Raw genomic sequence first — 55,932 nt, 5'->3', positions numbered from 1 at the left:
TCGTCCCGGTGGTGACCGTGCCGGTCTTGTCCAGCAGCACGGTGTCCACCCTGCGGGTCGACTCCAGCACCTGCGGACCCTTGATCAGGATGCCGAGCTGCGCGCCGCGTCCGGTGCCGACGAGCAGCGCGGTGGGCGTGGCCAGGCCGAGCGCACACGGGCAGGCGATGATCAGTACCGCCACGGCGGCGGTGAACGCCGCGCCGGCGCCCCCGCCGGACCCGAGCCAGAACCCGAGAGTGCCCACGGCGAGCGCGATCACGATCGGCACGAACACCGCCGACACCCGGTCGGCCAGCCGCTGCACCTCGGCCTTGCCGCTCTGCGCCTCCTCGACCAGCCGGGCCATCTGGGCGAGCTGGGTGTCCTCGCCGACCCTGGTGGCCCGGACGACCAGCCGGCCGCCCGCGTTGACCGTCGCGCCGACGACGGTGTCGCCGGGGCGCACCTCCACCGGCACCGACTCGCCGGTGAGCATGCTCGCGTCGACCGCGGAGCTGCCCTCGGTGACCACGCCGTCGGTGGCGATCTTCTCGCCGGGCCGCGCCACGAAGAGGTCGCCGACCGCCAGCTCGCCGATCGGCACGCGGTGCTCGCGACCGTCCCGCAGCACGGCGACGTCCTTGGCGCCCAGCTCGAGCAGCGCCCGCAACGCGGCCCCGGACCGCCGCCTGGCCCTGGCCTCGAAGTACCGGCCGGCGAGGATGAACGTGGTGACCCCCGCCGCCACCTCGAGGTAGATGTTGCCGTGCCCGGCCATCCGCTCGATGGTGAGCTCGAACCGGTGCGAGGTGCCCGGCGCGCCGGCGGTGCCGAGGAACAGCGCATACAGCGACCAGAGGAACGCGGCGCCGACCCCGAGCGAGATCAACGTGTCCATGGTGGCCGCGCCGTGCCGCAGGTTCGCCCACGCCGCGCGGTGGAACGGCCACGCGCCCCAGACCACGACCGGCCCGGCCAGCGCCAGTGACAGCCACTGCCAGTAGGTGAACTGCAACGCCGGCACCATCGCCATGGCGACCACCGGAACGGACAGCACCAGCGACACCAGCAGCCGGTCGCGCAGCGGGCGCAGCGCCTCGGCGTCCGCCGTGTCCTCGGTGTCCTCGGTGTCCTCGGTGCCCGTGTCCGCGCCGGTCCCGGTCTTGGGAGGGGCGGGCAACTCGGCGGTGTAGCCGGCGTCCCGCACCACCTCGACCAGCTCGCCCGTCGATACCCCCTCCGGGTAGTCGACCCTGGCCTTCTCGGTGGCGTAGTTCACCGACGCGGTGACCCCGTCGAGCTTGTTCAGCTTGCGCTCGACGCGCGCGGCGCAGGACGCGCAGGTCATCCCGCCGATGCTCAGCTCGACGTGCCGGAGGTCGTCTCGCCGGGTGCTGTCGATCGTCGAGCTCATCCCTCGCTCCTCCCGGTTCCGTGCCCGTCTCCGTGTTCGTCGTGGACGGTCTCCATGGGTGCCTCGGGCGCCGGGGAGACGGTGCCGGTGGTCCGGCCCAGCGGGCCGACGGCGGCGCCGACCGCCCAGGTCACCCCGAAGACGGCCACCAGCGCGAGCAGGTAGGCCAGCAGCCTCGTGGTGATCGACATCGCCGCTCCTCGCCGTTACTCGTTCAGGCGACCAACTCGTAGCCAGCCTCGACCACGGCCGCGCTGATCCGCTCCACCGGCACCGGCTCGGCGGTGCGCACGGTGAGCCGGCCGGTGGTCAGGTCGACGTCGACGTCCCGCACCCCGGCCACGGCGCCGACCTCCTCCTTCACCGAGCTGACGCAGTGGCCACAGGTCATGCCCTTCACGGTGTAGGTGCTCTCGCTCATCGATTCCCTTTCTCGCGTCGACGTTCAGGAGCGGACGAGCCGGGCGACCGCGTCGGACGCCTCGCGGATCTTCACCTCGGCGTCGGCGCCGCCCGCGGAGATCGCGTCGCTCACGCAGTGCTTCAGATGCTCGTCCAGTAGGGACAGTGACACCGACTGCAGGGCGCGGGTGGCCGCGGAGACCTGCGTGAGGATGTCAATGCAGTACTCGTCATTGTCGACCATGCGCTGCAGGCCCCGGATCTGCCCTTCGATCCGGCGCAGGCGGCGCAGGTGAGCGGTCTTGGTGTCGGTGTAGCCCGGCATCGTGTGCTCCTGTCCTTCTCCTGGGCACCGCGCGGCCGGTCGGCGACCGGGGGAGCGGTGCGCGCTCCCCACCTTTATACCCTTGGGGGGTAGGGGTAAAAAGTGAGCCTCGTCGCATTGAGGAGATACGCCCGGAGGGTATATTTCCGGCCCTAGCCGCGCCGCCGGCAGCCCGGCATGATGACGCTGGTCGCGCTGGCGATCACCGTCACGTTCGTGGCCAACGCGCTGACCACGCTCGGGGTGGCCGGTCTGCGGCTGGACTTCTGGTGGGAGCTGGCCCTGCTGGTGGTGATCATGCTGCTCGGTCACTGGCTGGAGATGCGGACCCTCGGCCAGGCGTCCGGCGCGCTCGACGCGCTGGCGGCGCTGCTGCCGGACCGTGCCGAGCGGATCGGGCCGGACGGCGGGGTCCGCGCCGTCGCGCTGGCTGAGCTGCGGGTCGGCGACCTGGTGCTGGTGCGCCCCGGCGGGCGGGTGCCCGCCGACGGCGAGGTGGTCGACGGCACCGCGGAGCTGGACGAGTCAATGATCACTGGCGAGTCCCGGCCGGTGCGCAGGGCGCCGGGGGCGCGGGTGGTGGCCGGCACCGTGGTGACCGACTCGGCCATCCGGGTGCGGGTGGCGGCGATCGGCGCGGACACCGCGCTCGCCGGCATCCAGCGACTGGTCGAGGCGGCACAGCGCACCAGGTCCCGGGCGCAGGCACTGGCCGACCGGGCGGCCGCGCTGCTGTTCTGGTTCGCACTGGGCGCCGGGCTGGTCACGTTCGCCGTGTGGCTGGTGCTCGGCGACGCCACCACCGCGGTGGAGCGCACGGTGACCGTGCTGGTCATCGCCTGCCCGCACGCACTCGGCCTGGCCATCCCGCTGGTCATCGCGATCTCGACGGCGGTCTCGGCACGGGCCGGGATCCTGGTGAAGGACCGGCTGGCGCTGGAGCGGCTGCGCACGGTCGACACCGTGCTGTTCGACAAGACCGGCACGCTGACCAGGGGCCGGCCGAGCGTCACCGGTGTCGCCGCGTGTGGTGCGTGACCACCATGCCCAGTGTCACCGCGCCGAGCGGCGGCAGGGGGCGGAGGGACGGGGCCGCGCGCCGGTGACGATACCGCTCCTGGGTATGGCGGCCGGCCGCGTCCACTGCGGACGGTGAAGGGGAAGTCCGGGATCGTTCGCCCGGTCGTGGCACGGATCGGGCGGAATGCCGGCCCGAGATTCACTAGATCGAGTCTATTGTCCGCGAAACCTACCGAACGGTAGTGACAAGGCGCGCGGAGAGCGAGTAGACAACGTTTCAGTACCGGTCGCGGCCTGTCCGGGAGGGCGACGTCCCGGCGGCGGCCGCGGTCGATGACTATGGGGAACGCTCGCCAACCGGCCGGCCTTGTCGTGGTGCCGTCGCCTGCCTTGGCCGGGCGTACGGTCGACGGAGGTACCGATGGTGCGCACGAAATCCTGGCAGCGGCAGGCCGACGCCGCCGACATCACCGAGCTGGTCGACCGGACGGGCATCCTCGCCGCGAGCATCCCCCCGCAACGCCGCCGCGTCGGTCCGGCCGACGCGCCCACCGAGGAGTTGCCGGCCACCCGCCCGGTGCGGGGGATCGGCCGGTCCGGGGTGGTGGCATGGGCGGCCGGCGCGCTGGTGCTGGTGGCCGTGCTCGGCGGGTTGTACGGGATGAACCGCCAGGGCGGTGTCCCGATGGAGGCCGCGGGCGGGCTGGCGGACGGCGCCGTGCCGCACGCGCCCGCCGTCGAGGTGCCCTCGCCGGCGGCGGCGGTGGAGCCACGGCCGGCCGAGCCGGTGGCGCGGGAGCGCGCCGCCGAGCCGAAGCCGGTGGTCGCCCCGACCGCGCACCCCGAGGCGGGGAAGGCCGACCCGCAGCCGCGCATCGACCGCCCGGCCGCCGAGCCGAAGGACCTGCGCGAGCAGGTGCGGCAGCAGGTCGAGCCGGCCCTCGAGGCAGCGGACGCCGCGCTGCGCGAGGTGGACGACGCCCTCCGCGCGGTCCCCATGCTCGCCGGCCCCTGACCCCCACTCCGCGAGAGCGACGTTCGGGTAGGCGGTCCTCCCGGCCCTCCGCCGTCGTTCCCAGCAGACCGACGTTCCGGTAGCGGGCACAGCCGCCCGGGTCGATCACTTCACGTCCCGATCCCGCAACCGCCACCGGCGCGGTCACCGGACGTCGCGCCGGCGAACGTCTCGCCCGCCGGTCCCGGCCTCGTCGCATCCGGATGGATTGCCGAGAACCGGCGTACCAGAAAGTCCTCGAAAAAAAGTCGGGGAGGCGGTGTCGGATCGGGGCAGCGGCGTTCGTGGAAGGGGGTAAGCGGTCGTCCACGAGGGGTGGCCAGCCGGTGAAAAGGGAACCACGATCATGAAACTGACGACTGTCACGAACGTCTCCGTCGACGGAGTGATGCAGGGACTCGGCGGGGCGGACGAGGACCGCAGGGGCGGATTCGAGCGCGGCGGCTGGGCCCTGCCGCTGTTCGACGACGAGCCCGAGGCGTTCCTCGGCCAGGTCTACCAGCGCGCCGACGCGTTCCTGTTCGGCCGCCGGACCTACGAGATCTTCGCCGGCTCCTGGGGAGTGATGCCAGATCCTGGCGACAAGCCCATCGCAGGTCCGTTGAACAAGCGGCCCAAGTACGTGGCATCGACCACGCTCACCGAGCCGCGATGGGCGGGCACGACCGTCATCTCCGGAGACGTCGCGGCCGCCGTCCGGAAGCTGAAGGCCGAGCCGGCCGGTGAGCTGCAGGTGCACGGCAGCGGCAAGCTGGTCCGCTGGCTGCTCGACAACCGCCTGGTCGACGAGATCATCCTGCTCACCTATCCCGTGGTCGTCGGCCAGGGCGCCCGACTGTTCCCCGACACCGGGCCGGACACAGCGCTCGACCTGGTCGACTCGCGAGCGTTGACGAACGGCATAACGATCCAGGTCTACCGGCCCAGCGGGCGGCCGCGGTACGCCACCGACACCGCCGACCCGAACCGTGGGTCCTAGCTGCCGCGGTCGGGGCGGGTCGACCATGGATGGGTGCGGGCTGCACGACCCCCGAACGCCGACGAGATACCGTCGCTGTTGGATCGCCTGTCACCGCCTGGAGTCCGCGAAAGGGTCCGGGAGCCGGTGCCGGATAGGGGCAGCGGTGTTCGTAGCAGGGGTGGGTCGCCCACGAGGGGCGCGCCAGACACAAGAGATGACCCGAGATGCGGTACCTGGTTTCCGTGATCGATGACAAGACCAACTCGGCTACCTCGGACGAGATGGCCGCCATCAACGCCTTTAACGAACGGCTCGAGGCCGAGGGACACTGGGTGTTCGCCGGCGGCCTCGCCTCGCCCAGCACGGCCACCGTCATCGACAACCGGGGTGGGGAGTCGCTGTTCACCGACGGGCCCTTCCTGGAGTCGAAGGAGTACCTCGCCGGCTTGTGGATCATTGAGGCCCCCGACCTCGACGTGGCGCTCAAGCTCGCCGCGGAGGGGTCGAAGGCGTGCAATCGGAAGGTCGAGGTGCGGCCGTTCCTGTGAGCGTGGTCGACGTCGAGGAGGCGATCACCCGGGTCCATCACGAGGAGTGGGCGCGGGTGGTCGCCGCCCTGACCAGACGTTTCGGTGACCTCGACATCGCCGAGGAAGCGACGGCCGAGGCGTTCGCGACCGCTGTCGAGCGGTGGCCGGCCGACGGCGTGCCGCCCAACCCCGGCGCCTGGCTGACCACCACCGCGAACCGCAAGGCGATCGACCGGATCCGGCGCGAGAACAAGCGCGATGACAAGCACAAGGAGGCCCGGCTGGTGTACGACGACGATCCGCCCGGGCCTCTCGGGGTGATCGACGACGAGCGGCTCCGGCTGATCTTCACCTGTTGTCACCCGGCGCTGGCGATGGAGGCCCGCGTGGCGCTGACGCTGCGCATGGTCGGCGGTCTGACCGTGCCCGAGATCGCCCGTGCCTTCCTCGTGACCGAGAGTGCCATGGGGCAGCGGATCACCCGCGCGAAGGCCAAGATCAAGGCGGCTCGCATCCCCTACCGGGTGCCGTCCGCGGAGGATCTTCCGGCACGCGTCTCCGGCGTACTCGCCGTGCTCTTCCTCGTCTTCAACGAGGGCTACCTGGCCACCGGTCCCGACACCGATCCGGTACGGCACGACCTGACCGCCGAGGCGATCCGGCTCACCCGGCTGATCCGTGCCCTCATGCCGGAGGATGGTGAGGTGGTCGGGCTGCTGGCGCTGATGCTGCTGACCGAGTCCCGTCGCACCGCTCGGGTTTCGGCGAGCGGCGAGCTGGTCCCTCTCGACGAGCAGGACCGTGGCGCCTGGGACGCGGCGCTGATCGCCGAGGGTCACCGGCTGGTGCGCGAGCGCCTCGCCGCTGCCGCAGCCGGGGCGGTTCCGGGGCGCTACCAGATCCTCGCCGCGATCAACGCCGTGCACACCTCCGCCCGCGACATCCGCGACACCGACTGGTCGCAGGTCGTCGCCCTCTACGACCAGCTCGTCCGCCTCGATCCCTCGCCGATCATCGCCCTCAACCGGGCCATCGCGGTCGCCGAGCTCGACGGCCCGGAGGTGGCACTGGCGGCCGTCGACCGCCTCGAGGACGAGCTTGCCGGCTATCACGCCTACCACGCCACCCGCGCCGACCTGCTGCGCCGGCTGGGTCGCGGTCAACAGTCGCGCGCGGCGTACGACAACGCCATCGAGCTGGCGGGCAACACCGCCGAGACCGCCTACCTGACCCGTCGCCGCGACCAGCTGGGGTAGTGCCCGTACGAGACCGCCCCGGGGAGGAGGCGACCGGGTTCCGCACCGCGGCGCCGACTCCGCCGAGAAGCGGGTGGTCCTACCCGTCAGTGCGCCGCCAGGTGGGTCAACTCCACACGGGTGGGGGTGGCTGGTCGCGGTGGTGCCGGATGTCCACGCCCACCAGCAGCAGGGTGACGAGGCTCGCGGCGAACACCAGCGCGCCGATCAGCAACAGCAGTTGCTTGGCGAAGTACGTCGCGTCCCTGGTGGCCGGGCCGGGCAGGCCGGCGTCGGTGAAGGCGGTGGTCGGCTCGAGCGGCTCGGCGACGAAGCCGTCGTCCGACGTGGCCACGGCCACCCCGAGCACGTCCGGGTACGGGATGCCGCCGGCGCTGGGCAGCTCCACGTACATCCGCGAGTCCACCGCGTTGGCGCGTTGGTCGCCCAGCACGAAGACGTGCCCGTCCGGCACCGCGGCCTCGTACTCGAACGAGTCGTGGCCGCTCATGTCCGCGAACTCGTGGTCGAGGTACTCCTCGGTCACCGGCTGCCCGTTGACCGTGATCCGCCCCCGCGGGTCGCAGCACGCCACGGTGTCGCCGCCCAATCCCACCACGCGTGACAGCATCGGCTCGGGCGACGTCGGCCCCAGCCACGCCCGGTTGCGGAACACGATCACGTCCCCGCGGCGCGGCTCGCCGTCCTCGATCGGCCGGGTCACCACGGTGGTCCCGGCGAGCACCTGGCCCATCCCACTGCTGTCGCCCGTCTGGTACCGGTCGTACTGGATCCACGCCACCACGCCGAACGCGGTCGCGGCGGCACCGCCGACGGCCAGCACCGCCAGCACGGCGAGGACGACCCGCCGGCCGCGCCGCCGCCGCGAGGGGATTTCGTCGGCACTCCTCGGCGACCGCCAGACCGCGTCGGACGGTTCACTCACGCGCTCGCTCACGGCCCCTCCATCGGGCGGTCACGCTGCGTTGTTACCGGTTGGCCGACAGCACCCCGAACCGGTCAACTCGCCGCCGGGAACGCCCGCCCCGCGACTTCGGTGCGCGACCGCACCCCGAGCTTGCGCAGCACCCGGGTCACGTGCTGCTCCACCGTCCGCGGCGAGAGGAACAGCCCTTCGGCGATCTCCCGGTTGGTGCGCCCGCACGCCAGCATCGCGGCCACCTCCAGCTCCCGCGGCGAGAGCTGGTCGCCGTAGCCGCGTCGGCCCCTCCGGGACGGCTTCCACGCCCCCAGCTCGCGCAGCATGTGGTGGCACCGCCCGGCGTCCCGCGCCGCGCCGAGCCGGTCGTACGCCTGCGCCACCGCCCACAGGTCGTCGATCCCGTCCCGGTCCCCGGCGGCGACCCGGCACCCCGCCGCGTCCTCGGCCGCGCGCGCCGCCGGGTACGGCATCGGCAGGTCCAGGTAGCGCTCCTGGGCCAGCCGGAACGACTCGGCCGCCGCCCGGTGCTCGCCCCGCGCCTCGCGCAACGTCCCCTCCGCCGCGGCCAGCGCCGCGACCGCGACCGGCGCGTCCCTGCCGGCGATCCCGGCCCGGAACTCCGCCACCACCGCCGCCGCGTCGGCCGCCCTGCCGCCGAGCGCGTACGCCCGCGCCGCCGCCGGCACCAGCTCCGCCGCCCACACCCACACGCCCTTGCGCCGGGCCGCCGCCACGCCGTGGTCGGCCATCGCCACGGCGCCGGCGATGTCGTGGGTGGCCAGCCGCACTCGGATGAGCAGCCCGGCGGCGCACAGCACGACCGGCATCACCGCGTGCTGCGGCTTCGTCAGCCCGGTGCCGCGCAGGTGCCGCTCGGCCGCCGCGAAGTCCCCGCGAACCGCCGCCAGCGCTCCCTGAACGAGCCTGGCTTCCACGATCACCGCGCCCAGGTCGTCGTACTGCTCGGCGGCAACCTCGGCGGACTCCGCGAGCCCGTTCCACCGCCCGGTGGCCCACTCCAGCCGCAGCCGGGTGCCCTCGGCGAGGCTCGCGGCGAACAGCGCGCCCGCCGACTCGGCCATCCGCAGGCAGTCGCCGAGCAGCCGCTCGGCCCGGTCCAGCCGGCCGATCCACGACTCGGCGTCGGCGAGGTTGCACCAGAACCGGGCCAGCTGCACCCGCTCGGCCGCGGTGGGCGCGGTGTCCGGCATCCGCTCGTAGGCCGCCCACGCCGAGCCGTCCCCGATGTGCGCGCGGCAGGCGATGCGGTCACCCTCGAGCGCGAGCCGCAGCTCCGGGTCGTCCACCCGGTCGAGGACGGCGCTCACCCGCGCCATCCACCGCTCGTGCCAGCTCAGCGGGGTGAGTCCCTCGATCGGCACGGCGAGCACGTTGTACCCGCGGGCCGCCAACTCCGGCCGGTCGGCCAGCTCGGCCACGGCCTTCTCCACCTGCGCGCGGCCCCGGGCGAGCTGCCCGGACTGCCGGCACAGCAGCAGCCCGACGCGCAGCCGCACCGTGCCCCGCGCGGTGGTGCCGAGGGCGGTGTCGGCGGCGAGCCGCTCCAGCGCCGCGACCACGTCCGGCCGGTGCCCGCGCAGCGCCAGCTCGGACAGCTTCACCGCGAGCCGCTCCACCGGCCGCTCGTCGCCCTGCCGCGGCACGAGTGGGCCGTCGAGCATGCCCAGCAGCACGTCCAGTGCCTCCGAGGTCTCGCCGGCCGCCTCGGCCCTGTCCACGGCCGCCTCGGCGTAGCGCTGCCAGTCCGCCGGCCGGCCCGCGGCCCTGGCGTGCTCGGCGAGCTGGGCCAGCGGGGCGGGGTCGGCGCCGGCGAGCACGTCGATCGCGCGGGCGTGCAGGGCCTTGCGCTCGGGCGCGCTGATGGTGCGGTACACCGCGCGGCGGGCCAGCTCGTGCCGGAACCCGTACCGGTCGCCGGCCTCGACCAGCACACCGGCGCGCACGGCCGGTTCGAGCGCCGCGGCGACGCCGTCCGCGGGCAGCCCGGCCAGCGCGCCGAGTGGCGTACCGTCCGCCGGCACGCCGAGCACCGCGGCCGCGCGGACCAGCCGCAGTGCCGCCGGCGGGAGGCCGGGCAACAGCGCCCCCACGGCTTCGCGCAACGGCACCGGGACGTCGATCTCGTCGAGCAGCCGCGGCGCGGGGGCGCGCTGCCCGCCCGGCAGCGCGCGCAGGACCTCCTCGACCACGAACGGGATCCCGGCGCTGCGCTCGCGCAGCCGCTCGGCGAACTCCCGGCTCACCTTGGCGCCGTCGAGGAGCTCCGTCGCCAGCCGGCGCACGGCCACCACGTCCAGCGGGCCCAGCCGGAGCCGGACGCCGGCCCGCACCGGGAGCCCGAGCGGCCCGCCGGGCGGCAGCTCGGCGGCGCGGCAGGTGAGCACCAGCGCGAGCTGGTCGGGTGGGTCGGCGACCAGGAAGCGCAGCAGTTCGCGGGTGTCCTCGTCGGCCCAGTGCAGGTCCTCCAGCACCAGCACGCAACGCCCGCACGCGGCGAGCAGCTCGCGCAGCGCGCGGAACTCGCGGTGCCGCCGGGCCGCCGGGTTGGGTGGCGGCGGGGGCTCCGGCGGCAGGACGGGGGCGAGCTCGGGCAGCAACGGTCGCAGCACGCCGGCGACCGGGCTGACCTCGCCGAGCCCTTCGACCGTGCGCAGGGCGTCGAGCAGCGGCCCGTACGGGAACGGCTCGCGCATCGGTTGGCAGGCGCCGGTGAGCACGCGGTCGCGGGCGAGCTCCTGGCGGCTCAGCAGCTCCTCGACCAGCCGGGTCCTGCCGATCCCGGCCTCGCCCTCGACCAGCACGGTCGCGGGACGGTGGGCGAGCGCGCCGACGAGGGTGGCGAGCTCGGCGGCGCGCCCGACGAACGCCGGCCGGTGCAGGGGGCCGGCCGGCGAGCGCGGCGTAGCGACCATCGTTCGCTCCTTGGCGCGCGGCGGACGGAAGGCGTACGGCCGCGCTTTCCGGGAGGGTAAACGCGGGGGTGAACGCCGGTAAACTCCGCTATCCCACTTCCGGGCTGAGCCGATCGGGTGATGTTCGGCCGTTTCGCCAACACGGGTTCACCTCGTGCGGTACGAGGACGAGGTGTCCGGTTTCCGGACGTCGACGCCCGTTCTGCGGTCGAACGTGCTGGTCAGGGTGCCGGCTGCCACCGGATGTCCCGGCTCCGGGCGTCCGGGACGGCGAAGTCGAGCAGCAGCTCCGCCTCCCGCTCCAGCGCGGCCGTGGCCCTGGCCGCCACCGGGCGGAACGGCTCGAGGTCCACCACGGCGTCGCGCTTGGCCGTCACCTTCCAGCTGCCGCGCACGAACCCGTCCACCAGCAGGGTTCCGCGCACCAGGCCGTTGACGGTCATCACCCGTCCCCTGTCGGTGTCGCCGAGGATTCGGGTCCGGTCGGCGTGCGAGAGCAGCACGTTGTCGAACTCGCCGAGCAGCCGGGCCGGCGCCGGGGTGTCCGGGTCGGGCCGCGGCGCGTCCGGCAGGTCCACCAACTCGCGCCCCCGCTCGTCGCGGAACGCCCGCAGCCGCGGCCGGAGCCCCTCGACCACCTCGCCGAGCCGGGTCAGCCCACACCACGCCTGGACGTCCGCGACGGCGGCGGGGCCGAACGCGCCCAGGTAGCGCAGCACCATCCGCTCGGCCGAGGGCGTCGCGTCGACCGGGCGGCCCAACCACGCCTCCACGGTCGTGTTCGTCGGCTGGCCGCCGCGTCCCCACAGCCCGCGCGGCGGGACCTGCACCAGCGCGGTCAGCACCTGCACGGCGCTCGCCATGGCCCGGCCGTCGCGGTCCGGCCAACGCTCGGCGAGCAGCGCGCCGAGCTCGGCGGGGGTCCGGGGCCGTGCGCCGAGCAGCTCCCGGCCGGCCGCGGCCAGCGCCGCCAGGTCCATGCCGGCGACCGCCTTGCCGAACGACTGCCCCGGCAGGCTCCGCTCGAGCATCGGCTGGACGAGTGGGCGCTGCGCCAGGTAGTCAGCGGCGGTGAGCAGGTGGATGGTGCCGCGCATGGCCGTGCCGCGCACCACCGCCCGCTCGGTGAGCGGCGTGCTCAACTCCGCCGGGTCGAAATCGGCGACGCGGCTCCACAGCTGGTAGTACGGCGGCATCGGCGCCTGGGCCTGCAGCCCAACCAGGTGCTCGACGACCTCCACCGCGGGGCGGCGTTCCCTGCGGAGCAGGAGCTGGCGGGCCAGCAGGGCGCGGTTCAACGCCCGCGTGCTCAGGGATTCCGGCATGGCTCACGTTAACGACCGGGACCGACACTCGTGGCCAGGAATACTGATGAACATCTTTCGGATTGAGAGGTGGGTCACAGTGGTGGGGGTCTACCGATTGGTAAGCCATAGAAGTATCTGCGGGCCGGTTTCCGCGCGTTCCGGTTCTCCCTTTCGCCGGCCCCGGAGGAGTTCCCCGTGCCGACGGACGGATCCCGGGCGGCGGTGGTCGCCGGGCTCGGCGGCTGGCTGCCGCCGCGGGTGGTCGACAACGACGAGCTGGCGAGCCGGCTGGACACCTCGGACGAGTGGATCCGCACCCGCACCGGCATCCGGCAGCGCCACGCCGTCGACCCCGGGACGTCCACAGCGGACCTGGCCGAGGCGGCGGGCCGGCGGGCGCTGCGTTCGGCCGGGTCCGATGTGGTCGACGCGCTGGTGCTGGCGACCGCCACGCCGGACCACCCCTGCCCGGCGAGCGCGCCGCGGGTGGCCGCCCGGCTCGGGCTCTCCGGGATCGCCGCGTTCGACGTCAACGCCGTGTGCACCGGATTCGTCTACGCGCTGGCCACCGCCGCCGGCCTGCTCGCGGCCGGCGTGGCCGACCGGGTCCTGGTGATCGGCGCCGACGCCTTCACCACCCTGCTCGACCCGGACGACCGGACCACGGTGCCGATCTTCGGCGACGGCGCGGGCGCCGTGGTGCTGCGCGCCGGAACGGCCGGCGAGCTCGGCGCGCTCGGCTCCTTCGACCTGCACAGCGCCGGCGAGCACACGGACCTGCTGGTCGTGCCCGCCGGCGGCGCCCTGCGGCGACGGTCGGCCGACCCGCGCGAGCACTTCCTCACCATGCAGGGCACCGCCGTGTTCCGGCACGCCACCGCCCGGATGGCCGAGTCGTCCCGCGCGGTGCTGCGGCGGGCCGGCTGGCGGGTCGACGAGGTCGACCGGTTCGTCGGCCACCAGGCGAACGCGCGGATCCTGAGCACGGTCGCGAAGAGTCTCGGCCTGGCCCCGGAGGGGGTGGTCGCGAACATCGACCGCACCGGCAACACCAGCGCCGCGTCGATCCCGCTGGCCTTCGCCGACGCGTGCGTGGACGGCACGCTGCGGGCCGGCGACCGGGTGCTGGTGAGCGCGTTCGGTGCCGGGCTCACCTGGGGTTCCACCACACTGCGCTGGCCGGACCTGCCGAAGGTCGAGTCGCCGCGCGCGGTCACCGCCGCCGGGTGATCACCACCGGCTCGACCCCGGTCGGCAGGCCGGCGAGCGCCGACTCGGGCACGCCGAACACCGCGGCCAGCACGTCCCTCGGCAGCGCGTTGACCGAGCCGAGGATGCCGATGTCGTCGCTGGGCTCGCGGGTGCTGGTGTTGAACACCACCAGCACGTCGAGCGGGTCGGCGATGCCGGCGTTCTCGAAGTAGTGGAAGAAGCCCTGGGGCACGAACACGAGGTCGCCGACCGCCGCGGTGAACTCCTCTCGCTGGTAGGCCCCGTCCGGGTGGGTCCCGAGAATCGTCCACCGTGCCCGGCCGGCGAGCACGTAGGTCAGCTCCCACGCGGTGGGATGCCAGTGCGGTTCCCGGATGCCACCCACCTCGAGTCGCAACCGGTACACCGACCCGTTCTGCCCGGCCAGCACCGGGAAGTTGCCGTCGTGCGCGCCGCGCAGCCAGCCACCGGGGAACTGGTTCGGCTCGCTCGCGCCGAGCGGGAAGAGAAATCGACCACGCGAATCCGTCATGGCCCGAGTGTGGCTCGCGGCGGATAAAATCCGCGCGATTCAAGAATGCTTTGTCCGCCGATTACCCGGAATTGCCGGCCGCCCGCGGATTGGCCCAGGTGCCGGTGGACGACTGGCGGCCGCGCAGCCGCACCTTGCCGTACCACGTCCAGTTGGCCCGTTCCCGGTCCGCGCACGCCTCCATCACCGTGTCGCTGGCGAGGATCCGTCCCGGCACCCGCTTGGCGGTCTCGGTGAGCCGCGCCGCCTCGTTCACCGCGTCGCCGATCACCGTGTACTCCAGCCGGCTGCTGGTGCCGAGCTGGCCGGCGAACACCGGGCCGGCGGCCACCCCGATGCCGAGGTCCAGCTCACCGGCCTCACGCACCGCGTCCCGGATGGCCCTGGCCGCCTGCAGCGCCGACGTCGCCGGGTCGGCGAGGCGGGTCGGCGCGCCGAAGATGCACAGCGCGGCGTCGCCCTGGAACTTGTTCACCAGACCGCCGTGCGTGTTCACCGCGTCCACCACGCTGGCGAACAGTCGGTTCAGCTTGCGCACCAGCTCCTCCGGCGGCAGCCGGTAGGCCAGCGCCGTGGAGTCGACCACGTCGACGAACAGCGCGGTCACCTCGCGCACGTCCCCGGACAGCGAGACGCCGTATTCCAGGGCGTGCCGGGCGACATCGGCGCCCACGTGCCGGCCGAACAGGTCACGCATCCGCTCCTGCTCGCGCAGCCCGGCCACCAGGTCGTTCACCGACGTCTGCAGCCGGCCGATCTCGCTGCCGTCGTCCACCGGCACCGAGACGTCGGCCCGGCCGCGGGCCACCTGGTCGAGCGCCAGCCGCAGCCGGTGCAGCGGCGCGGCCACCGAGCGGGCCAGCAGCGCCGTCGCGATCGCCCCGACCACCAGGCCGATCGAGGACAACAGGACCAGTGCCGCGGTCGGCTCGCGCACGCCGAGGTTCGGCGGGGTGACGACCAGCAGCACCGCCAGCAGCGGCACCCCGCTGGACAGTGCCCAGGTCAGCGCGAGGCGGGTGAGCACGGTCGTCGGCAGCCGGCCCTCCTTCGGCGGCAGGACGTCCAGCGCCGGCACCATCACCGGCCGGGCCACCCATTCCGCGGCCAGGTAGCTCAGCCCGACGGTGGTGAGCCCGCCGAGGGCGATGGTGAGCGCGACACCGCCGGCGTCCCACGCCGAGCCGAGCACCGCGGCCAGCGCGCCGAGCACGACCGTGCCGATCGACCACAGCGTGCCGCTGACCATGGCCAGGTGCACCGGCAGCCGCAGCGCGCGGCGGGCCTCGTCCGGGGTCGGTGGCCGGCCGAGCAGGAACCACACGGCCGTGCGTCGCTGCAGCACCGCCGTCCACACGGTGCCCACGAGCAGGGACAGCCCGACGTAGGCCGCCGCGCACACCGCCAGCACCCAGTCCGCGCTGCCGACCTCGCGCGGGATGCCCTGCATCGCCAGCAGCAGGAAGACCACACCGGCACCGCAGACGCTCGCGCCGATGCCCAGCGCCGCGAAACCGAGGCTGGTCCGCAGCACGGTGCGGAACCGCGTCGACAACCGGACTTCGGGCACGAAGGCATCGTATGGCCTACCGACCACCTGAACGGCCCGCGCGTGCCGCGGCGGTCTGGCTCACCCCGCGTCGTCGATCCAGGTCACCAGCTCGTGCCGGCTGACGTCCAGGTCGGTGCAGTCCGGGTCGGAGCACTCGACCTCCACCGCGGTCACCACCACCAGCGTGCCGTGGCAGTGGTCCTCATCCCGTACGCACCACGGGCACCCGGTCACGACGCCCGCTTCCGCCTCGGCCGGGCCGCCCGCACGGCACGTTCGAGCTGGGCCCTGCTCATCTTGGACCTGCCCTTGACGTCGAGGTCGCGGGCCATCCGCTCCAGCTCGGCCTTCGTCAGCTCCGACAGGTCGGGCTCGCGGCGGGCCGGTTCGCGGGTGCCCTTCCCGCCCTTCTTGCGGCTCTGCACGCTGCGGGAGAGCGCCTCGAACAGGTCCACCACCTTGGTCGGTTCCGGCGGGCCCTCCTCGGGAGTCACCGTGCGGCCGCTGCGCTTGTCCTCGATCAGCTGCTTCACCCGCTCGGTGTAGTTGTCGCGGTAGCGCTCGGGCCGCCACTCGTCGCTCATCGACTCGATCAGGCTCACCGCCATGTCCAGCTCCCGCCCGCGCGGCGCGACCGGCTCGGGCAGGTCGCGCAGCTCCTCGGCCGGGTTCCGAACCTCGTCGGCGAACAGCAGCGTGTCGAGGACCAGCAGGTCGTCCCCGGCGCGGACGGCGGCGAGGTACTCCTTGTTCCGCATCACGAACCTGGCGATCCCGGCCCGGTTGGTGTCGCGCATCGCCTCGAGCAGCAGCCCGTAGGCGCGGGCGAACTCCTTCTTCGCCGGGGCGAGCCAGTAGCTCTTCTGGAAGTGGATCGGGTCGATCTCGTCGAGGTCGACGAAGTTGTCGATGTCGATCGTGCGCGAGCGGCCCGGGGCGATCTCCTCCAGCTCGTCGCGCTCGATCAGCACGTACTCGCCGTCGTCGAGCTCGTAGCCCTTGACGATGTCGGAGTAGTCGACCTCCTTGCCGGTGCGCTCGTTGACCCGCTTGTACCGGATCCGGTCGGAGGTGCCGCGCTGGAACTGCCGGAAGTGGACCGTGTGGTCCTCGGTGGCGCTGTAGAGCTGGACGGGCACGGTCACCAGCCCGAAGTTCAGCGCCCCGCTCCAGATGGGCCTGGCCACGACTACCTCCTCGCGTCGGGCGTCCTCCCTTGTTGTCGCACGTGGCGGCGCGGCCCGCCACCTGGGCGGTGGTCAGTGGGTGACGCGGGCGGTGAGGGTGGGCACACCCGGCCCGGTGAGCTCGGGCAGGGCGTCGGCCCTTCCGGCGGCGGCCATCAGGACGGCCTCACCCGGGCCACGGACCTCGGGCCCGGTGCCGCTGGCCCAGTCGACGTCGGTGGCGACCAGCCGCAGCCCGCGTGCCCGCCGGAACGCGCCGATGGGCGGGGCGAGCAGGGCCAGCCGGAGGGTGTGCCGCAGGCGTTCGCCCGGGATGGCGCGCGGTCGGCCGAGCGGGCGGCGGATGTCCTGGTGGTGGATGAGGCCGTCGACCAGTGCGATCATCCCGCCGAACGCCGCCGGCAGGCCGCGCGGGTCGAGGTGGGCGCGGAGCAGGCGGACCAGCTCCTTCGGGTCGCGGCCGGCGTACTCGGCCAACCCGATGGCGTTGGCCCCGTGCGGCCGGAACCGGGCGCGGGCCATCCGGGTGAGCACGCCGCGGACGGTCAGCTCGTCGTAGCTGACCGCGTGCGCCACGACGTCGCGCACCCGCCAGCCCGCGCAGAGGGTCGGCGCGTCCCACTCCTCGGCGGTGAGGGTGTCGAGGAAGTCGGCGAGGTCGGCGCGCTCCTCGCGGGCGAACCGTCGGGTGGTGCCGGCGCGCCGGTCCGGCGTGGCGCCGGTCATCGGGCCGGCTCGGCGGTGTCGGCACCGGCCAAACCGGCGAACCGGGCCAGGGTGCCGGACCAGCCGCCGGGGGAGTCGAAGACGCCGCGCATCGTGGCCGCGTGGTCGCGGTAGCTTCGAGGTGGCGGTGCCGTGATCGACCGGTGTACCCGGGTCTCGGTGGTGGAATCGCTGCTCATTCCGGCTCTCCTCGGTCTCGGCGGCCCGGCTCGTCCGGGTCGCGGGGGCTCGACGCTTCCCGCTCGGCCGCGGCCTCCGCCTCGGCCAGCAGCGCGAAGTTGTCCACCGTGGTCTCCCAGAAGCGGTCGAGGTATGAGCGCACGGCGGCCAGTCCCGCCGGGTCGATCCGGTACAGCCGCCGCGTGCCCGCGGCGGTCTCGGCGACCAGCCCGGCGTCCTTGAGCACCCGCAGGTGCTGGGACACCGCCGGCCGGGAGATGGGCAGCCGGCCGGCCAGCACCCCGACCGGAAGGGGGCCTTCGGCGAGGCGTTCCAGGACCGACCGGCGGGTCGGGTCCCCCAGCGCGTCGAGCACGGCGGCGGCGGAAGCGGGCACGTCAGTAAGTGTCGGCTAACGGTAAGCCACTGACAACCGTTAGTCGTAGCTTACCAGCCTGCCACCGGGCCGGCGGCGCGGTCACTCCCGTACCACCTCTGTGGGGTCCTTGTCCTCGCGCAGCCCGAGGAAGCGCGGGTGGCGCAGCTTGCCGTCCCCGGTCCACTCGGCGAACCCGATCTGCGCCACCAGCTCGGGGCGCACCCAGTGGCTGCCCGGCTCGCGCACCCGCTCGACGAACGGGCACTGCCGCTGCTCCCGCTCGTCCAGCAGCCCGCGCAACCAGCGCAGCGTCACCGTGTCGTAGCCGGTGCCGACCTTGCCGGCGTAGTGCAGCCGCTCGCGCGCGTAGTAGCCGACCAGCAGTGCGCCGAAGCCCACCCGCGCCCCGGAGGGGTCGGTGAACCCGCCGACGACGAACTCCTGCTCCCGCACGCACTTGAACTTCAGCCAGTCCCGCGAGCGGCCACCGCGGTAGGGACTGGTCGCCCGCTTGGCGATCAGCCCCTCCCAGCCGCGGGCGCAGGCGTCGGCGAGCAACGCCTCGCCCTGGGTGTTGCGGTGCGGCGAGAACCGCAGCGGGTCGACGAAGTCGAACGCGTCGCGCAGCAAGCGCTTGCGCTGCCGCAACGGCAGCGGCCGCACGTCGTGCCCGTCGAAGTGGAGCAGGTCGAACAGGTAGTAGAAGACCTCGACGCCGGTGGCCGCGATCCGCGGCGCGTCGGTGAGGTGGATGCGGCCCTGCAGCTTGGCGAAGCTGGTCCGGTTGCCGTCGAAGGCGACGATCTCGCCGTCGGCGACGAACCGGGGGCCGCCGTGCTCGGCAAGCGCTTCCACGACCTCGGGGTAGCCGCGCTCGATCGAGTTCTGGTTGCGCGACCACAGCCGCGGCTCGCCACCGTCGCGCGCGCAGATGGCCCGCACCCCGTCGAGCTTGCGCTCGTACAGCCAGTCCGGGCTGGAGAACGGCCGGTCGGTGAGCGTGGCCAGCATGGGTGGCCGCCACCCGGGGCCCTCCTCGGAACCGCGCGTCCTGGTCATGCGGGTCACCGTACCCCGAATGGCCCAACGGCACCCGGTTACCGCAGGTCACGAGCGGTCGCGCTGGCACGCGACCGGCAGGAGCACGTTTGCCGGTGGCCAGCGCGGGTAGGCCCAAGACATCCCCGTCGCGCGAAAGGAGTCGAGATGACCAAGGCACGCGACATCATGACGCCCAACCCCGTCTGTGTGCAGTCGAGCGAGACCGTGTTGGACGCCGCCAAGCGGCTCGCCGAGCACGGGGTCGGCTCGCTGCCGATCTGCGGGGAGGACAACAAGGTCAAGGGTGTGATCACCGACCGCGACATCGTGGTGAAGGTTCTCGCCGAGGGCAAGGACCCGCGGGCGGTGCACGCCGGCGACCTCGCGCAGGGCGAGGCCGTGACGATCGGCGCCGACGACGACGTCGAGGAGCTGATGACCACGATGGAGCAGCACCAGGTGCGCCGGCTCCCGGTGATCGACGGCAAGGAGCTGGTGGGCATCGTGGCGCAGGCCGACGTCGCCCGCGCCCTGGAGGAGCGCAAGACCGGCGACGTGGTGCAGGCGATCTCGAAGCCCTGACCCCGAGCACCGTGTCCGCGCCCCACGCACGTGTGTCCGCGCTCCGTGTACGCGTGTCGGCGTCGCGCGGCGCGGACACGTGAGCGCAGACCGCGGACACGGCAGTGGCTGTCGTGTCCGCGGTTCGCGGCTACTCCGCGGCCTTCTCCTGGTCGGTCTCCAGCATCCCCTCGCGTAGCTTCGCCAGGGTCCTGGCGAGCAGCCGGGACACGTGCATCTGCGAGATGCCGACCCGTTCGGCGATCTGGGTCTGCGTCAGGTTGTGCACGAACCGGAGGGCGAGGATCTTGCGTTCCCGCTCGGGAAGGCCCCGTACCAGCGGCTGCAGCGTCTCGTGGTTCTCCACGCCCTCCAGCCCGCTGTCCTCCGCGCCGAGCGTGTCGCCGAGCGCGATGTTGTCCGCGTCGCCGGAGAGGACCTCGTCCAGCGACATCGAGTTGTAGGCGTTGCCCGCCTCCAACCCCTCGTACACCTCGTCCAGGCCGAGCCCGAGGTGGCCGGCCAGCTCGCTGGGCGTGGGGGCCCGGCCGAGCCGCTGGGACAGCGTGGTGCTCGCGCTGCTGATCGACAGGTGCAGCTCCTTGAGCCGGCGCGGCACCCGGACCGTCCAGCCGGTGTCCCGGAAGTACCGGCGCACCTCTCCCATCACCGTCGGGACCGCGAACGACAGGAAGTCCGACCCGCGGGCGGGGTCGAACCGGTCCACCGCGTTGATCAGCCCGACCCTGGCCACCTGCACCAGGTCCTCCTTGGCGACGCCGCGACCGGCGAAGCGCTGCGCGATGTGCTCGGCGAGCGGCAGGTGCCCGGTGACCAACTCGGCCCGGACCTCGGCGCGCCGCGGGTCGCCCTCCTCGAGCGCGGCGAGCTCATCGAACAGCGGCGCGAGGTGCTCGTAGTCCTCGGACTGTCCGCGTCCGCCCGGTGCCCTGGCGGTCACCCGCCGACCACCGGCCTCCGTTTCGCCAGCTGTACGTACACCCACTTGGCCTGCCCGTTCCCGGTGTCCTCTTCGATCCAGGCGGACGCGGAGTCGGCCAGCGTGGTCAGCACCCGCCAACCGAACGAGCCGGCGCTCGGCGTCTCGGGCTGCTCCGTGGCGACCGCACCGGTGAAGCACACCTCGTCGGCGCGCAGCCCGAACCGGCAGACCATCCTGCTGCCGGGCACGGCTCTCGTGATCAACGTCGAGCACGCCTCGTCCACGGCCAGCCGCAGGTCGGCGATCGCGTCGAGATCGAAGTCCGCCCTGATGGCGATCCCGGCGGCGACCGACCGGATCAGCGGCAGGTGGCCGAGGTCGGCACGCAACCGAAGCTCGATGTCGTCGTCCGCGCCCGCCGGATCGGTGTCGTTCACGTTCACCTCGTTGCACTGTCGGGAAGCACCGCGCTCCTCCGAGCCCAGTGCGCACCCCGCGTCCTTGTCAAGAGTTCGTCGTCCGCGCTGCTCCTCGCTGTTGTCGTGGTCGGTTCCGGCCGATGCGGTCGTGCGGTGACTCAGTCGTGGCGCAGCAACGCGCCGAAGCCCTCGACGAGGTCGAGCCGTTGCCCGGTGTGCACGAGGTCGGCGTCGGTCGCGATCGCGGCGAGGGGCAGCGCCTCGTCGGCGCGGCGGCGAGTGGCGTCGAGGTCGCCGAGCTCCCCGCGCTGCATCGCGACGTAGTTCGGCTCCGGCCCGACGAGCACCGTCGTGCCCGCGGCGTCGCCGGGGTCGGCGACCAGCAGCGTCGTCACGTTCGCCTCGCGCAGCGCCGTGGTGACGGCCTGCAGACCCTGCACGGCGAGGCCCCCGTCGCGGCCCATCTCCTGCTCGAAGCGCGCCAGCACGTCCGCGCGCTTGTTCTCCTTGGCCTTGGCGACGATCCTCTCGATGTCGGCGTGCAGGACGTCCTGGTCGATCCCGTCGGCGCGGCTGCCGGAGGTCACCTCGTGGGCGATCGGCCGCACCCGGTCGGACAGTTGCTCCTTGAGCGCGGACCGGTTCTTCACCTCGCCGGCGACGATCACCAACTCGGCGCCGGTGCGCTGGACCAGCTTGTCGATGTCGTCGGCGACCTGCTTCAGGTTGAGCTTGATCGTCTCCTCGACCCGCTCCTCCATGTGCCGGCGGATCTGGCCGACGTGGGTCACCGCGTGCACCGGATAGTCGGTGCCCTCGGTGATCTGCTCGACGGTCACCTGACCGTAGGGATCGACCGCGACCAGCTCCGCGCCGATCCGGTCGATCAGCGCGATGACGTGCACCGGCCCCGGCTCGCCGTAGGTGACCAGCGGCAGCACGTACGGCAGGTCGGAGAGGCGGGCCTCGGTGGTGGCGGGCGGTTGGTCGAGGTGGCGGTCGAGCAGGACCCGGTCGGCGGCGGCGACGAGCGCCCTGCCGCTCCGGCCGACCGGCCGGTCGCCCTCCTTGATCGCGGTCTCCAGCGCGGTGAGGGCCGGTTCGGCGGCGCCCTGTTCGGTGAGTCGCTCGCGCAACTCGCGCCAGCGCAGGTCGAGCAGCTTCTCGGCGTCGGCCGTGTCGTGGGAGTCGTCGAAGTACACCGAGGCGAACGGACCGTCGGTGCTGACAAGTTCGCGCAACCCCGTCGTGTGCACAGCTCCTCCTTGGTCGCGGCCGGCTTCAAGGGGCCTGTTACCCAGGGCGGTAGCTGGTGAAACGTGGCGTCCGAAAGCCGCCGGCGGCGGTCTTCCCGGCCGCGCAGGATCGTGGTCATGGGATTTCGAATCGTGCCGATCGACGAGTCGGTGGCGAAGGAAGTGCGGGCCACGTCGCGCTCGCCCGGCTACGGTCACCCGGCGTGGGTGGAGGTCGCGGAGGGCTCGGCGCCGTGCCGGCTGTGCCTGGACGTGATCGAGCCGGGGGTGGAGCGGCTGATGGGGTTCACCTACGACGCGTTCCGGGTCGCGCCGGAGCGGGAGGTGGTGCCGCTGCCCGGCCCGGTGTTCGTGCACGAGCGGGAGTGCGTGCCGTACCGCGACGTCGGGCGGTTCCCGCCGCGGCTCGGCGGGAGCGGGGTGCTCCTGGGCGCGTACCGGCGAGGGCGGCGGCCGCTGGTCGAGCGGCTGGTGGACCGGCCGGAGATCGACGAGGCGCTGGCGGAGCTGTGCGGCCGGCCCGACGTGGACTACGTGCAGGTGCGCAGCGCGACCGCCGGGTGCTACGTGTGCATGGTCCTCCCGGTCTGAGGTGTCTGTCCGGTCGTCTGTCCAGTTGTCTGTCCCGACACACCCGCTTCGCGTCGAGCCGGGCGGTTGCTTAGGGTCCGTCAAGTGTTCGATCTGCCGTGGTGGCACGCCGTTCTGATCGCGCTCGCCGGGATGTGGGCGGGGACGATCAACACCGTGGTCGGCTCCGGCACGCTGGTGACGTTCCCGGTGCTGGTCGCGCTGGGCTACCCGCCGGTGACGGCCACCACGTCCAACGCGATCGGGCTGGCGCCGGGGACGATCAGCGGGTCGATCGGGTACCGGCACGAGATCCGCGGGCAGGCGCGGCGGCTGGTGCAGTTCGGCAGCATGTCGCTGGTCGGGGCGGTGTGCGGGACGATCCTGCTGCTGTCGTTGCCGAGCGACGCGTTCGAGACGATCGTGCCGGTGCTCATCGGGCTGGCGCTGGTGCTGGTGGTCGTGCAGCCGCGGGTGAGCACGTGGATCGCGGCGCGCAAGGGCGAGCGCCCGTCCCGGCCGGGGCCGCTGCTGATGTTCCTGATCTTCCTCATCGGGGTGTACGGGGGGTACTTCACCGCCGCGCAGGGCGTGATGCTGATGGCGGTGATGGGGATGCTGCTGGCGGAGCCGATCCAGCGGCTGAACGGGATGAAGAACGTGCTCTCGGCCGTGGTGAACGTGGTGGCCGGGGCGATCTACGCGTTCGTGGCTCCGATCAGCTGGCCGGCGGTGCTGCTGCTCGCGGTGGGGTCGGTCCTCGGCGGGATGCTGGGCGCGAAGGTGGGCCGCAAGCTGCCGCCCGCGGTGCTCCGCGGGGTCATCGTGGTCGTCGGCCTCGCCGCCATGATCCAACTGGTCGCCGAACACTGGTTCTGAGCCACTCGGGTGGGGTGCGGGGTCCTACTCATCGGGGATGGGTAGTTCGGCTCGACCTGGCTCGTAGGCGTTGAGGGTGTTGCCAGGGGTGGCATAGCGTCATGGCACGACCACGGACGGGGGAGTGTCATGGGGTTCGAGGCCGTGATCGCGGCGATCGCCGAGACCGGGAAGGCGGCCGGTCGGGTGACCGGCGTGGTGCGCTCGGTCGATCCGGCGGCCGCGCTGCCGGACGGGGACGCCGGGATGCCCGGGTCGCGGAGCGCGGGGAAGCTGGCCGCGGTGAAGCGGTCGTGGCAGGGCAAGGGCCAGGCGACCGCGACCGCGTTGGACCAACACGCCGAGAGCATCGCCGAGGCCGCCGAGCGGTACCGCGCCGGCGACGACGTGGCCCGGCGCGACCTGACCGAGGCGGCGCGCTCGGTGGGGGGAAGGAAGCCGGTCTGATGGTGACCTGGGGAGACGTCACGAACTGGAGCGGTGAACCGCTCGGCGCGGCGGTGGGGTCGCTGAACTCGGAGTACAACGAGCTGATCGCCGCCGGGGAGGACCTGCGCGGCATCAATACTCCGTGCGGGTGGACCGGCCCGGCCGCGACCGCGGCGGCCGCGCGGGGCAACGAGCTGATCGACGGGCTCGAGGAGTGGGCCGCGGAGATCGCCGCCGCCCGCCGCGCCGCCGGGGACGTGTCCGACGCCATCACCGGATTGCTCAGCGGCGTGCGGGAAGCCGAGGAACTGGCCCGCGTCCACCACTTCACCATCGCCGACGACGGGGCCGTGGTCGACCAGGGGCCCCCGCCGGACGTGCCACCCGAGCAGCGCGAAGCGGTCGCCGCCGAACGCCGCGCCATCGCCGCCGAGCTGGCGGAGCGCGTGCGGCAGGTTCTGCGCACCGCCGAAGACATCGACGACGACTTCTGTGTGGTGTTGGATCGCATCCTGGCCGCCGACACCATCGACGCCGGCGCCAACGACAACCAGAACACCTCCCTGGCCGCCGCCGGCAACGCCGGAGCCGCCCTCGGCTCGCTCAGCATCCCCGCACCCCCACCAGCCGACGCCACTCCCGCACAGAACGCCGCCTGGTGGGCGACGCTCTCCGAGGGACAGCGCACCCAACTGGCGATGGATCGCCCCGTACTCGTCGGGCCGCGCGACGGCGTGTCGGCGAAGCAGCGCGACATCGCCAACCGCATCTTGCTGGACCGGGAGCTGTCCCGGCTCCAAGCGGATCGGAATTCGCTGCAACACCAGATCGACACGTTTCCGCGTACGGGGGCTGGCCAGATCAAGCTCAACGACCAGCTCGAGTTCGACGAGTTGACGGCGCAGTTGGAACAACTGGACGGTAAAATACGTGGCATGGAAGACCTAGTCGGCAAGCTGGCGCAGTCACCGGACACGCCGGAGGAGCAAAGACTCCACCTGCTCGGTATCAACAGCGACAACCTCGGCCAAGCGATCGTCGCCCAGGGTAATCCCGATTTGGCTCGTGACGTCGCGACGTTCGTGCCGGGTACCGGCTCCGGCCTGCACGATGTCGTTGCCAACATGGACCGCTCGGCCCGAATGTTGAGCACTGCTCAGGACGCCGGTTCGACATCGACCGCGGTCATCACCTGGGCGGGTTATGACGCGCCGCCGACCATTCCGGATGCCGCCAGCACCAGCTACGCCGACAATGCTGAACAGCGGCTGCATGACTTTCAGGCTGGTCTTCGGGAAGCACATCAGGGCACACCGGCCAACACCACGGTCATCGGGCACAGCTACGGCACGACAGCGATCGGGCAGACGGCTCGTGACCTGGGGCTGGCCGCGGACAAAGTGGTCTTCGCCGGGAGCCCCGGTGTTGGTGTCGAGCATGCCAGCCAGCTCAAGCTCGACGACGTTTCGCGCAGCGAGATGGGTAACCGTGTGTTTTCCACCGCATCGCCGACGGACCCGATCCCGTACGCGACGAACTTTCGCAATCCTATTCTGGATGGTGTTGATCCCCTCGGTCCTGATCCAACCCAATACTGGTTCGGCGGCCAGAGTTTCGGAGCTGACGCGGGCGACCCAGGAACTTCGCACAGTGCTTACTGGGATCGAAACTCGACCTCTCTGCGTGAGATGGGAAGGATCATAGCGGGCTCGTGAATATACGTTCTGACTTCGCGAAAACTATCGGCGCGGTCGCTGTCGGTCTCGCGCTGGTTGCATGTGGGGATCCTGATATGAATATCAACGACCAGCCAGAGACGACCGTTACCGTACAACAGGCCACCGAGCGGGTGAAACAGTACGCACGTGAGCTGAAGGGAGCGCTGCCCGTTGACGCGGTCCTCGAGGAGAGGACGGTCAGCCAGGGCAACTGTGAAGATCCTTCCGGGGGTGGGTTCGGCAAGCGCGTGCAGGCGTGGGCGGATTACTGGGTCCGCGGTCTCGATCCGGCGCAGTACAACGCGTATTTCGACGCGATGAAGTCGTGGTTGAGTTCACACGGTTGGCGGGTTGGGGCAGACCGCCGCCCGGGCGACATGTTCCTCAATGCGGTGCATGAGGGGGACGAGTTCACCATGTCCCTGGCCGCGAACGACAAGGGCGGGCTCGCTCTGGCGACCAGTTCCCCGTGTGTGTGGCCGGACGGGACACCAGAGCCGGAGAGCTGACGCCCAAGAGAAGGGACAAGGAACCCGATCCCTTCGAGTAGTTGATGCCAAGCTTCGCAGCTAATTCCCTGGCCCCGATGACCAGCGAGTACAACACGGTCGCCGCCGTGGCCGGGGACGCCCCTGAGTTGGTGATCGCCGGGGTAATGAGAGGAAGTAGCGTGCACCTTCGGTCGGTCACAGTGGTGTTGGGGAGCCTCGCGTTAATGCTGACAGCCGCCTGGAGTGGCGACCGAGCGTTGACACGGGCGCTCAGCCCGCCTCCCGGCCGTACTCCGCGGCCACTTCGGCCAGCTATTCCTGTGACTGGCGCTCGTCCAGCGCGGCTTTGGCGCACTTCGCCAGGATCCGCTCGTAGTGCTCCACGTCGAACGGTTTCTCGATCAGCACACTGTTGGTCATGCAGTCGGTGTAGACCACGGGGCGATCGTCGCGGAAGCGCAGCAGGGTGAACTCCTGGCACAGGCCGCTGTACGGGCCCGCAGACCGGGGCAGCACCCGGACGCGATGCACCCGTATCCAGCGACCAGCACCAGGCGCAGCAGTTGCTCCTCCATCACCCGTGGCCCGCCGAACTCGTTCCGCACCGCGTTCTCGCACCCGTAGAACGTGGCTCGGGGTGCCAGTGCCCGTGCAGCACCTTCTGCCGGTCGAGCCGGCGGGCCACCAGTTCGTCGATCAGGTCACGGGGCACCGCGCCCGCCCACTCGAAGAGTCCCCGCGCGTAGCCCTCGATCTGCAGTAGCCCGGGGAGCGCCGCGAGGTGGAACGAGGTGATGGCGGTCGCGACGGACTCCTGGTTGGCCAGCGAGGTCAGCCCGAGCAGTCCGTGCGACCCGGCAGCGCTGTTCGGCCGCAGCCAGTAGCCGTCGTCGGTGGCGGTGGCCAGCTCCACCAGCCGAGCCCGCTCCTCCGGCAGCGCGCCGCAGGTCGCCGCGTGCGTGACCACGTCGATGACCGTGGTGCCCCGCCGGCCGCTCTCCACCCTGGACATTCTGCTGGCCGACCAGGCCAGCAGGTCGGCCAGATCCTTCGCGCTGAACCCGCCGCGCTCTCGGATGCGCCGCAACTCGGTCCCCAGCTCTCGGCGTCGTGCGTTCGTGTCTCGTGTGTCCACGACAAGCAACGTAGAGCGACCGGCCGACACCGAGCGCGCACAATACGGCGGATTCACCGCAAGGGCGGTCGCCTTGCCCGGCGGGCAAACTCCGAATCCTGCCCGAATCCGGGCAGGGAAGTTGCACCAAGGCCCGGACCGCTGCCAGTCTGCGCCGCATGGAGCACGCCGAGTTGGTCCGCCACGTCGCCGGGTCCACCGGGCTCCCCCTGGCCACCGCCGCCCGGGTGGTGGCCGACGTGATCGCCTACTTCGGCGAGACGACCGAGCAGTACGTCCGGCGCCGGCACGCCGAGCTCCGCCGCGGGGGCCACAAGAACGACCAGATCTGGCCGGCCCTGCTCGCCGAGCTGGCCGCCCGCACGGTCCACCCCGGCCCGCTCACCGAGCGCCGGCTGCGCCGCATCGTCTACGGATAGCGGATCACGGACAACGAACAACGGATGGGAACAACGAGCATGTGTGGAATCGTCGGCTACATCGGCACCCGGCCGGCCGGCCCGATCCTCCTCGAGGGCCTGCACCGCCTCGAGTATCGCGGCTACGACTCGGCCGGCCTGGCCGTCGCGCACCGCGGCCGGCTGCGGGTCACGAAGGCCGCCGGCCGCGTCGACGAGTTGCGCGCCAAGGTCGCCGACAAGGCCACCAGGGCTCCCGCCGGCATCGCGCACACCCGCTGGGCGACCCACGGCGAGCCCACCGACGTCAACGCCCACCCGCACGTCGACGCCACCAACACCATCGCGGTCGTCCACAACGGAATCCTGGAGAACGCCGACCACCTGCGGGCCAAGCTGACCGCCGACGGCGTCGAGCTCGCCTCCGACACCGACACCGAGACGCTGGCCCACCTCGTCGCCGCCGCCCGCGCCGACACCGACAGCCTCGAGGACGCCGTCCGCGCCGCCCTGCGCGGCGTCGAGGGTGCCTACGGCATCGTCGTCCTCGACGCACGCGACCCCGGCGAGCTGGTGGTCGCCCGCAACGGCAGCCCGATCGTCCTCGGCATCGGCGACGGCGAGATGTTCGTCGCCTCCGACGTCGCCGCGCTGGTCCGGCACACCCAGCGCGTGGTGTACCTCGACGACGGCGAGCTGGCCACCCTCACCGCGAACGACTACCGCACCAGCACCGCCCAGGCCCGCCGCACCGCCAAGACACCGACCACGGTGGACGTCGCCGACGACGACTACCAGCTCGGGGACCACCCCGACTTCATGCGCAAGGAGATGCACGAGCAGCCCGAGGCGGTGCGCCGCGCGTTGATGGGCCGGCTCGACGAGCGCTTCGCCACCGCCCACCTCGGCGGCGTCGGCCTCGACCCGCACGCGCTGCGCTCGGTCCGCAGGGTCAAGTTCCTCGGCTGCGGGTCGGCCTACTACGCCGGCCAGCTCGGCGCGAACCTGGTCGAGGAGCTGGCCCGGCTCCCCGCCGACGCCGAGCCGGCCTCGGAGTTCCGCTACCGCAACCCGGTCGTCGACCCGGACACGCTCCACGTCGCGGTCAGCCAGTCCGGCGAGACCCTCGACACCCTCGCCGCCGTGCAGGAGCTCCAGCGCAAGGGCGGCCGGGTGATCGGCGTGGTCAACGTCGTCGGCAGCGCCATCGCCCGGGAGTGCGGCAGCGGCGTGTTCCTGCACGCCGGGCCGGAGGTGTCGGTGGCCTCCACCAAGGCGTTCACCAACATGAGCGTGTGCTTCGCGATGCTCGCCCTGCTGCTCGGCCGGGTCCGCGACCTGTCCGTGGCGCACGGCCGGCGCATCGTCGCCGCGCTGGACGCGCTGCCCGACCGGATCGCCGAGGTGCTCGCCACCGAGGACGAGGTCGCCCGCGTCGCCGCGCGGTTCAGCGCCGCCGAGCACATGTTCTTCATCGGCAGGGTCCGCGGCTGGCCGGTGGCCCGCGAGGGCGCGCAGAAGCTCAAGGAGATCTCCTACGTGCACGCCGAGGCCTACCAGGCGGCCGAGCTCAAGCACGGCCCGCTCGCGCTGATCGACGAGCGGATGCCGTCGGTGGTGCTGGTGCCCGACGACGAGCTGGTCAGCAAGAACATCGGCGCCATCGAGCAGATCCGCGCCCGCGGCGGCCCGGTCATCGCGGTGACCAACACCAAGCTGCCCGACGGCCTCGCCGACGCCGTGCTCACCGTGCCGCGCACCGAGCCCGAGCTGGACCCGATCCTGCTCACCGTGCCGCTGCAACTGTTCGCCTATCACCTGGCCGCGCGGCTGGGCCGGGACATCGACAAGCCGCGCAACCTCGCCAAGAGCGTGACCGTGGAGTGACTACTCGCGCTGCTGGAAGCTGCGGGCCGCGTCGAGGAACACGTCGTTCTCCTCGGGGGTGCCAATGGTGACCCGCACGCCGTCGCCGGCGAACGGGCGCACCACGACCTTGCTGGCCAGCGCGTGCTCGGCGAACTCGGTGGCCCGATCGCCCAACGGCAGCCACACGAAGTTGGCCTGCGTCTCGGGCACCACGTAGCCGGCGGCCAGCAGCGCGTCCCGCACCCGGGTCCGCTCGCTCACGATGTCCCGGCAGCGCGCGAGCAGCTCGTCCTTGGCGTCGAGCGAGGCGATCGCCGCCGCCTGGGCCACCGCGTTGACGCTGAACGGCACGTACACCTTGCGCAGCGCGGTGGTGACCTCCGGCGGCGCCACGGCGTACCCCACCCGCAGCCCGGCCAGCCCGTAGGCCTTGGAGAACGTGCGCAGCACGGCCACGTTCGGCCGCTCCTCGGCCAGCGCCAACCCGTCCGGCACCTCGTCGTCGGTGACGAACTCGCGGTAGGCCTCGTCGAGCACCACGAGCACCTCCGGCGGCACCGCGTCGAGGAAGCGGGTCAGTGCGTCGCGGCGGACCGCCGTGCCGGTGGGGTTGTTCGGGTTGCAGACGAACAGCAGCCGCGTCCGCGGGGTGACCGCGGCGGCCATGGCGTCCAGGTCATGGGTGTGCGTGGCGTCGAGCGGCACGGTGACCGCGTGCGCGTTGGCGATCTGGATGAGGATCGGGTACGCCTCGAACGAGCGCCACGCGAACAGCACGTCGTCGCCGGGCCCGCACATCGCCTGCACGAGCTGCTGGCACAGCATCACCGAGCCGCCGCCGACGGCGACGCGGTCGGCGGGGAGGCCCAGCTCGGTGGCCAGCCGGTCGACCAGCGCCCACGCGCCCATGTCCGGGTACCGGTTCACCTGCGTGGCGGCTTGCGAGATCGCCTCGCGGACGCTCGGTAGTGGCCCGCCCGGCACCTCGTTGCTCGCCAGCTTGATCGCGCCGGGCACCGTGCGGCCGGGCACGTAGCTCGGCAGTGCGGCGAGGTCGGCGCGGGTGGGGACGGTCGACGACATCGGCATGGCTCCTCGGGTCGGGTGCTCCGCGACCACGTTATCGGCCCCCGGGTCGCGTCCGTCATGTTGACGTAGGTTCACACTCCAGTGGTTGAGTAGGGACATGACGCAGACGCACACCGTTGACTACGAGCGACCGGACGGCGGGGCCCGCCGGCTCACCTACGCCGAGCCGGACGGCGCGGTGCGCGGCGGGCTCGTGGTCCTGCACGAGGCCGAGGGCGTGAACGACGGGGTGCTGCTGCTCCTCGGCGGCCTCGCCGGCGAGGGGTGGCTCGCCGTGGCGCCGCACCTGGCGGTCAGCGACACCGGGCCGGGCAGCGCGGAGGTCCTCGACGCCACCGACGGCGCGCTCGCCTGGCTGACCGGCCGCGGCATCCAGGCCGACCTGCTCGGGGTCATCGGCTTCGACCTCGGCGGCACGGCCGCGTTCGTGGTCGCCACCCGGCGCACCCTCGGCGCGGCGGTGAGCGTTTCCCCGGTGGGCATCACCCGGGCGGTGGCGGGTGACCTGCCGCCGCTGGTCGACATCGCCGCCGAGCTGAGCTGCCCCTGGCTCGGCATCCACGGCGACACCGGCGACGAGGCCGACGAGGCCGAGGTCGAGCGGCTGCGGGAGGCCACGTCCGCCGCGGCGGTGGCGACGAACGTGGTCCGCTACCCGGGCGCCAACCACCGCTTCGACGCCGACCCCGCGGCCGCCGAGGAGGCCTGGCAGCGGGCGCTCGACTGGTTCGACGCCCACCTGCGCTGATCGGCGGAACTTCGGCGGAACCGGGACCTGCCCCACCCGTCAGGGTTAGTGTGATCTGGCTAACACCCGCTGGGTGGGATGAACCGTGACCGACGAACGCCCGACCGCACTCGACGCGCGATCCCCGGGCGGCGCGTTCGCCGCGCCCGCCGGCGCCGCGCTGGCGCCGGTCGCCGGCCGATCCAGGTCGTGCACGCGCAGGCGCGGTCCGGAGGGCTGACCCTCGACGAGGACGCGGCCGACCGGCTGCTCACCGAGCTGGACACGATCCGGTGCCGGGTGGACGAGCTGATCGAGGCCGCCGGCGCCGGGCTCGACGTGCCGCTGGGGTTCGGGGACAACACCACCAGTTGTACGCGATGGTGCGCCGGGACGTGGACCTGACCGGCGCGGACGAGGTCGCCCGGCAGTAGGCGCGACCTGGGCACCGCACTCGACGAGATCGTCCTCGACCTGCGCCGCGCAATGGAGGGTTCGGCGTTCGGCTGGCGGGGTGAGGCCGCGGAGCTGGCCAGGGAGGCCGCGGGCGAAGCTCGGGCACTGGTCCGAGGACACCGCGAGCCGTGGACTGGGGGTGTCCCGGCTCGTCGCCGACGAGGCCGACCACGTCAAGATCGCCCGCGACACCATGCCCGCGCCGATCACGACCTACCCGCGGGAGGGTGACGCGGCGAGCCCGTTCACCGGCGGCGGCTTCGCCGGGGCGGCCGAGTTGGTCGACGACCACGGCGCGAACCGGGAGTACGCGCAGGAGCTGCACCAGCAGGCCGCCGAGGTGATGGGAGCGGTTCCAGTGCGACTCCGGGGAGGTCTACGGGCGGGTGCCGGAGTTCCCGCCACCACGGATCCCCTTCCGCGGGCCGGACGAGGACGACCCCGCGGTGCCACCCTCACCCGAGGTCACGGAGCCGGACGAGGGCACCACGGCCAGCGCGGTGCCGGGTGGGCCGGTGGGCTTCCCTTCCGCCCGGTGGTGCGGCCACGGCGGAGCAACTCGGGGCGGGCGGCCGCTCCGGCGCCGGCGGCGGGCCGGTGGCGTCCCTTGCGGCCGCGGCGACCGTCGGGCCGCGCCGCGCGGTTCCGGCCACCGGCACGACCCTGGGCGCGCCGATCGGCGGCGGCCCGGCAGGGTGTGGACACCGAGCACCAGCGGCCCGGTTACCCGCGGGAGGACGACGACGTGTGGGACCTCGGCGGGCCGGTGATGCCCCCGGTGATCGGCGAGGAGCCGTCGGGCCGGGGGCGCTGACGCGGTGCGCGACCCGGACAGCGGCTGGATCCGGCCGCACGTCGGTGAGCTCTTCCTGCTCTGGACCGAGCTGGGGCTCGGCTCCCCGCCCGCGGTGCTGGACGTTCCGCCGATCGGGCGCACCCCGGCCGTTCCGGCCGAGCTGGTGCGCTCCGCCGGCGCGGCGCTCGCCGGGCGCGGGCTCGGCACCGTGGTCGAGCCGAACCGAGACCTCGCGGCGCTCCTGCGGCGGGTCGCCGACGCGGAAGTGCGGATCGACCTGCACGCCGAGGGGCCGAGCACGGCGTTCCGGCCGGTCGGCGCGCTCGAAAGGCGGACGCGGTGGCACTCGGCGTCGCGGGCACGGAGGTGCGGTTGGGGCCGGTCAGCGCGGGGGCGCTGATGCCCGCGCTGCTGGACGCGCTGGCGCCGTTGCCGGCGGGGTCGGGCGCGCCGGCGAACGTACGGGCCGCCGCCGACTACCCGCGGGCCTGCGCGGCGGGGGAACGCGAGGGATCCGGCGGGTTCGTCGCGGCACTGCGCGCGGCCGGGGCGCGGCCGGCGGAGACGAACACCGTGGTGCGTGCGGTGTTCGGGCGGACCGGGGCGGGCAGCTCGGCGGCGCCGTGCGGATCCCGGACGGGCGGTGGGTGCGCGGGCCCGGCGTGATGGGCTGGGTGGACACCGGCGACGGGCGGTACGCGCTGTGGCGCCGGGACGACTGGGTGACCGTCACGCCGGCCGACCCCGGGCGGTTGCGGGCGATGGCCGAGGAGTTCGTGGCGTTACTGGCCCCGTCGCCTGGTGAGTCGGTTTGTCGACATAGCTGGGTTCCCTTGTGCCTTAGGGTGCAAGGCATGACTGCTGACGTTCCCGAGGTGTTGTGGCGGCCGAGTCCCGAGCAGGTCGAAAAGTCGCGGATGGCCGAGTTTCGGCGGTGGTTGGCCACCTCGCGGGGGGTGTCCGTGGCCGATTACGCGGGGTTGTGGGAGTGGTCGGTGGGCTCACCGGGGGAGTTCTGGGGGGCGTTGGCGGAGTTTGTGGGGGTGCGGTGGCATGAGCCGCCCCGTGAGGTGGTGTCCGGGGGGTTGCCGGCGGCGGAGTGGTTTGTAGGGGGGTCGTTGAACTATGCCGAGCATGCGTTGTCACCGGTGGCGGGGGCGGCCAAGGGTGATGGTGATGTGGCGGTGGTGTTCGAGCGGGAGGATGGGGCCGCCGAGTCGTTGACGTTTGGGGAGTTGCGGGCGCGGGTGGCGGCGGCGCGGGCGGTGTTGCGGGGGCTGGGTGTGGGGCGGGGGGATCGGGTGGTGGCGTTGGCGCCGAACTGCCCGCAGACCCTGGTGGCGTTTCTGGCGGCGGCGAGTGTGGGGGCGGTGTGGTCGTCGTGTTCGCCGGATTTCGGGGTGCGCGCGGTGGCCGACCGGTTCGCTCAGATCGAGCCGCGGGTGCTGGTGGCGGTGGATGGCTACCACTACAACGGCCGCACCTTCGACGTCCGGCCGACGGTGGAGCAGTTGCGGAGCGAGTTGCCCTCACTGGCGGCCACCGTGCTGGTGAACTATGCGGGCCTCGGCGGGGTGGACGGCACCCTGGACTGGGACGGTCTGCTCGCTCAACACCAGGGCGCGGAGTTGGGGTTCGATGCGGTGCCGGCGGAGCACCCGTTGTGGGTGCTGTACTCCTCGGGCACCACCGGGCTGCCGAAAGGGATCGTGCACGGCCACGCCGGCATCACCGTCGAACACCTCAAAGCCCTGGCCCTGCACGCGGATCTGGGCCGGGGGGAGCGGTTGTTCTGGTTCACCACCACCGGGTGGATGATGTGGAACTACCTCATCTCCGGCCTGCTCGTCGGCGCCACCGTGGTCCTGTACGACGGCAGCCCCGGCCACCCGAACCTCGACCGTCTGTGGGACCTCGCCGCCCGGCACAAGGTCACCTATTTCGGCACCTCGGCCCCGTTCATCCAGGCCTGCCTCAAAGCCGACCTGAATCCCGCCGCCGGCAGGGACCTGTCGGCGCTGCGGGCGGTGGGGTCGACCGGGGCGCCGCTGTCCCCGGAGGGATTCCGGTGGCTGGCCGCCCAGTTGCCGGGGGTGCAGGTGTGTTCGGTGTCCGGCGGCACCGACCTGTGCACCGCCTTCGTCGGCTCCGCCCCCGACGTGCCCGTGTGGGCAGGCGAGCTGTCCTGCCGCTGGCTCGGCGCCGCCGTCCAGGCGTTCGATGATCGCGGCGACCCGGTGATTGGCGAGGTCGGCGAGTTGGTGATCACCCAGCCGATGCCGTCCATGCCCGTCGGGTTCTGGAACGACCCCGACCACACCCGCTACCACGACGCCTACTACGCGGAGTTTCCCGGGGTGTGGCGGCACGGCGACTGGATCACCATCACCGACCGCGGCTCCGCCATCATCCACGGCCGCAGCGACTCCACCCTCAACCGCGGCGGGGTGCGCATGGGCACCGCCGAGTTCTACCGCCTCGTCGAAACCCACCCCGAGGTAGTGGATTCGCTGGTCATCGACACCACCACCGTCGGCCAGGAAGAAGGCCAACTGCTGTGCTTCCTCGTCCTCGCCGACGACGCGTCACTGGAGGAACTGGAACCCACCCTTCGCCGCGAACTGCGCACCGCCCTGTCCCCCCGCCACGTCCCCGACCACTTCATCCCCGTCCCCGCCATCCCCCGCACCCTCAACGGCAAAAAATGCGAAGTGCCGGTGAAGAAGATCCTCACCGGCACCGCCCCCGACCGCGCCGTCAGCCGCGACGCCCTGGCCAACCCCGACGCACTCGACCCCTTCGTCGCGCTGGGCCGGCAGACCTGACGCCACACCGCGCTGCCCGCTGGCGGCCCGGCTCCAGCTCCGCGGGGCCGGGCCAGCCTTCGATTGGCGGTCAACGTTCCCCGGGAACGCGCCGCGCGCCGTCGAGGAGGCGTCGCCGGCCGGCGCGAGGATGCGACGACCTCGGGGCGTTGGTGGGCCAGGTCACCAGGTGAACCGGGTCGCGCCGCGTTTCCGCAGGTCGAAGCCCATGCGAGGGGGGCTTTGTCCGTTGCCCAGGGGGCTGTGTACGCTGTCTGGGCAGTGGTCGTTGACCTGGGAGGCTTCGCCTAGTCTGGTCTATGGCGCCGCACTGCTAATGCGGTTGGGGGTAACCCCCCCTCCCGGGTTCAAATCCCGGAGCCTCCGCCGGTTCTCGGTCCCCGAGAGCCACCGGGCCCCAGCGGCCCGACAACCGAAGACAACTGAACATGCGCCCGTAGCTCAACGGATAGAGCATCTGACTACGGATCAGAAGGTTAGGGGTTCGAATCCCTTCGGGCGCGCGCAAGAGAAGCCCGCTCTGAGCAGCGGGTTTCTTGCTTTTCAAGATCAAACTAGACGATCGACTGGTGTCCGTTTTGTCCGTAGGGGTGCCCCGAAGGGCCCCGTGCGGTTTTCGACAGCAGCGCAAGCCCCTGTGAGCGGCAATCTGTAGCAGGCTCCTGTCGAACGTTGTCGCTACGCTGCGTGACGAGCTCAGTCGGCCACCGCCTTGCGGCATCGCGGAGCCTCGGCCTTGAGAGCCGGGTAAGGGTAGCCCTCCTGATGGCCTTCGCGACGTGGCCCCCAACCTCACGCCGGCGGCACTCTCATCACACAGCGTATTGTGGTCCGGCGCACCATCTGCTTCTGCCTAGCCGATAACCTAGTGACGTGCCAGAGTGGAAGCCGGGGGACAAGTGGTCGTTGCACCACCTATATCGACGCTTCCTGGCTGGACTAGGGGACGCCGTGGTTACCAAGCTCCCGGACGAGGCACCGGCGAAGCCCCTCGACTTGGTCTGCCGCCAGCCGCTGCCGCGGCACGTCCGCCTTTACGTATTCAACTGCACTGACCATCCGGCAGAGCGGAAGGCGGGTGACTACCGCATCCAGCTGCGCCTTCCTGGCCAGCGACCACGGGAGCGAGGAACGTTGGACATGTCACCAGGGTGCCTAGTACTTCTTGCCGGCTACGTCGCGGCCTTCGATGTCTTCGTGATGTGGGATGCGGTCGCACACCAAGACTTCCCGTACTCTAAGGGGGTGCAGGTCGCCGCGCAGACGGTGCACGACGCAGCCATCTATGGATGCAGCGAGCAACGTCGGGACGTTAGACGGGGTGGCAGTTACCCAGAGTGGGTGGTTGCCGTGCAAACTGACCAGCTCGTCACCGGGATTTTGCGACGGAAAGAACTGACCCGACGTTCACTGCTCGACGGGTTAGCGAGTTCCAAAGTTGAGGACCGAAAATGACTGGCCTTCGTGATTACGACTTCGCCCCAAGCTACGACAAGAGTGTCGACGACATCGCTGGCCAGTTCTACCTTCCGTGCATGCGGACGGCAGTCCAATACGATCGAATATCAGGCTACTTTTCATCGGCAGTCTTCTCGATAGCTTGGCCGGCGTTAAAAGACTTTGTCCAATCTGGCGGGCGGATCCGCCTCATTTGTTCGCCGATATTTTCGTCTGCTGATGTGGTTGCACTACGTGAGGGCCATAGGGCCATCACCGACGACGAGCTTAGCGCCGCTCTCATCGCCGAACTCCGAGTTTTACTGAACAGCGACCGCTCACGAAAGCCAGCCCGTGTCCTGGCAGGAATGATCGCGTCTAGCGTTGTCGATCTGCGAATAGCGATCCTTCAGTCTGCAAGCAGTCCTGGCGATAGACGCCTCTTTCATGACAAGGTAGGTCTTTTTACAGATCAATTAGGTAACATTGTCGGATTTCGTGGCTCCATGAATGAGACGTTTATGGGAATCGCCGCTGATGGAAATCTGGAAAGTATCGATGTGTTCCCGTCCTGGGCTGGCGGCAGGGACGCGGTGCGGGTCGTCGAGGCCAAAGACCGGTTTGAAGCGTTGTGGCGCAATGAGATAAAGACCGTTGATGTGCGTCCGGTCCCTGATGTGGCGGTTGACTTTATCCGCGAAGCAGGGCCTGAAGAATGGGAGGTCTTGGTCGACGAGGTACTGGCCGAAGCCTCAATACGATCAGCCGCACCAGCGAATGTGCGCCCGTTGCGTGACCACCAGGTCGAAGCCTTAGCGGCGTGGGAACTCCATGGGCGGCGCGGCCTGCTTGAGCACGCGACGGGAAGCGGCAAAACTTACACAGCGGTGCACGCTATTCGTAGGGTTCTTGCCGAAGGTGGCACAGCAATGGTGGTGGTACCCAGCGCACTGCTCCTGGAACAATGGCAACGGGAGCTAGCTGCTCACTTAAAAGATATTTCACCGCGAATCCTCATGGTTGGCAGCGGAAATAACAGTTGGCGGAATGACGACCTGCTGCAGGCTTGGACAAGTCCTCGAGCGGGAGCGGCGACGGCCAGAATCGTAGTGGCGACATTGCAAACCGCCTCCACTGATGGCTTCATCAGCCGACTCAGCCCTAATCCCCGCCTGCTCTTTGTGGCAGACGAGGTTCATCGTCTCGGCAGCACACAGGCGCAGAAGCTCCTAACGATAGGAGCACCGTGGAGACTTGGTTTGAGCGCGACGCCCACGCGAGCGGGCGACCCCGAGGGAACACGCCGGCTGCTGGACTACTTCGGCGGCATACTTCAACCGCCATATACCCTGCAAGATGCCATACGCGATCGGGTGCTCACGCCGTACACCTACATTCCGCACGAGGTAAGCCTTAGCCCAATAGAACAATCGAGCTACGACGAACTGTCGCGAAAGCTACGGCGGGAAGCCGGCCGCCGACGTGACGCACTCGATGATATCGCCGGTAACGACATGATCAAGAAACTTGCGATTGCCCGGGCAAGAATTCTTAAGCGTGCTTCCGGTAAAGTGCCCCTAGCTGCCCGAGTAGTCGGCGAACATTTCCAACCTGGGCAGCGATGGCTCGTCTACTGCGACGGCCTGCAACAACTTCGCCAAGTTCGAGAAATGCTTTCCTCTAGTGGCCTTGAAACTTTAGAATACCATACCGAGATGGCGGGCAACCGTGAGGCGACTCTTGCCGAACTTGATATCAATGGGGGGATACTTGCGAGTGTCAAGTGCCTGGACGAGGGTGTCGACTTACCGGCGGTGAGCCATGCCTTGATACTGGCAAGCAGCAGAAACCCACGTGAATTCGTCCAGCGACGAGGCCGAATATTGCGGCGATACCCTGGTAAAAACCTGGCCTTCTTGCACGACGCGGTCGTCGTGCCGGCTTCAACTGATGACAGGCACGCCGCGGACGGGGACCGGCTTCTTGCGGGTGAGTTGCACCGCGTGCGAGAGTTTGCCCGTGGTGCTGCGAACCCCCAGGCGTTAACGTATGTGGAGCGGCTGTGCATCAAGTATGGAGTTCCGGTAGAGACCGATGAGGCCGTCGGGGCGGCTGGTGTTGAGATCGAAACCGATGATGAGGGCGAGTATGAGTGACGACCTGGCGAACAGTGAACCCGTAACGCTTCCGCCGCCACAGGCGGAAGACGTGGTGATCGCGACAGAGCAACTACGTTCGGTCGAGTTTCCAGAAGTACCACAAGGCCTGCTCGCCGCTGTTCTCGATGCTGAACAGGGCAACCCGGATAACAGAGCTGCTGCCGTGCGGGCAATTGAGCGCATTGTTGACGAGCACCTGTCCGGGGGCGCAGCGAATATGGAGCACGTCGACTCAGTTGTGGACGTTAACCTGAGAGGGACGCAGTCATGAGACTCGTGTCAATGGAGCTTACTGATGTCGGACTCTACAGGGGCGTCCAACGTTTTGACTTTGCGAATAAGCACGGCATCGAACTGATATGGGGCGAAAACGGACGTGGCAAGACTACCTTTCTTAATGCAATCAGGTGGGCACTGTTCGGAATAATGCTTGGGCGCGGGTCGACGCGAATCGACCCGGCGACTGTCGGAAATAGGGACGACGCCGACGCTTCCGTCCTTCAACCATTCAAGGTCACTCTGGTTTTCGAGCATCACGGGCATATCTACAAGCTGACACGCGCGTACCGTAAGGATGCAGGACAGCACTTGTTCGACCGGGGTTCGTTCAGTGTTGTGGTCAGCTTGGTCAAAGACGGTGACGTATTGGGTCCTGAGGAACGAGATCGCGAGCTGGCTACGCTCCTGCCTGAACAAACAGCACGGTTCTTCCTCTTCGACGCCGAGTTGCTTCAGGAGTACGAAGAACTTCTCATTGAAGGAAGTGAGGCCGGAGACAAGCTAAAAGCAGCGATTGAGCGAATCCTTGGCTTACCAGTTCTCACTCACGCACGGGATGATATCGGCGCACTGCTTGCCAAAGCAAGGACGGCCCAGGCAAAGGCGGCGCAAAAAGACAAGAGTACACGGGCGATCGGCAATGAGCTTCAGCTTGCACAACAGGAGGCTGAGAACGAACGAAAAAACGTCGATGAGCTTGTGGGCCTCGTTGAAGAGCTTCAAAACGACTTGAACGAGGTCGAGAAGCGCCTGGCTGCTAATACGCGGTTCCGCGGGCTGATGGCCAGTCGTGACACCAAGAAGAACGAAGTGGAACGGCTGCGGGAACGAGTATCGGATCGGGAAGAAGAGCTGGCAGAGGAAGCTAACAGCACATGGCGAGCGATCCTAATGCCGGTTGTGGGTGCGGAGTTGGCGAAGGTCGAGGAACTGATCGACAGTGCTAGCAACCGGCTGACCCGCGCTATCACCGCACAGCAAATGGCAACCGCCGCGACCACAGGATATTGTCCGACCTGCCGTCAGGCTGTGCAAGCTGATGTTATCCAAGGCCTGCATGACGGTGCTGAGGCTGGCGATGTCACCGATGTGCAGCGAGAGCTGGTTTCGTTGCGGGCACGTCGAGATGTGCTACGCAAGCTGAGAGCAGACGGCGAGCACATTGCACGCCTAGAGGACGAGCTGAGCCAGGCGCGTGTCGATCTCACGGATGCTGAAAGCGAGCTCGGTGAACTGAATGCGCAAATGGATGAGGCTCCAGAAGGTACTGAGGAATCGATTGTCAGCCTGACAGACCAGTACGGAAACATCAGGGTGAGCCTGAACAATACGCGGACGCGGCTGAAGGCGAGCCGCCAAGAGCTAGAGCGTGCAAATCGGGCTGTAGCAGCACTCTCCCAAAAGCTGCAACAGGTACGAGGAGCTGGAACGGGCCAAGAAGACCGTAAGGTAAACCTTTTGTCGAACCTTCATCAGCTACTAGTTGCGGCGGTGGACGACTTCCGAGATAGGCTCCGGGATAGAGTGGAGGAGCAAGCAAGTGAAGTATTTCGGGTGTTGTCTGCTGAGCAGGACTATGACCGTTTGCAGATAAACGCCAACTATGGCTTGAAGATCCTACACAAGGATGGTAGCGAGGTCTTGAATAGGTCGAGTGGTTATGAGCATATCGTGGCGATTTCATTAATCGCGGCGTTGCAGCGGTGCTCGCAGACGAGTGGGCCGATTATTACCGACTCTCCGTTCGGTCGTCTTGATAAGACGCATAGGGCACACGTCCTGCGAACCTTTCCGCAGATCACAGACCAGGTGGTGCTATTGGCGCACGAGGAAGAGCTGAATCGCCAGGTTGCACTTGCCGAGATTGGTACCTATTTGGTAGGCGAGCATCATCTCCGTCGCGTGTCAGCCCGCCACACTGAAATTGAGGCAGGAGCACCCGCATGACAGGCGCTGTCGATCGCCAAAGCTCTCGGAAAAATATAGCATTCACTCCGGATGCCACAGACGCGGCGAGGCGCCTACAGGAGCGGTTCCCCTTCAATGACCTAGTGGATGTCGCCCGTGTGGGTATCGCATACGCATTACGTTTCAGAATGCCGTTGGAGAGGCCAGCGGATTTCGGTTCTGCCAACGGCTCGAACTTCAACGTGGGATCCGTCGATCCACAGGGCGAGCTTCGTGACTTGCTGCTTGCACTCCATCCTGATTTGCATGAAGACCCCTATCGGGTATTTGAAACACTGATGAGTGTCGGTGTGATCGCCTTGGACGACAGAGTGGCTGTCGGGGAGATTCGTACCCTGCGCGATCTCCTGGCTACTACTGGCTAGAGTGCACAGGAGGGCACCTGCGAGTCGGTGCTCGCGCCAGCGCGATGTTGGGTCTAAGGCTCGGCGATCGGAAGGCGACATGCTCCCGGGGGGGTCTCTGCTGAGCTGACCGAGACCAGGTATGGTAGGCTGGTGATCACCGCGGAGGATGGCAATGCATGACGAGCTTGAGGCCAGGCGAGTTTGCTATGCGACCTCTCTCGGGGCCCAGCTGAGCGGGGACAGCCTTGAAATGTTGGCGCGAATCCCAGCAAATAGTGTGGACCTGTTCATCACAAGTCCGCCTTTTCCACTGCTGCGGAAGAAGGCCTACGGCAACGAAGACCAACAGAACTATGTGGCTTGGCTGAATGAATTTGCCAAATTGGCTAAAGATGCACTCAAGCCTACCGGGAGCTTTGTTATAGACATTGGCGGTGCTTACCAAAAGGGTGTTCCCGTCAGGTCGCTGCATCAATTCCGCGCTTTGATTTCGTTTGTCGACGACCTGAACTATTACTTGGTTCAGGAGTTTTACTGGTACAACCCATCTAGCTTGCCGGCGCCGATCGAGTGGGTGAATAAGCGGAAGATCAGAGCGAAGAATTCCGTGAACACTGTGTGGTGGTTATCAAAGACGGAGTACCCAAAGGCTGATGTGAGCCGGGTGCGGGTGCCGTATTCGAAGTCGATGCAGCGTCTCCTCGCGGATCCCGCCCGTTATTATACGCCGAAGGACCGTCCGTCTGAGCATAAAATCGGGAAGGCATTTGGCCGTGACAACGGAGGCGCTCTCCCATCTAATTTATTGACGATTCCGAATAGCCAGTCCAACGATTCCTATCTGCGTGCCGTCAAGTCGCTCGGTCTGAGTAGTCATCCAGCACGTTTTCCGCTCAAACTTCCAGAATTTTTTATACAAATGTGCACAGAGCCTGGCGACCTGGTCGTTGATTTCTTCGGAGGCTCCAATACTACCGGTAGGGCAGCGGAGAATCTAGGTCGTCGGTGGATTTCTTGCGAACTTGACCATGAGTACGCGGCACAGTCTGTGGTCCGGTTTATGCCTGCCGCTAACATGGGCGAGGTGCGAGCTTCGATTGAGGGCATTGTTGCAGGCAAGTCTTTGAGGTTGTGAGTGTGCTTGGGGCAATCCTGCTTAACCCGCCGTTGACTGGGCGTGCTCGCACTATCGCCAGGCTGCATGTCGTTGCTGAACATCTGGGTGCAGCTCTGTGATGGTTGCTAATTTGTTCTCGTTTGCAACAAAGGATGCCTTGGCCATTAATGTGGTGGGCGAGCAGGTTGGCGGCTGGCTGGCCGCACGGCGGCGTATAAGACAGGTGGTTCGAGAATCGGATGTTTTGCTCGCAGGTTGGGGTATCGGCGGTTTGACAGGCAACGCGCGAAAACACCAGCTGTCTCAGCTGAGGTATTTGGCTAGCTGTGCTTCGGTGTGCGAGAAAGTAAATATGTGGGCGGTAGTCGGAGAAGCACGGCACCCGTCTCGATGGCACCAGTATGTCAGCGATCGTTATGGGCGGAAGTTTGGAGGGCCGTTCGCTGCCCGCCTGAAGGAAGCTCTTGTGGAGGCCTCCATCACCGGCTTGATCAACACCTGACGTGGCCACCTCACCATCATGATTAGTGCACACTGCTGTTCATAATCACTGCAGCTGCCTCCTTTCTTCAGGCACCCACACCAGTAAGGATCACGAATCCCGCCTGAGGTACTAGTTGATCACCAATGAGGGCCCTAGCGTTACGGGCAGTAGGCATACTGCCCAGTTTGCGCAACTAGGGTTATGCGCATTGACCTGCCCAGATAGGCAACATCCGGTACTGAGGATGGACACACCGCGTTACAGGGTTCGACTGACTACGGATCAGAAAGTCGGGGGTTCGAATTTCTTCGGACGCGCGTCGGGGAACGCCCGAAACGCCTCGCTGACCTGTACCGGCAGGATCGCGGGGCGTTCTTCGTCTCCTATCTGGCCGCGATAGTATCCGGCTGCCGGCGGCCCGCATCGGCCACCCGACGTGGTCGAGTAGCTGTTCGAGCAGGGTCGAACAACGTTGATCCACCGGAGGGCCTGGAGTGGGCTGGATCCGCGGGCGCCGGTCGCTTCGCACGAGCACGGCACCGGGGTCCGCCGGGACCACGAGGCCCGGGGGCTCGTGGTCCACGCGTCCGGTCGACCGCCGCACATATCGGCGACAAGGAGATCCGGATGCGAATCAAGACCCGAGGCGGCCATGCTCTGGCGGCGTTGGCTCTGACAACGGCGCTGGTCGGCCTGGGCGCCGCCACTCCCGCGATGGCAGTGCCGTCCATGCCCACCGAGGCCACCACGGCCGCTGCCGAGTGTTGTACTCAGGGGAAGACGCTCAGCGTGCACTGGGTGCGGCAGGCGACCTCCTACTGGTGCGGACCGGCCACCGCGCACATCGTGCTCAGCGCCCGGATGAGCAAGCCGCCCACGCAACACCAGCTCAAAGGCATGGCCGAGAACGACGGCGGAACCCACCGAACCGAGATGCGGGCCGCGCTGAACAAGCACCTGAACACGGGTTGGTACGAGATCAAGACCGCCAAGAGCGGGTTCCACAACGACGTGGTGTACGACGTCAAGCGCGGCTACGCCGTCGCCGCCGGCATCCTGGTGCGGCCCGGCGGACCCCGTCCGCCCGGCTACCCCTCGAACCAGACCGTCGACCACTGGGTCGCCGTGATCGGTTACGACGGCGACCGCATCCTCGTCGCGGACCCGGTGTCCGGTCGCCCCGGCTTCGGCAACGTGCCGAAGAAGTACTGGGTCTCGGCCTCCTCCTTCACTCGCTACCTCAAGGTCTACGTGGCCTGAGTGGTCCATGACCGCGGATCACGCGGGGTACAGGTGACGCCCGCCGCGCTGCGGGCGTCACCCCTGGGCGATCTGGTCCAGCATGTCGGTTAGGTCCTTCGGCCGGGACAGCATCGGCCAGTGGCCGGTGGGCAGGTGGTGCAGATCCACCCCGGCCAGTACGGCGAACGCCGGACTGCCGCTGTCGATCATCGCCTGCACCTCGTCCGGCGTGATCGTGTTGGCGATCAGCGAGGTGGGGACCACTGGGGTCGCGCCGGGTCGGCGCAGGGGCTCGGCCGCCGTCCGGAACGGCTGAGGCGTGGCCCGCTGGCGCAGCAACTCGAGTTGCTCGTCCGTCAACCCTGCGAGCTCCTCCGGGTCCTCGGCCGGGTCGAACGGCGGCGGCGGGAGGCGCCAGCCGTCCCCTTCGGCGTCCACTCGCTCGCGGGCGGCTCGCAGGTACTCCGGCTCCCAGAAGTCGGCCACGCACATCCCGTCGGGCATGGGCGCGGTGTCGACGTAGACGAGCCGGCGCAGCCGCTCCGGCACCCGGTCGGCGGCTCCGGTGACCGGTGCGTTCGCGCCGCTGTGCCCGACCAGCACCACGTCCCGCAGGTCGTTGCCCTCGAGCAGCCCGACCAACTCATCGACATGGGTGGCCAGGTCGGTCTCCGGTGTGCCCTCGGCGGCCCGCTCGGCCAGCCCGGGCAGTGTCACCGGATGGCAGTCGTGGCCGTGCGCGCGCAGCGCCTCGGCGACCTCCGCCCAGGCCCACGCGCCGAGCCAGAAGCCGGGCACCAGTACGAACGTCGCCATCTCGCCACCTCGCCTCGTTGTGATCGCTGCCGCTGACGATAGGCCGGGCGTACGACAGAACGCGCCTGGTTTCGGCGCTGCCGACGACGGTCACGGGCGGGCGGCGCATCCCGAGAGGCGGAGCGGCGACGACCGAGACGTGCGACACCTCTCACGCCACCGCTAACGCGAGAAATGCTCGGGAATTATTGACCCACTGGTAAGAAAAGGTGAATCCTGGCCCGCGATCCTTCGTCAACGGGGCGAACGGGCCCATTAACGACGTTGATGACCCGGGTGACAAACGTTGCACCCTCCGGGAGCAGTGGTTAACCTGATCGGGCTCAAGAAAAAGTCACACCTGTCACGTTGAGTAAGAGAAGTCGTCACAGGCTGTGGTTTCAGGTAAGGAGGTTGCGAGCTTTCCTTGTTCAGGTGATCGCGTCGAGGCCGGGACACGTTACTTCGGCCCGTGATCACCAACCGGATCGATACCACTGTGTGCACGAGGCGAGGGAGCGGTCGGGGCGCCGGAGCCAGTGGAGTCATTCTGGGCTGGGGTGCGAGCCGGTCCGGCGTGAGTCTCCCCGGGTCGAAGTCACGAAAGACCAGGTCAGGGGGTCGGGAGTGGCGTCGGCGGGAATACGGGCAGCGCTGCGCGACCCGACCGCGGCATCGCGCCGAAGCGGAGGATAAGGCGGCACGAGGAGAACGCGGTGAGTCGGTCGTTCACGGGACTGGATCCACCGGGTGGTCGGAGAAAGCGCCGGCACCACTCGGATGAACGGCCGGGAGAACGGGAAGACTGAATATTCAATCATGCCGTCCGCCGGGTGAACCGAAGCGCCCGGACCGGTCATTGCTCAATATTTCCTTCGCAATGGCGGGTATCCGCACGCGCCGCCGACCTCTCGTCGGCTCGGCACATCGAACAACCAAATCGTGAACTGGGGTGTTTCTTATGGTCGCTGTGGGCCTGATCGAGAGTGAACACCACCGCCTGAGCGGTGGCACGTGCTTCTCCTGGCTGCACGCGCTGGACCTGAACAGGTTCAACATCACACTGCGGCGGAACGTGCAACACAGCGGGTGGGTGCCGCACGGGACACGGCCGGGCGGTGATGTCGACGTGTGGATGGTGCGGCTGGCCACCTTCCTCGAGGCAACGGGCGAGGTGGCCGACCAGCCGCCGGTGCGCAGCGCCTCCCGGCGCCGCGAGCCGCAGCCCGTGGTGGTGGTCTGCGGCCTGAGCGAGGAGGGCATGGGCGACGCGCTCGCCGCCGGCGTCTCGGGTGTCGTGCTGGACCACGACTCCCCGTGGAACCTCGCCGCGGCGATCCACTCCGCGTTCGACCGGCGGCTGTTCGTGTCGCCGGCGATCATGACCAACCTCCGCGACCAGCTCGCCGAGCTGATGCGGCCCTCGGACTGCCAGCGCCTCGACGAGCTCACCGAGCGGGAGCACGACGTGCTGATCTGCATCGCGCGCGGGTTGTCCAACTCGGCGATCGCCAGGGAGCTGCACATCACCCACTCCACGGTCGGCTCGCACGTGCTCCGCATCCTGCGCAAGCTCGACGTCGCCAACCGCACGGAGGCCGCGGCGATCGCGCACCGCGTCGGGCTCACCGGCCTCACCCAGGTCAACCGCGTGCCGCTGCGGCCGACGCCGATGGACGGTGTGGCGGTGAGCCAGGCGATGAACCGGGTCCCGATGAACGACATCGCGGGGTGAGCGCATGTCCGCGACCACCGGTGCCGTCCTGCTCTACGACGGCGACTGCGGCTTCTGCACGAAATCGGTGGCCTGGCTGGACCAGCGGAACCTGCTGGGCTTCCCCGCGCGCCCATGGCAGAGCGTGCCCGACCACGAGCTGCCCGCCTCGCCCGAGGCACTGATGACCGAGGTGGTGCTCACTCGGCCGGGGCGGCGGCCGCTCGGCGGCGCCGACGCCATCGCCGCGTGCGTGCGCGAGTCACCTTCCCGGTTGCGGTTCGCCGGCCGGCTGCTCGCGCTGCCCGGACTCCGCGGTCTGGCTCGCGCGGTCTACCGGTTGGTGGCGCGCAACCGGTACCGGCTGCCGGGCTCAACCGCGGCCTGCCGTATCGAGCGGCCAGGGTAGCGCCAGCGCCGGCCAGGGCCGCCCCGCGGTCGGCTCGGGCCGCGTCGGGCCTCGGCGGCGCCGTGCTGTACGGCGCCGCCGAGCCGAGCAGGTCCAGCACCGCCTCGTCCAGCTCGTCGCCGGGCACGCGGGGTAAGCCTGTGGTCGGGTTCCGGCTGTCGATCACACTCCCGGCATCACCGCGACCCGGGCCGTGCTCGGGCCGTGCTCGGGCCGGATGAACCCGCCGGCCGTTGACCCCCATTCACCCCTTCATCCCTTCACCCCAATGGAGGAAACTCGACACGAGGCGACCATTCGCGCCGCCGCGACCCCCGAAGTTGTCCACAGTTCTCCGCGGCGGCCCTCCAGCGCCCTGACCAGCGGTAGAATGGACGTGGGGCCGGCCCCCGGGATCGGGTGGGGGATGGTTACTTGCGGTTCCGTCGTGATGTCGGCGCCGCGAGTTGACCCGTCGGCGGCACTGTATCCGTCTGTGTCACGTGTCCGGACAAGGTCGTGCCGCCGAGCCGTTCCGTTGCCGACGGAAGTGTGGGGTGGCGGGAGCCGTTGCCGACGGGGGAGGGAGGCGCCGTCAGATCCAGCCCTCCTCCCAGGCGCGGCGGGCCGCCTCGTAGCGGGTGTGCGCGCCCAGCTTGGTCATCGCGGCCGAGAGGTAGTTGCGCACGGTGCCGGGGGCGAGGTGGGCGCGCTCGGCGATCGCCGTCACCGGGTGCCCGTCGAGGGCGTACCGCAGCAGCTCGAGCTCCCGCTCGGTCAGCGGGCAACTCGTCGCGGTGAGCGCGGACGCCGCGATCTCCGAGTCGACATAGCGACCGCCGGCGTGCACGTCGCGCAGGATCTCGGCCAGCCGGGACGCCGACGTCGTCTTCGGTACGAACCCCCGCACTCCCTCGGCCAACGCGCGCTTGAGCACCCCTGGCCGCGCGTGCCGGGTCACCAGCACCACCGGGACGCCCAGCTCCCTGCTCAGCACCTGGGTGGCGGCCAGCCCGTCCCAACCCGGCATCTCCAGGTCCAGCACCGCCAGGTCCGGCCGGTGCCGCCGGGCCAGCTCCACGGCGGCGCGTCCGTCGCTGGCCTGCGCGACCACCTCGATGTCGTCCTCCAGATCGAGCAGGGCGGCCAGCGCGCCGCGGATGAGATCCTCGTCGTCGGCCAGCACGATCCGGATCATCGGCGCTCCTCTCCCGGCTCGGGGGCCGCGCCGACCAGCTCGAACCACCCGTCGTCGGTGCGACCGGCGCGTACCCGGCCGCCCAGGGTGGCGAACCGCTCGCGCAGGCTGGCGATCCCGCTGCCCCCGCCGTCCGGGGAGCCGGTCGGCCCGTCGTTGGCCAGCCGCACCCGTGCCCAGCCCCCGGCGCTCTCCATCGTCAACACGCAGTGCTGCGCCTTGCTGTGCCGCAGGACGTTCGTGGTGCCCTCGCGCACCAGCGCGCCGAACAGCTGCTGCAGCGGCGGCGGGACGTCCGCGGCGCTGCCGTGCACCTCGGCGGCGATGCCGGCGGCGCGCAGGATGTCCACGGCGTTGGTCACCTCGGCGGTCAGCGTCGTCGTGCGGTAGCCGTGCACGACCTTGCGGGTCTCGGTCAGCGCCGTGCGGGCCAGCTCGGTCAGCTCGGCGGCCTGCTGCCGCGCGGCCGCGTCGTCCCGGCCGATCAGCCGCTCGGTGAACTCGCCCTTGAGCATGATCGCCTGCAGGTGGTGACCCTGCACGTCGTGCAGCTCGGCCGCGAACCGCAACCGCTCCCTCGCCACCGCGAGCTCCGCGGCCGTCGCCCTTGCTCTGTCCACTTCGGCCACCACGTCCCAGAACCACAGCTGCACGACGTCGAGTGCCACGAACACCCCGACGACGAGCGCGCCGGCCAGCATGGCGATCACCGGGTTGAGCGGGTCGTTCGTGCCCACCGCCGCCGCCACCGCCCCGGTGAGCGCGGTCGCCAGCATCAGCCCGGCCGCCGTCCACCACCGCGCCGACGTCACCAGGTTCAACACGACCGCGCCGCCGACCACGGCGGGCAGGAACATCCACCAGCCGGGGACCGGCTGGGTCAGCACGACGTAGCCCCAGACCAGCTCCGTGCCGGCGATGCCGGCGAGGTGCTCGGCACGTGGCCGGGGCAGCCGCGGGAGGCCACGCATCGCTTGGTGGACGAACCGGATCCGCAGCGCCGCCGCGCCCACCGCCGCGACGACCAGCACCGGCAGCCCGGGTGGGCGCAGCTCGTCGTTGGCGATCCCGAACCCCACCGGCGCCAGCGCGAGGCTGCTCATCGCCACCAGCGACCACCAGGTGTAGGCACGCATCCGCCGTAGTCTGGCGCCGCTGGGTGGTGCCGCCGCGGAGTTCACGACGAGCAGGATAACCAGGCGCCATGCGTCCTTCTGGCCGCATTCATCCCGCCCCCGCTCCTCCCCTCGCCGGCGCTCTGTCGATGCTCGGCGGTCGTCATGCGGCCGGGCATGACGTTTGTCACGACCCGGCAGGGCGGACCGCACGTGAGGTGTTGACGTCCGGTTCTGGCGGACCGCGGCTCGTGCCTGCGAGCCTCGCGACATGGACACACCAGTGGTGGAGGTCGCGGACCTCCGGTACTCCTACGGCGACTTCGAGGCCGTGCGGGGGGTGAGCTTCCAGGTTCACCGTGGCGAGCTGTTCGCCCTGCTCGGCACCAACGGCGCGGGCAAGACGACGACCATGGAGATCGTCGAGGGACACCGCGCGCCCACCGCTGGGACCGTGCGGGCGCTCGGCGCCGACCCGTTCCGGCAGCGCCGGCTCGTCCGGGAGCGCTGCGGGATCATGTTGCAGGAAAGCGGTTTCGCCGGCGACCTGACGGTGGCGGAGACCGTGCGACTGTGGACCCACCTGGTTCCCCAGGCGTCCGATGTGGACGAGGCGCTGGCCAGGTTGGACCTCGTGCACCGGCGCGACGTGCGGGTCAAGCAGCTCTCCGGCGGGGAGAAGCGGCGGCTCGACCTGGTGCTGGCCACCCTCGGCCGGCCCGAGGTGCTGTTCCTCGACGAGCCCACCACCGGGCTCGACCCGGAGTCACGGCAGGCCACCTGGCAGGTGATCCGCGAGCTGCTGGCCGATGGCACGACCGTGCTGCTCACCACGCACTACCTCGAGGAGGCCGAGAAGCTCGCGCACCGGCTGGCGATCCTGCACGAGGGCCGGATCGCGGTCGCCGGCAGCCTCGTCGAGGTCCTGGACCAGGAGCGCGCGGAGATCAGCTTCGACCTGCCGCCCGGGTTCGGGCCGGGGATCGAGCTGCCCGCGGTGACCGGCGAGCTGGACCGGCGCCGGCTGGGCGCGGGGCGGCTGCACATCCGCACCCGGGACCTGCAGCGCGACCTGACCGCGGTCGTGCAGTGGTCGAGCGCGCACGAGCTGCCGTTGCAGCGCTTCCGCGCGCACCACGCGTCGCTCGAGGACGTGTTCCACGCCGTGGTGGACCGGAAGCGGGCCGGCGCGGCGCCGGCCGACGAGCCCGAGGAGGTGACCGTCTGATGGGGACCGCACTCGCCGCGATCTCGCGGGCGGAGCTCACGTTGCTGACCCGCAACCTGGCGATGATCGCCGCCGGCGTGCTCATGCCACTGGCCGTCGCCGCGACCTTCGTGTTCACCGGGCGCACCAGCCCGCACGTGGTCGGTTGGGGCTTCGAGGTCAGCATGATGCTGATGCTGCTCTTCGGCATGTCGGCGTACATGACCTCGGCGGCGTCGCTGTCCTACCGGCGGGACGAGCTGTACCTCAAGCGGCTGCGCAGCGGTCCGGTCTCCGACACCACCGTGCTGCTGGGCGTGCTCTCCCCGGTGATCGTGCTGACGCTGGCGCAGTGCCTGCTGATGCTGGTGGTCGTCGCGGTCGCCGGCCCGGCCGTGCCGGCGAACCCGCTGCTGGTGCTGCTGGTGCTGCTGGCCGGCACCGCCGTGGGTGTGACGGCGGGGATGGCCACCACCGGGGTCACCCACTCCGCGGAGCAGGCACAGACGGTCGGGTTGCCGTTCCTGATCCTGCTGGTTGGAAGCGGGGTGTGGGCCGGCATGGACATCGCGCACGGGCTGTCCCCCGTCCAGCTGCTGCTGCCCGGCGGCGCGGTGCTGGAGGTGCTCCGGCAGGCCTACGGCGGCGGGGAGTCGACGTTCACCGGTCAGCTCGCCGCGTCGGCGCCGGGTCTGGGCGTGCTGGTGGCCTGGGTGGCGCTCGGTGGGTTGGCCGCTCGCCGCTGGTTCCGCTGGGAGCCGCGCCGATGAGCAATATGGTCCACTAGCGCGGAGATCAGATCGGCAGAATTAGCGAAGCTGACTCCACAGATATGGCGAGCTTCACTCCGCAGATCTACCAGGATTCACACGGACGAGTTGCTCCGATGATCGAGCTTCTTACACTCAGCGATGTGGCAATCGCCACGAAAATGGATCAACAAGGAGATTCATATGCTGGAAGAGAAGCTCAACATCCAGGCCGAGGAGTTCGGGAAACTGGACGAGAACCACGCGGGTCGGATCGCCGAGGCGGCCACCCCCGTGCTGGCCACCCCGGCGCTGGCGGGTGCGTTCGTGGCCGGCGCCGGCGTGGTGACCGGTGCCTACGCCGCCGGCAAGGCCGTCGGCTGACCGGCCCCCGATCGAGGTAGCTGAAATGGAGAGCACCATGGACCAGCTCGTCGCACGACTCAACACCTCGCCGGACCTGGCATCGGTCGAGGTCAGCTCCACCGAGGGCGCGGTGTTCCCGGGTGCGTCCCCGGTGCTGGGGACCCCGGGTGCCTTCCTCGGCGGTGTGGCCATCGCCTCCGCGACCGTGGCGGCGTTCGAGGCCGGCCGCGGCTGATCCGGCCTCGGCCGGCGCTCGTCGCCGCACGCCGTCTGGCCGGTCAGGCGCCGGACCGGCCAGGCGGCCCGGGCGGGCGGATCGGACGAACCGGGCGAAAGAGAGAACTCATCCACCGGAAACCGGGCATTTCCTGGAGATCGTCGTGACATCGCTACCGAGAAAAGTGTCCTCCGCCCTGTTCGGGCCGGTACCGCTCTCCCGTGACCGCGCGCTGGGGATGTCGGAACGGCTGACCGCGGCGACCTCGTTGACCGCCAGCCTGGAATATCTCACCCGATCGAGAGACATTCGACCCGGCGGGTTGAACGACTGGACCATCGGGCGTGAGGTGCATTTCAAGTCCCACCCGTTCACCCGTGCCGTGCTGGACATCTTCGGCCGGGACCACACCACCTTCGCGTTGCACGTCGCCAGGGTCGCGGCGAGCGCGGGCCTGTTGCTGCCGGGGCGGAGCCGGTGGCGGGGCGCGGCGAACGTCTTCCTCGGGATGAGCAACGCCGCACTGTACCCGCGGCACCGCTACGGCACCGACGGCTCCGACCAGGTGGCCACCCTGGTGCAGACCACGGCCGGGCTGGCCCGGCTGGCGCGCTCGCCCGAGGTCAAGGACGCGCTGATGTGGTACATCGCGCTGCAGTCCAACCTGTCCTACCTGGTGTCCGGCTGGGTCAAGCTGATCGGCCGGTCCTGGCGGGAGGGCTCGGCGCTCGGCGGGGTGATGCGCACCCGCACCTACGGGCACAAGGGCTTCTGGACGCTCACCCAGCGGTACCCGACCGCCGCGCGCTACCTGGCCCACGGCGTGCTCGCGCTGGAGTGCCTGTTCCCAGTGGCCTACCTCCGCGGCGGGCTGCTCGCCCGGCCGATCATCGGCAGCGCCGCGACCTTCCACGTCGCCAACGGCTTCCTCATGGGGCTCGGCCGGTTCGTGACGTCGTTCATCGCGATGCACCCGATGGTGGCCTACACCAGCGCGCCGAAGCGGGCGCCTCAGGTGGCCGGCCGGGACGACCGGGCGGTGCTGGGCACCGCGCTGGCCGCGGGCCTCGCGGTGGCGGGGCTGGCCGGCACGGCGGTGGCCAGGAGGGCCCGCGCCACCGAGGGCTGGCCGGGCAGCCGCACGATCACCACCCGGCACGGCAACCGGCTCAGCTACGACCTCCGGCTGCGGCCGGACCGGCGGACTCCCGTGGTGGTGTTCGTCAACGCCCTGCTGTCCACGGCCGAGCACTTCGGCTGGATCACCGAGAAGCTGGTGGAGGACAGCGACCACGACCTGATCACCTACAACCGTGCGGGCTACGCCGCCAGCGACTACCGCGGTGGCCGCGAGTTCACCCTCCAGGAGTCGGTGGACGACCTCGTCGACCTGATCGAGGGCGCGGTGCCGGAGGGCCGGGACGTCGTGATCGTCGGGCACTCCCTCGGCGGCGAGCTGGCCCGGCGGGCCGCGGGCGTCCTCGGCGACCGGGTCCGCGGCATCGTGTACCTGGACAGCTCGCACCCCGGCGAGCTGGCCCGCTCGAAGCAGCAGGACGAGGCGGCGAAGCGGCTCAAGGGCGGCATCGACATGTTCGTCACGAGCCTCAAGTTGGGGCTCGGCGGGCTGCTGGTGCGCCCGGAGTGGGTGAACAACCTGCCGGCGAGCTACCGGTCGCGTGCCTTCGCCCAGTACGCCGACCGGCGGATGTGGGAGGCCGGCCTGCGGGAGTGGGCGGCGACCGAGCGGGACTTCCGCTCCTTCGACCCCGGTTGCGCGCTGCCGCCGGTCGACGCGCACGCGCTGGTGCTCTCGGCGCAGCACACCGTCGACCGGGATCCCGAGCAACTGCTCATGCACAAGGAGCTGGCCGACGCCCACCGCGGGCGCGGGAAGGTGGTGCGCACGGCCGTGGTCGAGGGAGCCGACCACGACTCGCTGCTCACCAGCGCCCGGCTGGCCACCGAGGTGGGCGAGCACATCCTCGGCTTCCTGGACGAGATCGGCACCGAGGACGCTTCCGCCGTCGCGGAGCCGGCGACGGCAGGGGAGGTGCGCTGAGATGACGTCGGTGATGAGGAAGGCGTTCGGCGGTCGGGGCGGACTGGCCCGGCTGCTCGGCGCGCTGGTGCTGGTCGGCACCGCGGCCAGCCAGCATCCCAACCCGAGCTTCAGCCGCGTGCAGCGGATCGACATCTTCTCCGCGCTGTTCCCCAACTGGCGGTTCTTCGCCCCGGAGCCGGCGCAGCACGACTACCACATCACCTACCGGGTGCTGGACGCCGCCGGCGAGGCGTCGCCGTGGCGGCTGGTGGAGGTGATCGCCGGTCGCACGCCGTGGCAGATCGCGTGGTTTCCCGGCCGGCGGCCGGAGAAGGCGATCTTCGACATCTGTAGCGAGCTGATCTCCACATTGGACCGAGGTTTCGCGGAGATCGTGAAGCTGCCGTCGTACAAGATGCTGCGCGAGTTCATCCGCAAGGAGGTTCGGTCGGCCGGGCTCGGCGAGGTCAGGGGCTTCCAGTTCGCCCTCGCCCGGCACACCGGATACGACGAGTCGAGCGACCCGGAAATCATCTTCGTGTCGCCCTACACCCCGATGGTGGACGCCGCGCGGACTGCGCCGACCGGCACTGCCCGGTAAAGTGATGGCACATCGAGAAGATGTGAATTTACGGCCCGAGGAGGCTCGATGGATCCAGCCGTGCTGACGATCTTCGTGATCGCCATTCTGATCGTCGCGGCCATCGCGGTGGGCGCGGTGGCCAAGAACAAGAAGAGGTAAATTTTCGACAAATGTCCGCCGCCGCCCCGCGGCCGCCACGGGCCGGCGGGGTTGGGCTCGTAGCGGCGGCGTGAGCAGGCGCGTTCTGCCGGGAGACCGGCGGGACGCGCCTGCTCGTGTTCCGAGGTCGTCGCTGAGGGCGGCCTTGGTGTCGCTGGCGTTTCCGCCGTCGAGGTTCTGCCGGTTCGCGGACGGGTCTCGTTATTTCTGCCGAGGCGGTCCCGGCTGGGTGGGCACAAAATAGCCGTATCTGCCTCCACCGGTTGTCCGGGGCGCCTCGCGGAATAGACTCGAATAGAGCGAATAACAGCCATGCCCCCAACCAGGCGGGAGTTCGCGTATGAGCGTGGTGCACGACATCGGATACGGGCGGGAGTTCGAGGGCTTCTACGACCGGATCTTCCGGAAGGACGACTACGCCGAGCGGGCCGCGGAGAAACTGGCCGAGCTGCATCCCGGCGACGGTCTGCGCTCCCTCGAGCTCGGCGTGGGCACCGGTCGGATCGCGATTCCGCTGTCCGCCCGCGTCGGCACCGTGGTCGGGGTGGACTCCTCGCCGGAGATGCTCGACCAGCTCCGCCGGGAGATCAAGGAGAAGGACGCGGACGTCGTCCCGGTGCACGCCGACATCCGCGAGTACACCGACGACGAGAAGTACGGCCTGGTGGTGTGCGTGTGCGCCACGCTGTCGATGCTCCTGGAACCGGACGAGCAGCGGGCGGCGATCCGGCGGGCCGCGGACCGGCTGGCGCCGGGCGGCGCACTGGTGGTGGAGACGCACAACCGCGGCGGGGTGCTGGCCATGCACGAGGGCCGCCGCCGCACGTCCTTCTTCGTGCCCTACCCCGAGCCGAACACCGGGTTGCTCACCTACTCCACCCTGAGCCCCGACGAGACCCTCTGGCAGGCCTCGCACATCTGGTTCGAGGGCGGATCGTCCCAGGTGGG

The 55,932-nt window shown here is 70.1% G+C and carries 57 protein-coding genes, 2 tRNA genes and 2 pseudogenes (2 of these 61 only partly in view); 38 read left to right on the top strand and 23 right to left on the bottom strand.

Translation table 11 applies throughout. From position 1 onward, the window contains the following. The 4 genes in view from BM051_RS20205 to BM051_RS20190 are tightly spaced (at most 24 nt apart) and all read right to left on the bottom strand, a layout consistent with a single transcriptional unit that may run on beyond the window. On the bottom strand, positions 1–1,396 hold the 5' portion of the coding sequence (locus tag BM051_RS20205) for a heavy metal translocating P-type ATPase (protein WP_092532641.1). It extends 908 nt beyond the left edge of the window; 1,396 of the gene's 2,304 nt are visible here — the first part of the coding sequence; the start codon lies at positions 1,394–1,396; its stop codon lies beyond the left edge, outside the window. After that, positions 1,393–1,587: a hypothetical protein gene (locus BM051_RS20200; protein WP_092532638.1), complete on the bottom strand. Its 195-nt coding sequence runs from the start codon at positions 1,585–1,587 to the stop codon at positions 1,393–1,395. Before BM051_RS20200 ends, BM051_RS20205 begins: the two co-directional genes overlap by 4 nt. 23 nt (positions 1,588–1,610) lie before the next feature. Further along, the gene (locus BM051_RS20195; RefSeq protein WP_092532635.1) at positions 1,611–1,817 is read right to left on the bottom strand and encodes a heavy-metal-associated domain-containing protein; all 207 of its coding nucleotides are present in this window, start codon (positions 1,815–1,817) and stop codon (positions 1,611–1,613) included. A 24-nt stretch (positions 1,818–1,841) separates the two neighbouring features. Further along, complete coding sequence (locus tag BM051_RS20190; RefSeq protein WP_092532632.1) at positions 1,842–2,123, bottom strand: metal-sensitive transcriptional regulator; 282 nt, start codon at positions 2,121–2,123, stop codon at positions 1,842–1,844. Positions 2,124–2,300: 177 nt separating this feature from the next. Here BM051_RS20190 and BM051_RS20185 point away from each other — a divergent pair, with 177 nt between their 5' ends. The 5 genes from BM051_RS20185 (at position 2,301) to BM051_RS20165 (ending at position 6,905) form a co-directional block, all read left to right on the top strand. After that, positions 2,301–3,161: an HAD-IC family P-type ATPase gene (locus tag BM051_RS20185; protein ID WP_092532629.1), complete on the top strand. Its 861-nt coding sequence runs from the start codon at positions 2,301–2,303 to the stop codon at positions 3,159–3,161. 403 nt (positions 3,162–3,564) lie between these two features. Beyond that, positions 3,565–4,158, top strand: coding sequence for a hypothetical protein (locus BM051_RS20180; protein ID WP_092532626.1), 594 nt, complete (start codon positions 3,565–3,567; stop codon positions 4,156–4,158). 346 nt (positions 4,159–4,504) lie between these two features. After that, the gene (locus tag BM051_RS20175; RefSeq protein ID WP_092532623.1) at positions 4,505–5,137 is read left to right on the top strand and encodes a dihydrofolate reductase family protein; all 633 of its coding nucleotides are present in this window, start codon (positions 4,505–4,507) and stop codon (positions 5,135–5,137) included. Between the two features lie 206 nt (positions 5,138–5,343). Next, a complete protein-coding gene (locus tag BM051_RS20170; protein WP_092532620.1) occupies positions 5,344–5,667 on the top strand; it encodes a YciI family protein in 324 nt (107 codons plus the stop codon). 2 nt (positions 5,668–5,669) lie between these two features. After that, positions 5,670–6,905 (top strand): RNA polymerase sigma factor, encoded by a 1,236-nt coding sequence (locus BM051_RS20165; RefSeq protein ID WP_092533029.1) that lies wholly within the window; start codon positions 5,670–5,672, stop codon positions 6,903–6,905. A gap of 106 nt (positions 6,906–7,011) precedes the next feature. Here the strand turns inward: BM051_RS20165 and lepB are convergent, their stop codons facing one another. The 3 genes from lepB to BM051_RS20150 form a co-directional block, all read right to left on the bottom strand. Beyond that, entirely contained in the window at positions 7,012–7,842 is an 831-nt protein-coding gene (lepB, locus tag BM051_RS20160) for a signal peptidase I (RefSeq protein WP_092532617.1), read from the bottom strand. Positions 7,843–7,904: 62 nt separating this feature from the next. Next, positions 7,905–10,760: an ATP-binding protein gene (locus tag BM051_RS20155; protein WP_092532615.1), complete on the bottom strand. Its 2,856-nt coding sequence runs from the start codon at positions 10,758–10,760 to the stop codon at positions 7,905–7,907. Positions 10,761–10,981: 221 nt separating this feature from the next. Next, on the bottom strand, positions 10,982–12,085 hold the full coding sequence (locus tag BM051_RS20150) for a winged helix DNA-binding domain-containing protein (RefSeq protein WP_092532612.1): 1,104 nt from the start codon (positions 12,083–12,085) through the stop codon (positions 10,982–10,984). Between the two features lie 177 nt (positions 12,086–12,262). On the opposite strand from BM051_RS20150, the gene BM051_RS20145 reads away from it, so the two are divergent. Further along, positions 12,263–13,297 carry a beta-ketoacyl-ACP synthase III gene (locus tag BM051_RS20145; protein ID WP_177216973.1) on the top strand — a complete coding sequence of 345 codons (1,035 nt, stop codon included), beginning with the start codon at positions 12,263–12,265 and terminating at the stop codon, positions 13,295–13,297. On the opposite strand, the gene BM051_RS20140 is transcribed toward BM051_RS20145, so the two are convergent. The 7 genes from BM051_RS20140 to ligD form a co-directional block, all read right to left on the bottom strand. Then, positions 13,281–13,811, bottom strand: coding sequence for a cupin domain-containing protein (locus BM051_RS20140; protein ID WP_092532609.1), 531 nt, complete (start codon positions 13,809–13,811; stop codon positions 13,281–13,283). The genes BM051_RS20145 and BM051_RS20140 overlap by 17 nt on opposite strands. A 61-nt stretch (positions 13,812–13,872) precedes the next feature. Beyond that, the gene (locus BM051_RS20135) at positions 13,873–15,381 is read right to left on the bottom strand and encodes an adenylate/guanylate cyclase domain-containing protein (RefSeq protein WP_243859663.1); all 1,509 of its coding nucleotides are present in this window, start codon (positions 15,379–15,381) and stop codon (positions 13,873–13,875) included. A gap of 212 nt (positions 15,382–15,593) precedes the next feature. Continuing rightward, positions 15,594–16,550: a non-homologous end joining protein Ku gene (gene ku, locus BM051_RS20130; protein ID WP_092532603.1), complete on the bottom strand. Its 957-nt coding sequence runs from the start codon at positions 16,548–16,550 to the stop codon at positions 15,594–15,596. Positions 16,551–16,622: 72 nt separating this feature from the next. Next, on the bottom strand, positions 16,623–17,276 hold the full coding sequence (locus BM051_RS20125) for a maleylpyruvate isomerase family mycothiol-dependent enzyme (protein WP_092532601.1): 654 nt from the start codon (positions 17,274–17,276) through the stop codon (positions 16,623–16,625). Further along, positions 17,273–17,455: a hypothetical protein gene (locus BM051_RS20120; RefSeq protein ID WP_092532598.1), complete on the bottom strand. Its 183-nt coding sequence runs from the start codon at positions 17,453–17,455 to the stop codon at positions 17,273–17,275. Before BM051_RS20120 ends, BM051_RS20125 begins: the two co-directional genes overlap by 4 nt. After that, positions 17,452–17,832 (bottom strand): ArsR/SmtB family transcription factor, encoded by a 381-nt coding sequence (locus BM051_RS20115; protein ID WP_092532595.1) that lies wholly within the window; start codon positions 17,830–17,832, stop codon positions 17,452–17,454. The genes BM051_RS20120 and BM051_RS20115 overlap by 4 nt, the downstream gene beginning before the upstream one ends. 81 nt (positions 17,833–17,913) lie before the next feature. Continuing rightward, positions 17,914–18,873, bottom strand: a complete 960-nt coding sequence (ligD, locus tag BM051_RS20110; protein WP_243859662.1) for a non-homologous end-joining DNA ligase — start codon at positions 18,871–18,873, stop codon at positions 17,914–17,916. Positions 18,874–19,020: 147 nt separating this feature from the next. On the opposite strand from ligD, the gene BM051_RS20105 reads away from it, so the two are divergent. Then, on the top strand, positions 19,021–19,437 hold the full coding sequence (locus BM051_RS20105) for a CBS domain-containing protein (RefSeq protein ID WP_092532589.1): 417 nt from the start codon (positions 19,021–19,023) through the stop codon (positions 19,435–19,437). Between the two features lie 130 nt (positions 19,438–19,567). On the opposite strand, the gene BM051_RS20100 is transcribed toward BM051_RS20105, so the two are convergent. From BM051_RS20100 to BM051_RS20090, 3 genes are all read right to left on the bottom strand, one after another. Next, on the bottom strand, positions 19,568–20,377 hold the full coding sequence (locus tag BM051_RS20100; RefSeq protein ID WP_092532586.1) for a SigB/SigF/SigG family RNA polymerase sigma factor: 810 nt from the start codon (positions 20,375–20,377) through the stop codon (positions 19,568–19,570). Next, positions 20,374–20,802 carry an ATP-binding protein gene (locus BM051_RS20095; RefSeq protein ID WP_092532583.1) on the bottom strand — a complete coding sequence of 143 codons (429 nt, stop codon included), beginning with the start codon at positions 20,800–20,802 and terminating at the stop codon, positions 20,374–20,376. Before BM051_RS20095 ends, BM051_RS20100 begins: the two co-directional genes overlap by 4 nt. 134 nt (positions 20,803–20,936) lie before the next feature. Further along, entirely contained in the window at positions 20,937–22,034 is a 1,098-nt protein-coding gene (locus BM051_RS20090) for an Rv2629 family ribosome hibernation factor (RefSeq protein ID WP_092532580.1), read from the bottom strand. Between the two features lie 117 nt (positions 22,035–22,151). Here BM051_RS20090 and BM051_RS20085 point away from each other — a divergent pair, with 117 nt between their 5' ends. From BM051_RS20085 to BM051_RS20065, 5 genes are all read left to right on the top strand, one after another. Further along, positions 22,152–22,625 (top strand): DUF1203 domain-containing protein, encoded by a 474-nt coding sequence (locus BM051_RS20085; protein WP_092532577.1) that lies wholly within the window; start codon positions 22,152–22,154, stop codon positions 22,623–22,625. Positions 22,626–22,718: 93 nt separating this feature from the next. Next, positions 22,719–23,483 carry a sulfite exporter TauE/SafE family protein gene (locus tag BM051_RS20080; RefSeq protein WP_092533023.1) on the top strand — a complete coding sequence of 255 codons (765 nt, stop codon included), beginning with the start codon at positions 22,719–22,721 and terminating at the stop codon, positions 23,481–23,483. A gap of 129 nt (positions 23,484–23,612) precedes the next feature. Continuing rightward, positions 23,613–23,930 (top strand): type VII secretion target, encoded by a 318-nt coding sequence (locus BM051_RS20075; RefSeq protein ID WP_092532574.1) that lies wholly within the window; start codon positions 23,613–23,615, stop codon positions 23,928–23,930. After that, the gene (locus BM051_RS20070; RefSeq protein ID WP_092532571.1) at positions 23,930–25,627 is read left to right on the top strand and encodes an alpha/beta hydrolase; all 1,698 of its coding nucleotides are present in this window, start codon (positions 23,930–23,932) and stop codon (positions 25,625–25,627) included. The genes BM051_RS20075 and BM051_RS20070 overlap by 1 nt, the downstream gene beginning before the upstream one ends. Positions 25,628–25,704: 77 nt before the next feature. Continuing rightward, positions 25,705–26,139 (top strand): hypothetical protein, encoded by a 435-nt coding sequence (locus tag BM051_RS20065; protein ID WP_092532568.1) that lies wholly within the window; start codon positions 25,705–25,707, stop codon positions 26,137–26,139. Positions 26,140–26,433: 294 nt separating this feature from the next. Here the strand turns inward: BM051_RS20065 and BM051_RS30370 are convergent, their stop codons facing one another. Further along, complete coding sequence (locus BM051_RS30370; protein ID WP_134046262.1) at positions 26,434–26,637, bottom strand: Scr1 family TA system antitoxin-like transcriptional regulator; 204 nt, start codon at positions 26,635–26,637, stop codon at positions 26,434–26,436. A 58-nt stretch (positions 26,638–26,695) separates the two neighbouring features. After that, the gene (locus BM051_RS20055; protein ID WP_166677771.1) at positions 26,696–27,256 is read right to left on the bottom strand and encodes a Scr1 family TA system antitoxin-like transcriptional regulator; all 561 of its coding nucleotides are present in this window, start codon (positions 27,254–27,256) and stop codon (positions 26,696–26,698) included. A gap of 158 nt (positions 27,257–27,414) precedes the next feature. Here BM051_RS20055 and BM051_RS20050 point away from each other — a divergent pair, with 158 nt between their 5' ends. Then, entirely contained in the window at positions 27,415–27,675 is a 261-nt protein-coding gene (locus BM051_RS20050; protein ID WP_092532559.1) for a hypothetical protein, read from the top strand. Between the two features lie 39 nt (positions 27,676–27,714). Beyond that, the gene (gene glmS, locus BM051_RS20045) at positions 27,715–29,541 is read left to right on the top strand and encodes a glutamine--fructose-6-phosphate transaminase (isomerizing) (RefSeq protein WP_092532556.1); all 1,827 of its coding nucleotides are present in this window, start codon (positions 27,715–27,717) and stop codon (positions 29,539–29,541) included. Here the strand turns inward: glmS and hisC are convergent, their stop codons facing one another. Continuing rightward, positions 29,542–30,606, bottom strand: coding sequence for a histidinol-phosphate transaminase (hisC, locus tag BM051_RS20040; RefSeq protein WP_092533020.1), 1,065 nt, complete (start codon positions 30,604–30,606; stop codon positions 29,542–29,544). Between the two features lie 103 nt (positions 30,607–30,709). Between hisC and BM051_RS20035 the strand changes: the two genes are divergently transcribed. From BM051_RS20035 to BM051_RS19980, 15 genes and pseudogenes are all read left to right on the top strand, one after another. Further along, positions 30,710–31,360: a dienelactone hydrolase family protein gene (locus tag BM051_RS20035; protein ID WP_092532553.1), complete on the top strand. Its 651-nt coding sequence runs from the start codon at positions 30,710–30,712 to the stop codon at positions 31,358–31,360. 189 nt (positions 31,361–31,549) lie between these two features. Beyond that, positions 31,550–31,744 (top strand): hypothetical protein, encoded by a 195-nt coding sequence (locus tag BM051_RS20030; RefSeq protein ID WP_092532550.1) that lies wholly within the window; start codon positions 31,550–31,552, stop codon positions 31,742–31,744. A 190-nt stretch (positions 31,745–31,934) separates the two neighbouring features. Then, the gene (locus BM051_RS20025) at positions 31,935–32,609 is read left to right on the top strand and encodes a hypothetical protein (RefSeq protein WP_092532547.1); all 675 of its coding nucleotides are present in this window, start codon (positions 31,935–31,937) and stop codon (positions 32,607–32,609) included. A 4-nt stretch (positions 32,610–32,613) separates the two neighbouring features. Next, positions 32,614–33,257 (top strand): annotated as a pseudogene (locus BM051_RS30010) (ESX secretion-associated protein EspG). A 188-nt stretch (positions 33,258–33,445) separates the two neighbouring features. After that, positions 33,446–35,416, top strand: a complete 1,971-nt coding sequence (locus tag BM051_RS20010) for an acetoacetate--CoA ligase (protein ID WP_092533017.1) — start codon at positions 33,446–33,448, stop codon at positions 35,414–35,416. Positions 35,417–35,692: 276 nt separating this feature from the next. Continuing rightward, a tRNA-Ser gene (locus tag BM051_RS20005) sits at positions 35,693–35,782 on the top strand. Between the two features lie 64 nt (positions 35,783–35,846). Next, a tRNA-Arg gene (locus BM051_RS20000) sits at positions 35,847–35,919 on the top strand. 370 nt (positions 35,920–36,289) lie between these two features. Further along, complete coding sequence (locus BM051_RS30695) at positions 36,290–36,871, top strand: hypothetical protein (RefSeq protein WP_424923297.1); 582 nt, start codon at positions 36,290–36,292, stop codon at positions 36,869–36,871. Next, positions 36,868–39,009: a DEAD/DEAH box helicase family protein gene (locus BM051_RS19995; protein WP_092532538.1), complete on the top strand. Its 2,142-nt coding sequence runs from the start codon at positions 36,868–36,870 to the stop codon at positions 39,007–39,009. Before BM051_RS30695 ends, BM051_RS19995 begins: the two co-directional genes overlap by 4 nt. Next, positions 39,002–39,283, top strand: a complete 282-nt coding sequence (locus BM051_RS28600) for a hypothetical protein (RefSeq protein WP_134046258.1) — start codon at positions 39,002–39,004, stop codon at positions 39,281–39,283. Before BM051_RS19995 ends, BM051_RS28600 begins: the two co-directional genes overlap by 8 nt. Next, positions 39,280–41,238, top strand: coding sequence for an AAA family ATPase (locus BM051_RS19990; RefSeq protein ID WP_092532535.1), 1,959 nt, complete (start codon positions 39,280–39,282; stop codon positions 41,236–41,238). Before BM051_RS28600 ends, BM051_RS19990 begins: the two co-directional genes overlap by 4 nt. Before the next feature lie 104 nt (positions 41,239–41,342). Beyond that, on the top strand, positions 41,343–41,624 hold the full coding sequence (locus BM051_RS28595) for a hypothetical protein (RefSeq protein WP_134046256.1): 282 nt from the start codon (positions 41,343–41,345) through the stop codon (positions 41,622–41,624). Positions 41,625–41,883: 259 nt separating this feature from the next. Next, positions 41,884–42,741: a DNA-methyltransferase gene (locus BM051_RS19985; protein ID WP_243859660.1), complete on the top strand. Its 858-nt coding sequence runs from the start codon at positions 41,884–41,886 to the stop codon at positions 42,739–42,741. Between the two features lie 94 nt (positions 42,742–42,835). Then, a pseudogene (locus tag BM051_RS28590) lies at positions 42,836–43,225 on the top strand (hypothetical protein); the annotation flags it as partial. 609 nt (positions 43,226–43,834) lie between these two features. Further along, positions 43,835–44,467, top strand: coding sequence for a C39 family peptidase (locus BM051_RS19980; protein WP_092532528.1), 633 nt, complete (start codon positions 43,835–43,837; stop codon positions 44,465–44,467). Positions 44,468–44,524: 57 nt separating this feature from the next. On the opposite strand, the gene BM051_RS19975 is transcribed toward BM051_RS19980, so the two are convergent. Then, the gene (locus BM051_RS19975) at positions 44,525–45,265 is read right to left on the bottom strand and encodes an alpha/beta fold hydrolase (protein ID WP_092532525.1); all 741 of its coding nucleotides are present in this window, start codon (positions 45,263–45,265) and stop codon (positions 44,525–44,527) included. 940 nt (positions 45,266–46,205) lie between these two features. Here BM051_RS19975 and BM051_RS19970 point away from each other — a divergent pair. Both BM051_RS19970 and BM051_RS19965 read left to right on the top strand, forming a co-directional pair. Continuing rightward, positions 46,206–46,979 (top strand): response regulator transcription factor, encoded by a 774-nt coding sequence (locus BM051_RS19970; protein ID WP_092532522.1) that lies wholly within the window; start codon positions 46,206–46,208, stop codon positions 46,977–46,979. Between the two features lie 4 nt (positions 46,980–46,983). Then, entirely contained in the window at positions 46,984–47,367 is a 384-nt protein-coding gene (locus BM051_RS19965; RefSeq protein ID WP_092532519.1) for a thiol-disulfide oxidoreductase DCC family protein, read from the top strand. Positions 47,368–47,941: 574 nt separating this feature from the next. On the opposite strand, the gene BM051_RS19960 is transcribed toward BM051_RS19965, so the two are convergent. Together BM051_RS19960 and BM051_RS19955 are read right to left on the bottom strand one after the other, a co-directional pair. Next, a complete protein-coding gene (locus tag BM051_RS19960) occupies positions 47,942–48,544 on the bottom strand; it encodes a response regulator transcription factor (RefSeq protein ID WP_092532516.1) in 603 nt (200 codons plus the stop codon). Further along, positions 48,541–49,680, bottom strand: coding sequence for a sensor histidine kinase (locus tag BM051_RS19955; RefSeq protein ID WP_092533014.1), 1,140 nt, complete (start codon positions 49,678–49,680; stop codon positions 48,541–48,543). Before BM051_RS19955 ends, BM051_RS19960 begins: the two co-directional genes overlap by 4 nt. 250 nt (positions 49,681–49,930) lie before the next feature. Between BM051_RS19955 and BM051_RS19950 the strand changes: the two genes are divergently transcribed. From BM051_RS19950 to BM051_RS19920, 7 genes are all read left to right on the top strand, one after another. Beyond that, entirely contained in the window at positions 49,931–50,887 is a 957-nt protein-coding gene (locus tag BM051_RS19950) for an ABC transporter ATP-binding protein (protein ID WP_092532513.1), read from the top strand. Continuing rightward, positions 50,887–51,636, top strand: a complete 750-nt coding sequence (locus tag BM051_RS19945; protein ID WP_092532510.1) for an ABC transporter permease — start codon at positions 50,887–50,889, stop codon at positions 51,634–51,636. The genes BM051_RS19950 and BM051_RS19945 overlap by 1 nt, the downstream gene beginning before the upstream one ends. 183 nt (positions 51,637–51,819) lie before the next feature. Next, complete coding sequence (locus tag BM051_RS19940) at positions 51,820–51,999, top strand: hypothetical protein (protein WP_092532507.1); 180 nt, start codon at positions 51,820–51,822, stop codon at positions 51,997–51,999. A 37-nt stretch (positions 52,000–52,036) separates the two neighbouring features. Further along, entirely contained in the window at positions 52,037–52,216 is a 180-nt protein-coding gene (locus BM051_RS19935) for a hypothetical protein (RefSeq protein WP_134046250.1), read from the top strand. 331 nt (positions 52,217–52,547) lie between these two features. Continuing rightward, positions 52,548–54,260, top strand: coding sequence for an alpha/beta fold hydrolase (locus BM051_RS19930; RefSeq protein WP_208325983.1), 1,713 nt, complete (start codon positions 52,548–52,550; stop codon positions 54,258–54,260). A 1-nt stretch (position 54,261) separates the two neighbouring features. Continuing rightward, positions 54,262–54,843, top strand: a complete 582-nt coding sequence (locus BM051_RS19925) for a hypothetical protein (protein ID WP_092532498.1) — start codon at positions 54,262–54,264, stop codon at positions 54,841–54,843. 481 nt (positions 54,844–55,324) lie between these two features. Next, a protein-coding gene (locus BM051_RS19920; protein WP_092532495.1) for a class I SAM-dependent methyltransferase crosses the window boundary here: on the top strand, positions 55,325–55,932 show its 5' portion. 154 nt of this gene lie beyond the right edge of the window; only the first 608 of its 762 coding nucleotides appear in the window; it begins with the start codon at positions 55,325–55,327; its stop codon lies off the right edge, out of view.

The sequence above is a fragment of the Amycolatopsis arida genome (assembly GCF_900115565.1).
GTDB classification, from domain to species: Bacteria; Actinomycetota; Actinomycetes; order Mycobacteriales; family Pseudonocardiaceae; genus Yuhushiella; species Yuhushiella arida.
Note: the sequence above shows the minus strand (reverse complement) of the source record. Positions and strands in the feature narration are given on the sequence as shown.

Bases quoted from the DNA above. Each gene is read 5' to 3' on its own strand.
- BM051_RS20200 (WP_092532638.1), bottom strand. From the start codon at position 1,587: ATGTCGATCACCACGAGGCTGCTGGCCTACCTGCTCGCGCTGGTGGCC.
- BM051_RS19960 (WP_092532516.1), bottom strand. From the start codon at position 48,544: ATGATCCGGATCGTGCTGGCCGACGACGAGGATCTCATCCGCGGCGCG.
- BM051_RS19965 (WP_092532519.1), top strand. From the start codon at position 46,984: ATGTCCGCGACCACCGGTGCCGTCCTGCTCTACGACGGCGACTGCGGC.
- BM051_RS19945 (WP_092532510.1), top strand. From the start codon at position 50,887: ATGGGGACCGCACTCGCCGCGATCTCGCGGGCGGAGCTCACGTTGCTG.
- BM051_RS20170 (WP_092532620.1), top strand. From the start codon at position 5,344: ATGCGGTACCTGGTTTCCGTGATCGATGACAAGACCAACTCGGCTACC.
- glmS (WP_092532556.1), top strand. From the start codon at position 27,715: ATGTGTGGAATCGTCGGCTACATCGGCACCCGGCCGGCCGGCCCGATC.
- ligD (WP_243859662.1), bottom strand. From the start codon at position 18,873: ATGACCAGGACGCGCGGTTCCGAGGAGGGCCCCGGGTGGCGGCCACCC.
- hisC (WP_092533020.1), bottom strand. From the start codon at position 30,606: ATGTCGTCGACCGTCCCCACCCGCGCCGACCTCGCCGCACTGCCGAGC.
- BM051_RS20120 (WP_092532598.1), bottom strand. From the start codon at position 17,455: ATGAGCAGCGATTCCACCACCGAGACCCGGGTACACCGGTCGATCACG.
- BM051_RS20180 (WP_092532626.1), top strand. From the start codon at position 3,565: ATGGTGCGCACGAAATCCTGGCAGCGGCAGGCCGACGCCGCCGACATC.
- BM051_RS19935 (WP_134046250.1), top strand. From the start codon at position 52,037: ATGGACCAGCTCGTCGCACGACTCAACACCTCGCCGGACCTGGCATCG.
- BM051_RS20125 (WP_092532601.1), bottom strand. From the start codon at position 17,276: ATGACCGGCGCCACGCCGGACCGGCGCGCCGGCACCACCCGACGGTTC.
- BM051_RS20075 (WP_092532574.1), top strand. From the start codon at position 23,613: ATGGGGTTCGAGGCCGTGATCGCGGCGATCGCCGAGACCGGGAAGGCG.
- BM051_RS20105 (WP_092532589.1), top strand. From the start codon at position 19,021: ATGACCAAGGCACGCGACATCATGACGCCCAACCCCGTCTGTGTGCAG.
- BM051_RS20035 (WP_092532553.1), top strand. From the start codon at position 30,710: ATGACGCAGACGCACACCGTTGACTACGAGCGACCGGACGGCGGGGCC.
- BM051_RS20085 (WP_092532577.1), top strand. From the start codon at position 22,152: ATGGGATTTCGAATCGTGCCGATCGACGAGTCGGTGGCGAAGGAAGTG.
- BM051_RS19970 (WP_092532522.1), top strand. From the start codon at position 46,206: ATGGTCGCTGTGGGCCTGATCGAGAGTGAACACCACCGCCTGAGCGGT.
- BM051_RS19940 (WP_092532507.1), top strand. From the start codon at position 51,820: ATGCTGGAAGAGAAGCTCAACATCCAGGCCGAGGAGTTCGGGAAACTG.
- BM051_RS28600 (WP_134046258.1), top strand. From the start codon at position 39,002: ATGAGTGACGACCTGGCGAACAGTGAACCCGTAACGCTTCCGCCGCCA.
- BM051_RS20070 (WP_092532571.1), top strand. From the start codon at position 23,930: ATGGTGACCTGGGGAGACGTCACGAACTGGAGCGGTGAACCGCTCGGC.
- BM051_RS20050 (WP_092532559.1), top strand. From the start codon at position 27,415: ATGGAGCACGCCGAGTTGGTCCGCCACGTCGCCGGGTCCACCGGGCTC.
- BM051_RS20185 (WP_092532629.1), top strand. From the start codon at position 2,301: ATGATGACGCTGGTCGCGCTGGCGATCACCGTCACGTTCGTGGCCAAC.
- BM051_RS19980 (WP_092532528.1), top strand. From the start codon at position 43,835: ATGCGAATCAAGACCCGAGGCGGCCATGCTCTGGCGGCGTTGGCTCTG.
- BM051_RS20190 (WP_092532632.1), bottom strand. From the start codon at position 2,123: ATGCCGGGCTACACCGACACCAAGACCGCTCACCTGCGCCGCCTGCGC.
- BM051_RS20195 (WP_092532635.1), bottom strand. From the start codon at position 1,817: ATGAGCGAGAGCACCTACACCGTGAAGGGCATGACCTGTGGCCACTGC.
- BM051_RS20155 (WP_092532615.1), bottom strand. From the start codon at position 10,760: ATGGTCGCTACGCCGCGCTCGCCGGCCGGCCCCCTGCACCGGCCGGCG.
- BM051_RS19975 (WP_092532525.1), bottom strand. From the start codon at position 45,265: ATGGCGACGTTCGTACTGGTGCCCGGCTTCTGGCTCGGCGCGTGGGCC.
- BM051_RS19950 (WP_092532513.1), top strand. From the start codon at position 49,931: ATGGACACACCAGTGGTGGAGGTCGCGGACCTCCGGTACTCCTACGGC.
- BM051_RS20175 (WP_092532623.1), top strand. From the start codon at position 4,505: ATGAAACTGACGACTGTCACGAACGTCTCCGTCGACGGAGTGATGCAG.
- BM051_RS20140 (WP_092532609.1), bottom strand. From the start codon at position 13,811: ATGACGGATTCGCGTGGTCGATTTCTCTTCCCGCTCGGCGCGAGCGAG.
- BM051_RS19995 (WP_092532538.1), top strand. From the start codon at position 36,868: ATGACTGGCCTTCGTGATTACGACTTCGCCCCAAGCTACGACAAGAGT.
- BM051_RS19990 (WP_092532535.1), top strand. From the start codon at position 39,280: ATGAGACTCGTGTCAATGGAGCTTACTGATGTCGGACTCTACAGGGGC.
- BM051_RS20065 (WP_092532568.1), top strand. From the start codon at position 25,705: ATGAATATCAACGACCAGCCAGAGACGACCGTTACCGTACAACAGGCC.
- BM051_RS19955 (WP_092533014.1), bottom strand. From the start codon at position 49,680: ATGCGTGCCTACACCTGGTGGTCGCTGGTGGCGATGAGCAGCCTCGCG.
- BM051_RS20150 (WP_092532612.1), bottom strand. From the start codon at position 12,085: ATGCCGGAATCCCTGAGCACGCGGGCGTTGAACCGCGCCCTGCTGGCC.
- BM051_RS20010 (WP_092533017.1), top strand. From the start codon at position 33,446: ATGACTGCTGACGTTCCCGAGGTGTTGTGGCGGCCGAGTCCCGAGCAG.
- BM051_RS19925 (WP_092532498.1), top strand. From the start codon at position 54,262: ATGACGTCGGTGATGAGGAAGGCGTTCGGCGGTCGGGGCGGACTGGCC.